Origin of the sequence: Liquorilactobacillus cacaonum DSM 21116, from assembly GCF_001436735.1 — a bacterium.
Lineage (GTDB): Bacteria > Bacillota > Bacilli > Lactobacillales > Lactobacillaceae > Liquorilactobacillus > Liquorilactobacillus cacaonum.
On sequence record NZ_AYZE01000005.1, the window covers coordinates 57,672 to 115,342 of the forward strand.

At 34.1% G+C, this 57,671-nt stretch carries 52 protein-coding genes and 2 tRNA genes (2 of these 54 cut by a window edge); 14 read left to right on the forward strand and 40 right to left on the reverse strand.

Annotated features, from left to right (window positions below; translation table 11 throughout):
* From FC80_RS00760 to pdhA, 6 genes are all read right to left on the reverse strand, one after another.
* On the reverse strand, positions 1–943 hold the 5' portion of the coding sequence (locus FC80_RS00760) for an SGNH/GDSL hydrolase family protein (RefSeq protein WP_057828244.1). Its footprint begins 194 nt before the window's first position; 943 of the gene's 1,137 nt are visible here — the first part of the coding sequence; its start codon is at positions 941–943; the stop codon falls past the left edge of the window.
* A gap of 178 nt (positions 944–1,121) precedes the next feature.
* Positions 1,122–2,135 carry a lipoate--protein ligase gene (locus tag FC80_RS00765; protein ID WP_057828245.1) on the reverse strand — a complete coding sequence of 338 codons (1,014 nt, stop codon included), beginning with the start codon at positions 2,133–2,135 and terminating at the stop codon, positions 1,122–1,124.
* 11 nt (positions 2,136–2,146) lie between these two features.
* Positions 2,147–3,553, reverse strand: a complete 1,407-nt coding sequence (gene lpdA, locus FC80_RS00770) for a dihydrolipoyl dehydrogenase (RefSeq protein ID WP_057828246.1) — start codon at positions 3,551–3,553, stop codon at positions 2,147–2,149.
* 4 nt (positions 3,554–3,557) lie between these two features.
* On the reverse strand, positions 3,558–4,892 hold the full coding sequence (locus tag FC80_RS00775) for a 2-oxo acid dehydrogenase subunit E2 (RefSeq protein WP_057828247.1): 1,335 nt from the start codon (positions 4,890–4,892) through the stop codon (positions 3,558–3,560).
* A gap of 11 nt (positions 4,893–4,903) precedes the next feature.
* Positions 4,904–5,881, reverse strand: a complete 978-nt coding sequence (locus tag FC80_RS00780; protein ID WP_057828248.1) for an alpha-ketoacid dehydrogenase subunit beta — start codon at positions 5,879–5,881, stop codon at positions 4,904–4,906.
* 2 nt (positions 5,882–5,883) lie between these two features.
* Positions 5,884–6,984 carry a pyruvate dehydrogenase (acetyl-transferring) E1 component subunit alpha gene (gene pdhA / locus FC80_RS00785; protein ID WP_057828249.1) on the reverse strand — a complete coding sequence of 367 codons (1,101 nt, stop codon included), beginning with the start codon at positions 6,982–6,984 and terminating at the stop codon, positions 5,884–5,886.
* Positions 6,985–7,344: 360 nt separating this feature from the next.
* Between pdhA and FC80_RS00790 the strand changes: the two genes are divergently transcribed.
* A complete protein-coding gene (locus FC80_RS00790; RefSeq protein WP_057828250.1) occupies positions 7,345–7,578 on the forward strand; it encodes a hypothetical protein in 234 nt (77 codons plus the stop codon).
* An 84-nt stretch (positions 7,579–7,662) separates the two neighbouring features.
* Here FC80_RS00790 and FC80_RS00795 read toward each other — a convergent pair whose 3' ends face one another.
* From FC80_RS00795 to mnmE, 4 genes are all read right to left on the reverse strand, one after another.
* Positions 7,663–9,261 carry an ATP-binding cassette domain-containing protein gene (locus FC80_RS00795; protein ID WP_057828251.1) on the reverse strand — a complete coding sequence of 533 codons (1,599 nt, stop codon included), beginning with the start codon at positions 9,259–9,261 and terminating at the stop codon, positions 7,663–7,665.
* Entirely contained in the window at positions 9,258–9,452 is a 195-nt protein-coding gene (locus FC80_RS00800; RefSeq protein WP_157055563.1) for a hypothetical protein, read from the reverse strand. The genes FC80_RS00795 and FC80_RS00800 overlap by 4 nt, the downstream gene beginning before the upstream one ends.
* A gap of 953 nt (positions 9,453–10,405) precedes the next feature.
* The gene (mnmG, locus tag FC80_RS00805; RefSeq protein WP_057828253.1) at positions 10,406–12,310 is read right to left on the reverse strand and encodes a tRNA uridine-5-carboxymethylaminomethyl(34) synthesis enzyme MnmG; all 1,905 of its coding nucleotides are present in this window, start codon (positions 12,308–12,310) and stop codon (positions 10,406–10,408) included.
* 39 nt (positions 12,311–12,349) lie between these two features.
* Positions 12,350–13,744 carry a tRNA uridine-5-carboxymethylaminomethyl(34) synthesis GTPase MnmE gene (gene mnmE / locus FC80_RS00810; protein WP_057828254.1) on the reverse strand — a complete coding sequence of 465 codons (1,395 nt, stop codon included), beginning with the start codon at positions 13,742–13,744 and terminating at the stop codon, positions 12,350–12,352.
* Between the two features lie 602 nt (positions 13,745–14,346).
* Between mnmE and FC80_RS00815 the strand changes: the two genes are divergently transcribed.
* Genes FC80_RS00815 through FC80_RS00825 form a run of 3 tightly spaced genes read left to right on the forward strand, consistent with a single transcriptional unit; the run spans position 14,347 to position 17,472 of the window.
* Positions 14,347–15,393, forward strand: a complete 1,047-nt coding sequence (locus tag FC80_RS00815; RefSeq protein WP_057828255.1) for a branched-chain amino acid aminotransferase — start codon at positions 14,347–14,349, stop codon at positions 15,391–15,393.
* 37 nt (positions 15,394–15,430) lie between these two features.
* Positions 15,431–16,519 (forward strand): PTS sugar transporter subunit IIC, encoded by a 1,089-nt coding sequence (locus FC80_RS00820; protein ID WP_420806300.1) that lies wholly within the window; start codon positions 15,431–15,433, stop codon positions 16,517–16,519.
* A 35-nt stretch (positions 16,520–16,554) separates the two neighbouring features.
* Positions 16,555–17,472 carry an L-lactate dehydrogenase gene (locus FC80_RS00825; protein ID WP_057828256.1) on the forward strand — a complete coding sequence of 306 codons (918 nt, stop codon included), beginning with the start codon at positions 16,555–16,557 and terminating at the stop codon, positions 17,470–17,472.
* A gap of 162 nt (positions 17,473–17,634) precedes the next feature.
* Here FC80_RS00825 and FC80_RS00830 read toward each other — a convergent pair whose 3' ends face one another.
* The 3 genes from FC80_RS00830 to FC80_RS00840 form a co-directional block, all read right to left on the reverse strand.
* A complete protein-coding gene (locus FC80_RS00830; RefSeq protein ID WP_057828257.1) occupies positions 17,635–18,093 on the reverse strand; it encodes a universal stress protein in 459 nt (152 codons plus the stop codon).
* Between the two features lie 101 nt (positions 18,094–18,194).
* Positions 18,195–19,139, reverse strand: a complete 945-nt coding sequence (locus tag FC80_RS00835) for a CPBP family intramembrane glutamic endopeptidase (RefSeq protein ID WP_057828258.1) — start codon at positions 19,137–19,139, stop codon at positions 18,195–18,197.
* A gap of 52 nt (positions 19,140–19,191) precedes the next feature.
* Positions 19,192–19,926: a deoxynucleoside kinase gene (locus tag FC80_RS00840; RefSeq protein ID WP_057828259.1), complete on the reverse strand. Its 735-nt coding sequence runs from the start codon at positions 19,924–19,926 to the stop codon at positions 19,192–19,194.
* Positions 19,927–20,113: 187 nt separating this feature from the next.
* Here FC80_RS00840 and FC80_RS00845 point away from each other — a divergent pair, with 187 nt between their 5' ends.
* Positions 20,114–20,590, forward strand: a complete 477-nt coding sequence (locus tag FC80_RS00845; protein WP_057828260.1) for a nucleoside 2-deoxyribosyltransferase — start codon at positions 20,114–20,116, stop codon at positions 20,588–20,590.
* A gap of 150 nt (positions 20,591–20,740) precedes the next feature.
* Here the strand turns inward: FC80_RS00845 and nagE are convergent, their stop codons facing one another.
* The 3 genes from nagE to FC80_RS00860 all read right to left on the reverse strand — a co-directional run bounded on the left by nagE (position 20,741) and on the right by FC80_RS00860 (position 24,723).
* Positions 20,741–22,732, reverse strand: coding sequence for an N-acetylglucosamine-specific PTS transporter subunit IIBC (gene nagE, locus FC80_RS00850; RefSeq protein WP_057828261.1), 1,992 nt, complete (start codon positions 22,730–22,732; stop codon positions 20,741–20,743).
* Between the two features lie 240 nt (positions 22,733–22,972).
* Entirely contained in the window at positions 22,973–24,112 is a 1,140-nt protein-coding gene (locus FC80_RS00855; RefSeq protein ID WP_057828262.1) for a DUF3114 domain-containing protein, read from the reverse strand.
* A gap of 26 nt (positions 24,113–24,138) precedes the next feature.
* Positions 24,139–24,723 (reverse strand): maltose acetyltransferase domain-containing protein, encoded by a 585-nt coding sequence (locus FC80_RS00860; protein WP_057828263.1) that lies wholly within the window; start codon positions 24,721–24,723, stop codon positions 24,139–24,141.
* A gap of 61 nt (positions 24,724–24,784) precedes the next feature.
* Between FC80_RS00860 and FC80_RS00865 the strand changes: the two genes are divergently transcribed.
* Positions 24,785–25,354 (forward strand): sugar O-acetyltransferase, encoded by a 570-nt coding sequence (locus FC80_RS00865; RefSeq protein ID WP_057828264.1) that lies wholly within the window; start codon positions 24,785–24,787, stop codon positions 25,352–25,354.
* Here the strand turns inward: FC80_RS00865 and pepI are convergent.
* From pepI to yycF, 9 genes are all read right to left on the reverse strand, one after another.
* A complete protein-coding gene (gene pepI, locus FC80_RS00870) occupies positions 25,346–26,230 on the reverse strand; it encodes a proline iminopeptidase (RefSeq protein WP_057828265.1) in 885 nt (294 codons plus the stop codon). The genes FC80_RS00865 and pepI overlap by 9 nt on opposite strands.
* A 202-nt stretch (positions 26,231–26,432) precedes the next feature.
* The gene (locus FC80_RS00875) at positions 26,433–26,900 is read right to left on the reverse strand and encodes a hypothetical protein (RefSeq protein ID WP_057828266.1); all 468 of its coding nucleotides are present in this window, start codon (positions 26,898–26,900) and stop codon (positions 26,433–26,435) included.
* Positions 26,901–26,983: 83 nt separating this feature from the next.
* Complete coding sequence (rlmH, locus tag FC80_RS00880) at positions 26,984–27,463, reverse strand: 23S rRNA (pseudouridine(1915)-N(3))-methyltransferase RlmH (RefSeq protein ID WP_057828267.1); 480 nt, start codon at positions 27,461–27,463, stop codon at positions 26,984–26,986.
* 443 nt (positions 27,464–27,906) lie between these two features.
* Complete coding sequence (locus tag FC80_RS00885; protein WP_057828268.1) at positions 27,907–29,220, reverse strand: S1C family serine protease; 1,314 nt, start codon at positions 29,218–29,220, stop codon at positions 27,907–27,909.
* 146 nt (positions 29,221–29,366) lie between these two features.
* Positions 29,367–30,191: an MBL fold metallo-hydrolase gene (locus FC80_RS00890; RefSeq protein WP_157055564.1), complete on the reverse strand. Its 825-nt coding sequence runs from the start codon at positions 30,189–30,191 to the stop codon at positions 29,367–29,369.
* 28 nt (positions 30,192–30,219) lie between these two features.
* Complete coding sequence (locus FC80_RS00895; RefSeq protein WP_057828269.1) at positions 30,220–31,032, reverse strand: two-component system regulatory protein YycI; 813 nt, start codon at positions 31,030–31,032, stop codon at positions 30,220–30,222.
* A gap of 20 nt (positions 31,033–31,052) precedes the next feature.
* A complete protein-coding gene (locus FC80_RS00900) occupies positions 31,053–32,402 on the reverse strand; it encodes a YycH family regulatory protein (protein ID WP_057828270.1) in 1,350 nt (449 codons plus the stop codon).
* Complete coding sequence (gene walK, locus FC80_RS00905; protein WP_057828271.1) at positions 32,392–34,251, reverse strand: cell wall metabolism sensor histidine kinase WalK; 1,860 nt, start codon at positions 34,249–34,251, stop codon at positions 32,392–32,394. The genes FC80_RS00900 and walK overlap by 11 nt, the downstream gene beginning before the upstream one ends.
* 21 nt (positions 34,252–34,272) lie before the next feature.
* Positions 34,273–34,983 (reverse strand): response regulator YycF, encoded by a 711-nt coding sequence (yycF, locus tag FC80_RS00910; protein WP_057828272.1) that lies wholly within the window; start codon positions 34,981–34,983, stop codon positions 34,273–34,275.
* Positions 34,984–35,192: 209 nt separating this feature from the next.
* Here yycF and FC80_RS00915 point away from each other — a divergent pair, with 209 nt between their 5' ends.
* The 3 genes from FC80_RS00915 (at position 35,193) to FC80_RS00925 (ending at position 36,769) form a co-directional block, all read left to right on the forward strand.
* Entirely contained in the window at positions 35,193–36,041 is an 849-nt protein-coding gene (locus FC80_RS00915) for a pyridoxamine kinase (RefSeq protein ID WP_057828273.1), read from the forward strand.
* A gap of 3 nt (positions 36,042–36,044) precedes the next feature.
* Positions 36,045–36,596, forward strand: a complete 552-nt coding sequence (locus FC80_RS00920; RefSeq protein WP_057828274.1) for an ECF transporter S component — start codon at positions 36,045–36,047, stop codon at positions 36,594–36,596.
* A 100-nt stretch (positions 36,597–36,696) separates the two neighbouring features.
* Positions 36,697–36,769: transfer RNA gene (locus FC80_RS00925), tRNA-Lys, on the forward strand.
* Positions 36,770–37,176: 407 nt separating this feature from the next.
* Here the strand turns inward: FC80_RS00925 and FC80_RS00930 are convergent.
* The 8 genes from FC80_RS00930 to FC80_RS00965 all read right to left on the reverse strand — a co-directional run bounded on the left by FC80_RS00930 (position 37,177) and on the right by FC80_RS00965 (position 43,332).
* Positions 37,177–37,398 (reverse strand): hypothetical protein, encoded by a 222-nt coding sequence (locus FC80_RS00930; protein WP_057828275.1) that lies wholly within the window; start codon positions 37,396–37,398, stop codon positions 37,177–37,179.
* A gap of 89 nt (positions 37,399–37,487) precedes the next feature.
* Positions 37,488–38,492 carry a serine hydrolase domain-containing protein gene (locus FC80_RS00935; protein WP_057828276.1) on the reverse strand — a complete coding sequence of 335 codons (1,005 nt, stop codon included), beginning with the start codon at positions 38,490–38,492 and terminating at the stop codon, positions 37,488–37,490.
* 10 nt (positions 38,493–38,502) lie between these two features.
* Positions 38,503–39,393 (reverse strand): N-acetylmuramic acid 6-phosphate etherase, encoded by an 891-nt coding sequence (gene murQ / locus FC80_RS00940; protein WP_057828277.1) that lies wholly within the window; start codon positions 39,391–39,393, stop codon positions 38,503–38,505.
* A gap of 198 nt (positions 39,394–39,591) precedes the next feature.
* Positions 39,592–39,999 (reverse strand): PTS sugar transporter subunit IIA, encoded by a 408-nt coding sequence (locus FC80_RS00945; protein WP_057828278.1) that lies wholly within the window; start codon positions 39,997–39,999, stop codon positions 39,592–39,594.
* Positions 40,000–40,038: 39 nt separating this feature from the next.
* Entirely contained in the window at positions 40,039–40,854 is an 816-nt protein-coding gene (locus tag FC80_RS00950) for a PTS system mannose/fructose/sorbose family transporter subunit IID (protein WP_057828279.1), read from the reverse strand.
* Positions 40,838–41,761 carry a PTS mannose/fructose/sorbose/N-acetylgalactosamine transporter subunit IIC gene (locus FC80_RS00955; RefSeq protein ID WP_057828280.1) on the reverse strand — a complete coding sequence of 308 codons (924 nt, stop codon included), beginning with the start codon at positions 41,759–41,761 and terminating at the stop codon, positions 40,838–40,840. Before FC80_RS00955 ends, FC80_RS00950 begins: the two co-directional genes overlap by 17 nt.
* A gap of 30 nt (positions 41,762–41,791) precedes the next feature.
* Positions 41,792–42,274 carry a PTS sugar transporter subunit IIB gene (locus tag FC80_RS00960; protein ID WP_057828281.1) on the reverse strand — a complete coding sequence of 161 codons (483 nt, stop codon included), beginning with the start codon at positions 42,272–42,274 and terminating at the stop codon, positions 41,792–41,794.
* Between the two features lie 194 nt (positions 42,275–42,468).
* The gene (locus tag FC80_RS00965) at positions 42,469–43,332 is read right to left on the reverse strand and encodes a MurR/RpiR family transcriptional regulator (RefSeq protein WP_057828282.1); all 864 of its coding nucleotides are present in this window, start codon (positions 43,330–43,332) and stop codon (positions 42,469–42,471) included.
* 388 nt (positions 43,333–43,720) lie between these two features.
* Between FC80_RS00965 and FC80_RS00970 the strand changes: the two genes are divergently transcribed.
* The 4 genes from FC80_RS00970 (at position 43,721) to FC80_RS00985 (ending at position 48,479) form a co-directional block, all read left to right on the forward strand.
* A complete protein-coding gene (locus tag FC80_RS00970; RefSeq protein WP_057828283.1) occupies positions 43,721–45,475 on the forward strand; it encodes an ABC transporter ATP-binding protein in 1,755 nt (584 codons plus the stop codon).
* Entirely contained in the window at positions 45,459–47,207 is a 1,749-nt protein-coding gene (locus tag FC80_RS00975) for an ABC transporter ATP-binding protein (protein ID WP_057828284.1), read from the forward strand. Before FC80_RS00970 ends, FC80_RS00975 begins: the two co-directional genes overlap by 17 nt.
* 83 nt (positions 47,208–47,290) lie before the next feature.
* Positions 47,291–48,130, forward strand: coding sequence for an aldo/keto reductase (locus tag FC80_RS00980; RefSeq protein WP_057828285.1), 840 nt, complete (start codon positions 47,291–47,293; stop codon positions 48,128–48,130).
* 277 nt (positions 48,131–48,407) lie between these two features.
* Positions 48,408–48,479, forward strand: a tRNA-Asn gene (locus FC80_RS00985).
* A gap of 103 nt (positions 48,480–48,582) precedes the next feature.
* Here FC80_RS00985 and FC80_RS00990 read toward each other — a convergent pair.
* Positions 48,583–49,842 (reverse strand): MBL fold metallo-hydrolase, encoded by a 1,260-nt coding sequence (locus FC80_RS00990; protein WP_057828286.1) that lies wholly within the window; start codon positions 49,840–49,842, stop codon positions 48,583–48,585.
* Between the two features lie 299 nt (positions 49,843–50,141).
* On the opposite strand from FC80_RS00990, the gene FC80_RS00995 reads away from it, so the two are divergent.
* Positions 50,142–50,642: an acyl-CoA thioesterase gene (locus FC80_RS00995; RefSeq protein WP_338038094.1), complete on the forward strand. Its 501-nt coding sequence runs from the start codon at positions 50,142–50,144 to the stop codon at positions 50,640–50,642.
* Between the two features lie 403 nt (positions 50,643–51,045).
* Here the strand turns inward: FC80_RS00995 and FC80_RS01000 are convergent, their stop codons facing one another.
* The 6 genes from FC80_RS01000 to rpsR form a co-directional block, all read right to left on the reverse strand.
* Positions 51,046–52,338, reverse strand: coding sequence for an adenylosuccinate synthase (locus FC80_RS01000; protein ID WP_057828288.1), 1,293 nt, complete (start codon positions 52,336–52,338; stop codon positions 51,046–51,048).
* A 226-nt stretch (positions 52,339–52,564) separates the two neighbouring features.
* Positions 52,565–53,950: a replicative DNA helicase gene (gene dnaB / locus FC80_RS01005; RefSeq protein ID WP_057828289.1), complete on the reverse strand. Its 1,386-nt coding sequence runs from the start codon at positions 53,948–53,950 to the stop codon at positions 52,565–52,567.
* Between the two features lie 37 nt (positions 53,951–53,987).
* The gene (gene rplI / locus FC80_RS01010; RefSeq protein ID WP_057828290.1) at positions 53,988–54,437 is read right to left on the reverse strand and encodes a 50S ribosomal protein L9; all 450 of its coding nucleotides are present in this window, start codon (positions 54,435–54,437) and stop codon (positions 53,988–53,990) included.
* A gap of 22 nt (positions 54,438–54,459) precedes the next feature.
* Positions 54,460–56,463 carry a DHH family phosphoesterase gene (locus FC80_RS01015; protein WP_057828291.1) on the reverse strand — a complete coding sequence of 668 codons (2,004 nt, stop codon included), beginning with the start codon at positions 56,461–56,463 and terminating at the stop codon, positions 54,460–54,462.
* Between the two features lie 242 nt (positions 56,464–56,705).
* Positions 56,706–57,464 carry a nicotinamide riboside transporter PnuC gene (gene pnuC, locus FC80_RS01020; protein ID WP_057828292.1) on the reverse strand — a complete coding sequence of 253 codons (759 nt, stop codon included), beginning with the start codon at positions 57,462–57,464 and terminating at the stop codon, positions 56,706–56,708.
* 189 nt (positions 57,465–57,653) lie between these two features.
* Positions 57,654–57,671, reverse strand: partial view of a 30S ribosomal protein S18 gene (gene rpsR, locus FC80_RS01025; RefSeq protein ID WP_057828293.1) — the 3' portion only. 219 nt of this gene lie beyond the right edge of the window; 18 of the gene's 237 nt are visible here — the last part of the coding sequence; the start codon falls outside the window, past its right edge; the stop codon is at positions 57,654–57,656.

Sequence of the window (57,671 nt, forward strand, 5' to 3'; positions counted from 1 at the left end):
GTCTAGTAGAGATATTTTGTTCCATCAATTTTGTATGAATTTCTTTACCATGCCCGATTTCAAAAGGAGTAATTGAACACTCAATAATTTTGGCACTTTCTCGTCCAAAATCAATCAAATACCTTATTTCATCAAATAAATCGTATTCATTTACAACCTGATTAGCAGCTTGTTTGCTAAACAGTGGTAAAACCAAATCATTTAGCCCACTAATAATAACTATTAAATCTACGCCATCATCGATTGCTGTTTTTACATTCTCCCGTACTTTCATTCCAAATGTTGTGAATAAGGGCTCATCTTGAGGAGCATTATTAAGTAATCTTTGACCAGAAACACCGTAATTTAAAACTGTTATTTCCCCAGGGTAATCACTTCGAAAAACTTCTGCTAATTCTGAACTAATATACCCCATTTCAGCCAATGAATCACCTACTATTGCAATTTTTTTTGCTCGTTTTCTCGTTAAAATTTCCGCACGTCTAAGACAAAACCAACCATGACGAGCACTGTTGTTTTTACTTAATTTTGCTTTTACATCGGCTTTTCTAACAATTATAGCATTAGTTTCACTTGTATCATATGTACTAGCAAAATCCATGTATTCCTGTGGTTTTTTACTAATTAACTGCAAAAAAATTTTCATTCCTGGAATAATTTTTAATTGCACTGGATCAGTCAAAACTTTACTTCCATGCTTAATTATGACTTTCCTTTGTCGCTGAAAACTAATTTGTTGTTTCACGTGAAACTCTTTATCAGTGCTAAGATTTATCTCATCAAATAAAATATCTTGTTTGCCATATAAGTTCGTTAGTTCAAATCTAAGTGCTTCTCCATTTTCGTTCAGCGTCATTTGAACAATTTCTGTCAATTCATTCATTTTAAATGGTAACGCAGAAAAATTACTGCATTCATGTAACCATACTGTACTCCATTCCATTCCTTGCTGATTCCTCTCATTTTTACATTAATTACTAGCTAAAACTTAGGAAAAATATTAATTCAGAATAAAAAGAGAAGCCAAGTCAATTTTTAACTTTTGACCTAGCCTCAGACTGTTACAAAGGAGAAAGTTTCCTTTCAACTTTTCTTAATTTACTTTTTTTCTGATTTACTAGCTACTTAACTATCAAATCAATTATATCCTGTTCAGGAATACCTTGAAAAAACTTTTCCAAATTCCCATACTTCATTTTTCTTATCAAAATATCCTTGTCAAATAAGCATCCTATAAGTTCATTTTCAAGCTCACTGACATTATTTGTCCCAAAAAAATCACCATAAAACTTGATACTTTCAATTCTACCCTTTTCGACCAAAATCCGCACATCAACCGTCCCACCCGTAAAATGTTTGCGTCTCTTTATTGTAAATTTGGGAGACTTACCAAAAACCCAGTCCCAATTACTATAATACTTCTCTTCAATTTCATCAATTGCTCTTTCATCTTTAGCACTCAGCAGATATTCGTTAGATTTAGCAGCATCAATGTTTTCAACATTTAAAATCTTACAAATCAATAAATCACGAAATTCTTCAGTTGTAATATTTTGATATTCTGGGGCTAGATACGGGCGTAAATTGGTTACCCTACTACGAACAGACTTAATTCCCTTTGACTCAATCTTGTCTGGTGGTACAGTTAATGCTTTTGCAACCTCAGATGTATCGACATCTAGCATCAAAGTTCCATGCGAAAAGGTCTTGCCTTTGCGGGTATACATTGCATTGCCGGAAAATTTTTTCCCATCGATTATAATATCATTTCTTCCAGTCACCATTGCACCAGTTGCACCTATCTCATGTAGTGCATTCACAATTGGTGCTACCATCTTTTTAAAATCTCCAAAATCTTGACTTTTTGCATCTACAATAAAACTAAAACAAAGATTCCCAAGATCTTGATACATTGCACCACCGCCTGAAAGGCGTCTTGTAATCATGATGTTATTATCACGGCAATATTTTTGATCAACCTCTTCAATTGTATTTTGATTGCGTCCCACAATCACACAGCGATCTTCAATATAAAAAAGCATCACTGGTAAATTCAATTTATCACTGTTCATCAAATACTGTTCAGTAGCCAGATTCCTTCGAATATCAAATGTCTTCATTGAAACGTATTGCATTGGCTTCACTCCTAAATATTAATCGGTAACCCAAGAGCAATATCAGTAGCATCCATTACTGCCTCACTAACACTTGGATGTGGATGAATAGTCAGTGAAACATCTTCGACAGTTGCACCTGTTTCAATTGCTAATGTTAGTTCAGTAATCAAATCACTTGCATTTGGACCCACAATTTGTGCACCAACGATTGCTTGACTTTCCTTTTCAAAAACAAGCCTTACAAACCCACTAGTACTATTCATTGAAATAGCTCTTCCGTTTGCAGCAAATGGAAATTGTGCCTTCTTAACATCAAGTCCTTGTTCCTTAGCCTCTGCCACGGTTAAACCTGTTGTTGCGATTTCACTATCTGTATAGCAAACGGCTGGCATAGCACGATAATCTACAATTCCTTTGGAACCAGAGATTGCTTCTGCTGCTATTTTTCCTTCATAACTGGCTTTATGTGCCAGTGCAGCACCAGGAATCACATCACCAATTGCATAAATATTGTCGATAGTCGTTCTGCACTGTGCATCAACCTCAATTAATCCACGATCTCCGATTTTTACGCCGATATGCTCCAATCCTAAATCTGCAGTGTTAGGTTTTCGGCCCACACAAACAATGCAATAATCTGCTTCTAGTTCTTTTTCTTCACCATTAACATCAAATTTAATTTTGACACCTTTATCAGTCTGTTCTGACATCTTTGCAATCGCATTCGTATAGATATCAACGTGTTGACCGCTAAAATGATGTTCAACAACTGAAACCAAGTCTTTTTCATAATTAGCTAGAATTCGGCCCGAACCTTCAAGAATAGAAACATGTGACCCAAGGTTAGCATATGCAGAAGCCAGTTCACATCCGATATAACCTCCACCAACTACTATCAATTTCTTAGGAACTTCTTGAAGTGCCAAAGCTCCTGTTGAATCTAGGACCCTTCCTTTGAATTTAAAGTTAGGAATCTCGATTGGATGACTACCAGTAGCAATGATTAAATTATTAAAACTGTACGTCTGAGCAGAATCATCTGTCATTACACGCAAACTATGGTCATCTTTTAAAAATGCACTACCCCAAATAACATCGATTTTATGTTTTTTGAATAATCCAGCAACTCCACCGGTTAATTTATCCACTACACTTTCTTGCTTCCATTTTTGGGTTTGTTTAAAATCAAGGGTTGCTGCTGTTACTCTCAACCCCATCTCAGAGGAATTCATCGCTTTTTGATAACGATGCGCTGCCTCTATCAATGCTTTTGAAGGAATACAGCCAACATTCAAACATACGCCACCTATATATTCTTTTTCAATAACCGTAACTTTTTGACCTTTTTCAGCAGCCCTGATTGCTGCGACATACCCACCAGGTCCAGCACCAATCACAACTGTATCGAGTTCAATTGCAAAATCTCCGACTACCATCTGCTCACCCCTCCATCAATAACAGTTCTGGTTCACTCAACAGTTCATCTAGGCGATTAAGTGCTCTTTGCGCTGTTGCACCATCAATAATTCGATGATCAAAAGAAAGAGATAGTTTTAAGACATATGCCACTTTAATTTCATCATCTACCACAACTGCCTCTTTTGTAATTTTACCCAAACCTAAAATTGCAACTTCTGGCCAATTGATGATTGGTGTAAAGAAACCTCCACCAATTGAACCAATATTTGTAATCGACATTCCTGTATGCTTCATATCATCACTGGCAAGTTTACCATCTTTTGCTTTTTCCGTATTTTCCGTAATTTGTTTTGCTAGACCAAACAAGCTCCTTTGATCAGCATTTTTGATGTTCGGCACAAATAAACCTCTATCGGTATCCGTTGCAACTCCAACATTGATATAGTTACGATATACAATTTCTTGTTTTTCCATATCTACATATGCGTTAAAGATTGGGAATTCCTTCATTACAACTGCTAATGCTTTAACTACATATGGCAAGAAAGTGAGTCTGACTTCTCGTTCGGCTGCCATCGTCTTATATTGTTTACGATGGTTCCATAATTTATCAACTATAACATCGCCAAAAACTGTAACGTGTGGAATTTCACCAACACTATTCACCATTGCTTTAGCTGTAGCCTTACGAATTCCTGACATTTTTTCTCTAGTTTCTGGCCATTTCTGACTTGTTGCTTGTGAACCATTACTTGCAGAGCTTGTTGTGGCTACACTTTCTGTCTCTTTTGTTTCTGCTGTCTCAGGTTTATTTCCACCTTGCAAGAATGCATCGACATCCTCTTTCGTGACATGGCCATGGGACCCTGTACCATTCACATTTATGATATCCACGCCTTTTTCCCTAGCATATACGCGGACTGCTGGCATCGCTAAGACTGGCAACGTTCTGTCTACCTCAGCCATTTTGGTAACATTAATTTCCTTTTTCTCAGTCTCAGATACACTAATTTCTGCCACTGGTGCCGCTGCCTCTACAGCTGGAGAAGCTGGTGTCTGTTCAACAGATGTTTGTGGTGCTGCTGTTTCTGCACCATTGGTAACATTTCCTGCTCCCTCGACCTCAAACTCAATTAAAACTTGTCCAACTTCAGCAGTTTCTCCTTCATCCACAAGAATATTCTTGACTGTTCCTGCCACTGGGGAAGGAATTTCTTCGACCGACTTATCGTTTTCAATCTCTAATAAATCGTCATCTTCTTTTAGGACATCACCAACTTTTACATACCATTGTGCCACAATTCCTTCAGAAATTCCTTCACCAATATCCGGCAATTTAAATTGATAGGTACTCATTTGCTCGCCTCCTAATATCCTAAAATTTCTTTTGCTTTTAAAACTATATCATTTTTATTAGGAAGCCAATCACTTTCAGCTTCACTAAATGGGTAAGGTGTATTCGGTGCTGCAACGCGTCCAATTGGTGCTTTTAAATATAAGATACCTTTCTCAGCAATAACTGCAGCTACTTGTGACCCCACTCCTGCTTGTTTTTGGGCTTCTTGAACAACTACTGCACGACCGGTTTTCTTAACTGACTCCAAAATAGCTTCTTCATCAATCGGCGACACAGTTCTTAAATCTACTACTTCTGCACTGATATTTTGTTTTGCCAATTCATCACTTGCTTTGATTGCTTCTTGGACCATTGCACCATAAGCAATAATTGTTAAGTCGCTTCCTTCTTTAGCTACGTTAGCTTTGTCCAATGGAATAGTATATTCTTCATCAGGTACATCAGCTTTGATTGAACGATATAATTTCATATGCTCTAAAAATACAACTGGGTCATCAGAACGTATTGCTGAAATTAAGAGGCCTTTAGCATCATATGGATTACTCGGAATAACCACTCGAAGACCTGGGATTTGTGCCATCAATCCTTCCAAACTATCTGCATGCAATTCAGGAGTGTGTACCCCACCACCAAATGGCGCTCGAATTGTAATCGGCATCTGGCGTGTTCCACCTAAACGAAAACGAATTCTTGAGATTTGACCAGCAATTTGATCCATTGTTTCAAAAACAAAACCAAAAAATTGAATTTCAGGAACTGGTCGAAAACCTTCCAAAGCTAGTCCAGTTGAAAGTCCGAGAATTCCAGACTCAGCAAGAGGTGTATCAAAAACACGTGTTTCTCCATGCTTTTCTTGAAGATCTTCCGTTGCACGAAAAACACCACCATTTTTCCCAACATCTTCACCAAAAACTAGCACCTTTTCATCCCGTGTCAATTCTTGATCAAGCGCATCAGTTATTGCTTTAATCATCGTTTTGTTTGCCATATTTATCTTGCCTCCTTTTCTTCAAATTTCTCAATTTCTTCTTGAATTCCAACCGGTGTGTCTTTGAAAGTATTCTCCAAATACTCACTAATTTTTTGCTTTGGCATGTTTTCTACTTTATCGATAGCTTCGTTAATTTGCGTACGAACCTCCTCAACATAAACATCTTCTTCTTCTTGATTCCATAATCCCTTACTTTCCAAATAAAGTCTCATTCTAACTAATGGATCTCTTTTAATCCAAGGATCATCAATCTCTTTTGTCCGATAACGTTTCGGATCATCACCCGATAATGTATGTGGCCCATATCGGTAAGTAAGTGTTTCAATCAGTACAGGTCCATTACCTGCAATTGCATAGTCACGTGCTTCTTTTGTCACTTCATAAACAGCTAGCGGATCCATTCCATCCACTTGAATGCCTGGAATTCCTGCAGCTACTGCTTTTTGTGCTAACGTTTTAGCTGCTGTTTGTTTATTTCGAGGTACCGAAATTGCATATCCATTATTTTGAATTATAAAAATTGCTGGCGCTTGAAAGGCACCCGCAAAATTGATTCCTTCATAAAAATCACCTTGTGATGTTCCACCGTCACCAGTATAGGTGTATGCAACATTTTTTTGTCCTTTTAATTTAAGACCCAAAGCAACTCCTGCAGTTTGGACGTATTGCGCTCCAATAATTATTTGTGGTGGTAAAGCCTGTAATTCTTCAGGATATTTATTTCCATCCACATGCCCACGCGACCAAAGAAATGCTTGATACAATGGTAATCCATGTTGAACAAGCTGTGGTACATCACGATACGCCGGTAGAATAAAATCATCCTTCTCCATCGCAAAGTTCGAAGCAATTTGACTAGCTTCCTCACCTGCAGTAGGTGCATAGAATCCTAGGCGTCCTTGACGATTCAATTTTGTCGAACGCTCATCAAGTGTTCTTGACCAAACCATTTGTTTAAAGAGTTCAACCAGTTCGTCATCACTCAGATCTGGCTCCCAATCAGGTTCCACCAATTCTCCCTCTGTCGATAAGAGCTGTACCGGTTTGAATTCATCATCAAACTTTTTTAATTGTTCAAAATCAATTATTTTCTTTGACATTTTTAGACCTCCTCGTCAATCTACTTTAGAACCTAACAACAAATATTGTCCACAACGTAACTCACAATATACCACAGCTCCCCCTTCACTGAAAAGCCTATCACATCTTATATAAAACGCTTTCATTTATATTTTAACGCCATTTTAATAAAAATTAAACATTGTGACTATGTTAACTTATGATTACATTACAAAATCATTTGTACAACTATTTAGCATTTTCATTTTTCATCAAAATATCATTATTTTTTGAATTGTTGTGATTCTAATCACATTTTGCTTAAAATAAAAATTATTTCTCTCTGTTGTTTATCATTAACTTGCATTATTATTAATTTAACTACTCTAGGAGGTCTTTTTATGCTTTGGTTTTGGAAAAATGCAATACCGCTAGTCAGCGTAACAAGCCTGTTTTTCATTCCAATATTACTATTAAATCTTTGGGGGCTATCAAGCGGTAACCATTTCATTTATGGCAGCTTAATAATCATTGACTTTATTTACTTAAACCTCGAATCAATTTTCATTGCAATTTTAGTAAGAAAAAAGCGCCTGGGGAAAAAACCATGCACCGATAGTAAAAAAGACGATTAATCCATTTTAATAAATCTTGAGATTTACTTAAGAAAAAATCCAAACCTTTCTTGAAGTAAATTAAAAAGTTGTCGGCACGACTTACTAAATCAACTTCATTGTTCCACCATCTAATTGGTAATGTAGCACTTGATTATCTTGTAATTCCTGTTGATCATATTGATGAGCAACCTCAATTACTGTACAAGGCAAGCTCCAAATAATTTTTCTAATCTGATGAGTCAAGTTTTCATCTAAACTAGAGGTTGCTTCATCAAGTAGGATAATCTTCTTATTGAAGAGTAATGCTCGGGCAATCTCAATCCGTTGACGTTGACCACCGGAAATCGAATTACCATTCTCACCATAAGTTTGATCTAACAAATCAGGACCTAGTTCGGCAACCAAGCCAACTCTTTGCAGAATCGCTAAACATTCTTCGTCAGTAAAGGTCTTACCTAAGGTTAGATTAAAGCGAATCGTGTCATCGAAAAGATAAGGTTCTTGGCGAATATAAGCCAGTGCATTAGAGCCATCAGAACTAACTAGTTTTTTAGCAATCTCAATGTCACCGACAGTTGGTGTTAGAAAACCTTGAATCAAATTCAATAAAGTCGTTTTTCCCTTGCCTGAAGAGCCACTAATTAAAAGCTTCGATCCAAACGGTATTTTTAATGTTACATCTTTAAGAATTTGTTTGTTAGGTCCATAAGAAAAGCTGACATTAACTAGATCTAATTCTGGTTCTGCATTAGGGTCAAGTGGCGCTTCATCTTTAAATTGAATCACTTGTTCACGCAAATCCTTACGAATATTCTCGGTAGTTTTCATTTGATTTAAATATTGAGAAGAACTACGTAATGGACCAACAACTCGATCACTAGCAAGAAAAATGCCAATAACAACTGCTGCCGAAATATAACCATTAGCAACGAAGAACAACCCTGCACCCAGTGGTAGTAAGAAGCTAATCATTGATAACATTATCGTTAAGAACATTGCTTCGACTTGACTGTTATTCATTTTCTCATAAGCGATTTCTTCTGTATTTAAGTAACTAATCGTATCATCATACATTTCTTTTTGGGCCCGGTAGGTTCGAATCGAATTAATTCCTCTAAATAAATCCGTTACCTTGCTTAAGAAACGGCCACTATCATTTTGCCAAATTTGTGCTGTGGCGGTTAGCTTAGCTCCGAATACTTTAGGTGTGATCATTGGTAACATTGAAAATAGAATAAACAGAAGTCCAATTGGTACATTCAGTATTAGGATATAAACTGCTGAAACAACACTAGTCAAAAGCGAGCCAATCAACTCAAAAATCAGTGTAAAATAATCTGTTTCAACTAACTTAAAGTCATTAAATATTTTAGAAACTTTACTACTAGCATCATCTTTCACATTGGATATCTGCACTTGTTCATATATGTAATCACGTTTTAAGTGAATATTCATAATTTTAAGAGCACGATTTTTGAGATATTCTTTTAAGACCATCGCTAAATAAACTAAAAACATTCCCAAAATGCTTAAACTAATGTAAATAAAAACCTCTTTATTAGTTGAATGCTGATTAAATTTCGTCACATTAGAAATAATCATTGATAAAGCTACACCATCAAACGAGGCTACCACCATTGCCACAATAATCATGCCAATTAAGGTTTTAGGTAACCATTTTAAGTTGTCTTTTAATTTCATTGTGTATCGTCCCCTTCATTCATGAACACATTTTGAATGTCCGCTTTAATTTTCGTGCGATTCGGATGAACAACCGGTTCAGAAACTTCATTGTTATAGAGCGTTAATTTCTCATCAATCGTGTACAAGAAGTAGTAACCATTCATTTGTAATCGTTGCACATTTTGTTGAAACAGCTCATAACGCCACATTTTGGATATCATTCCGGGATAAAAAAGAACAATCTTTCTGATATCTCTTATTCGATAAAATGTATGACCCAGTACAGTCTCTCCAAATTTTATAAAGTATATGTATTAAAGCTTTAAATTGAATTGTAAAATTTATTACACAATCTTGGCCTTCTCTGCTAAAAAATCGATTCTAAAAAACATTCTATAATTAAAGTTAATCATAAAGATTTCAATGAATGAAAACCTCTAAACAATAATTATAACAAAATATTAACGTAATAATAATGCTTTACACATATAAATGCAATATAAAATTAACAATATTATTTAAAAGCGCAGGAATAACCAAAAAACTAGTTAAATACTTGACTATCAAAGATTTTAAATCTTACTTTTGAGATGGTGTAAGTCAATATTTGACACATCTTATTCTAGACACTAATCCCTTCAGCGTTGAACCAGTTAATATAATTTTAAACTCTGAGAATTAAGCTCCTAAAACTTAAGAATTATTTTTGAAAAAAATTATATTGCCTCTGCTGATAGATACTTAGTTGATGTATACAAAAATGATAAAGAAAAGTCCGAACTAAATAGTAAAATTGTGTCAAAAACTATTTTAGGCATAATAAATACCCCCAAAGTTATGTTCCAACTTTAGGGGTACACCTCACTTAGCTCTGGTCAACTGACGGTTATTTTTGTGATAGTCAATGTATATTCAAGGGAATCTATTCGCGTATAACAAAATAGTTTAAACTCTAATAGCATTTTATTTTTATTATAGATACTTAAAAATAGTTATCTGTATTTATCACATTCAAGTACGCCAAGCAGTCCCTTATTTTAGGCGTATCAACTTGAGCAATACTAACCACGATAATTTGATTGGCATAAACAAATAGTTTCCCGATTATGACGGTTTGTAATTGCCGTCCAAAGTTTTTTGCAAAAGGCGTGTCCTTTATAATCTAAACCTTTGCTATCTTGCCCTGTTCAATATAAATCGCCAAAATCGAAATATCTGCTGGGTTAACCCCACTGATTCGACTAGCTTGTGCCAATGTTTCGGGACGAATTTTTTCAAACTTTTGGCGAGCTTCTGTGGCAATTCCCTCAATCGCACTATAATCAATTCGATCTGGAATTTTTTTGGCTTCCATCTTTTTGAGCTTCTCAACTTTTTGATTGGCCTTTTTGATGTAACCCTCGTATTTAATTTGAATCTCAACTTGTTCAATTACCCGATTATCAATTTTCTCTGTCGGCTCTGGGATAAACTCAGCTAATTCAGCATAGGTCACTTCTGGGCGTCGCAAGAAATCACTTGCCAATACGCCATCTTTCAATGGTGCTGCACCTTTTTCCGCAAGAAATGCATTGACTTGCTCATTTGGCTTAATTCGATAGCCCTCAAGTCGTGCTTTTTCAGCTTCAATTGCCGCCCTTTTAGCTTCAAATTGAGCATAACGTTCGTCAGAAATCAAGCCAATCTCATGACCTAATTCAGTCAAACGCATGTCCGCATTATCATGACGCAAAATCAAACGGTACTCTGCACGCGATGTTAATAAGCGATACGGCTCGTTTGTTCCCTTAGTTACTAGATCATCAACCATCACACCAATATAGGCATCACTACGCTTGAGCACAACTTCTTCTTTGTCAAGAGCGTGTAACCCTGCGTTAATTCCAGCTAACATTCCTTGACCAGCAGCCTCTTCATAACCTGAAGTCCCATTTGTTTGACCTGCAGTATATAATCCACTAATTAACTTGGTCTCCAATGTAGGTCTTAATTGATAAGGTGAAACAATATCATATTCAATCGCATAACCAGGTCTCATCATTTCAGCATGTTCAAGGCCCTTGATAGAATGCACCATTTGCTGTTGGATTTCTTCTGGCATTGACGTGGACAAACCTTGAACATAAAATTCATCGGTATTACGACCCTCTGGTTCAATAAATAATTGATGCCGTGGTTTATCAGCAAATCTCACAATCTTATCTTCAATTGATGGACAATACCTTGGCCCAACCCCTTCAATCACACCTGAAAACATTGGTGCACGATCAAGATTTGCTCGAATTAACTCATGTGTTTTCTCATTGGTATACGTCAACCAACAAGATAACTGATCCTTTACATCCAAGTAATCCTCATCTGAAGTCTCAAAACTAAAATGATTTGGTTCCTTATCACCTGGCTGTTCCTCGGTTACATCATATTCAATTGTATTTCCATCAACTCGTGGAGGAGTCCCTGTCTTGAAGCGTTTTAATTCAAATCCTAGTTTTTCCAAATTACCCGATAACTTCATTGAAGGCTGTGTGTTATTAGGACCAGAAGAGTACATTAACTCACCTATAATAATTTTTCCACGAGCAGCCGTTCCAGTTGTCAAAACGACACTTTTTGCTCCATATCGTGCACCTGTATTAGTAATTACACCTTTAACAACACCATCTTCAACAATCAAGTTATCAACTATTCCTTGGCGTAAAGTTAAATTGGGTTCTTTTTCAATAGTATGTTTCATTTCGATTGAATATGCTCGTTTATCTGCCTGTGCTCTCAATGCTCTCACAGCCGGACCCTTCCCCGTATTCAACATTCTCATCTGCACATATGTCTTATCAATATTACGACCCATTTCACCACCAAGTGCATCTAATTCCCGCACAACTATTCCTTTAGCAGGACCACCTATGGAAGGGTTACATGGCATAAACGCCACCATCTCAAGGTTTATTGTTACTAAGAGTGTTTCATTCCCCATCCGAGCTGCGGCTAAGGCAGCCTCACAACCTGCATGACCTGCTCCAACTACAATTACATCGTAGTCTTTACTTGCATATTGTTTCACATCCATTTTACTTTTATTCTCCTGACTTTCCAAAATTTTCAATTATTATTTTCCTAAACAGAATTGACTAAATAATTGTGTTAATAGCTCATCTTGATAACTATCTCCCGTAATTTCACCTAACAAATCCCAGCAATTAGTCATATCAATTTGAATTAAGTCCACTGGCATATTAGCTTCGATCCCATTTAAAACGGCATCTAGCGAATCTCTCGCTTGGTTTAAAAGACCAATATGCCTTGCATTTGTAATCATGATAGTCGTTTGACTATTCTCGATTCCTCCAAAAAACAACTCGGAAATTCTTTCTTCTAATTTATCAATCCCTGAGTTTTTCAAAACTGAGACACTTATAAAATTATCTTTTCCAATCAAATCAATCAGCTGTTCCATATTAAGATTTGTTGGCAAATCAGCCTTATTTAATAAAATTAACCTTTTCTTGTCTTTTGTAAGTTCAATTAATTGTTGATCTTCCTTAGTCAAATCTTCATTTTGATTCAAGACAAGCATTACTAAGTCCGCTTGTTCTATTGCTTTTTTAGAGCGTTCGACTCCAATTTTTTCAACCTTATCAATAGTTTCACGAATTCCTGCCGTATCAATTAACTTAAGTGGAACACCTCTAACATTGACATATTCTTCAATAACATCACGAGTTGTTCCAGCAACATCAGTCACAATTGCTTTTTCCTCATGTAGTAAATGATTAAGCAAACTAGACTTTCCAACATTTGGACGTCCTATAATTGCTGTTGCCAATCCTTCTCGTAAAATTTTACCTTGTTTTGCAGTTTGTAATAGTTGTACGATTCTTTCTTTAATCTCAATTGCTTTTTCTTTCAGTAATTTAGTGGTCATTTCCTCCACGTCATCATACTCAGGATAGTCAATATTAACTTCAACTTGTGCTAAAACATCTAAAATATCTTGTCTTAAGTTTCTAATTAAATGTGACAAATTCCCGTCCAATTGATTTAACGCAACCTTCATAGAACGGTCAGTTTTTGCTCTAATCAAATCCATTACTGCTTCTGCTTGAGAAAGATCAATTCTTCCATGTAAAAAAGCACGTTTAGTAAATTCACCAGGTTCAGCTAATCTTGCCCCATTACTTAACAACAATTGTAAAATTTCATTTGTTGCCACAATTCCACCATGACAATTAATTTCAACAACATCTTCACGAGTGAACGTTTTAGGAGCTCTCATTATTGAAACCATAACTTCATCAATTTCTTGATTCTTCTCGGGATTAAAAATATGTCCATAGTTTATCGTATGACTTTTAACCACCATCAAGTTTTTACCAGAAAATACATGATTTACAATTTGTACTGCCTCTTCACCGCTTAAACGAACAATTGAAATAGCTCCTTCACCAGGTGGGGTTGAAACAGCCGCAATTGTGTCGTATTCCGTAATAATATTTGCTACCAATTATCCTAATACCTCCTTTAGACAATAAAAAAAGCGCCACTCCACGCCTTGAAAACGTGGATAAAGCACTTTGACTACTTCATCAATTAAGATAAGAATGATTGCTTATAATATACTTTTAAAAAGAAAAAAAGTCAATATGCCAATCTTCTTCTTACCTCCAAGTAAACAGATTATTAAATCTTATCAACATACTTTCTATGTTTTATTAAACAATTCTGGCATTAAAAATAAGAAAATTATATTTTTATTAAAAAAGAGGTTGCTTTTTTAACATCAATCATTATAATAAGGAATATCAATTATGAGGTCATGTTATAACAATCAATTGTTGAAAGGAGTTGAACAACATGTTTCGTTCAAATGCTATTTGTAATAATACAGCCCAGTATCTAGTGAGCCTAGTCATTATTAACACGCGCGATGTGTTGTTTGATGTCTTGGCTAATTAGATTGTTTAGACATTAAATCCATCGCGCTAGATAAACTAGGCGATGGATTTTTTTAGCACCCACCGCCAAAGTGTACCTATGGCAGTGGGTGTTTTCTTGTTTCTTAACTTTCTTTGACTCTCATAATTCAAATTTTAAGGAGGAATTAAAATGTCACTTTCAACTGATCCAAAAGCAAAAAATCCCGAAACATTAGATTGGAGCAACCTCGGTTTCAACTATATGAACCTTCCTTATCGCTATCGTGCGTACTGGCGTGATGGTGAATGGCGTGACACTGGTCTAACTGAAGATGCCACAATTACAATTAGTGAAGGTTCAACTTGTCTACATTATGGACAAGAAGTTTTTGAAGGCCTAAAAGCCTATCGTTGTAAAGATGGTAGTATCAATTTGTTCCGTCCTGATCAAAATGCACAACGAATGCAAAAAAGTTGTGAACGTCTAATGATGCCAAAGGTTCCCACAGAGATGTTTATTTCTGCACTCAAAGAAGTTGTGAAAGCCAATGAAGAATATATCCCACCTTATGGTACAGGCGGTACACTTTACCTTCGCCCCTACCTTGTCGGTGTTGGTGGAAATATTGGTGTTCATCCTGCACAAGAATATATTTTCTCAATTTTTGCAATGCCTGTTGGAAATTATTTCAAAGGTGGGCTAACACCAACAAACTTCATTGCCTCAGAATATGATCGCGCAGCACATAAAGGAACTGGTGCAAGTAAAGTTGGTGGTAATTATGCTGCAAGTCTCTTCCCCGGCCAACTAGCACATGATGCAGGATTTTCAGATTGTATCTACCTAGATCCTATTAACCATCAAAAAATTGAAGAAGTTGGTTCTGCTAACTTCTTTGGTATTACCAAAGACGGCAAGTTCGTAACACCAAAATCACCATCTATTTTACCAAGTGTTACCAAGTTTTCATTGCTTTATCTAGCTGAACACAATTTTGGAATGGAAACAGAACAAGGTGATATCTTTATTGATCAACTAGATCACTTTGCTGAAGCTGGTGCATGTGGAACGGCTGCCGTTATCTCACCTATTGGTGGATTCCAATACGGAGATAACTTCCACGTATTTTATAGTGAAACAGAAGTTGGCCCTGTTACTCGTAAGTTATATGATGAATTAACTGGCATCCAATTTGGTGATGTCCCTGCACCAAAGGGATGGATTGAAAAAGTTTAATAACTATAGTCAAAAAAAGGAATAGGAGTTATCTACAATGATGGAGAATACAGGTTCACCCCAATCAAAAACAACAGTTAAGGAATATGCATATCGTATCTCTGCCGCCGTTGCAAATGCAATCTTAGTAACACTAGGTATTGGACTCTTACTACAAACAATCGCTTCATTCGTACATTGGAATGCCTTATATCAGGTTGGTGTTATTGCAAATAATTTGTTAGCTCCTTCAATCGGGGTTGCCATTGCTTCTCAGTTAGAAACAAGCTCGCTTGTTATCTTTAGTGCCATGATTTCTTCAACCATTGGTGCTAATGCTGTGCACTTTACAAATGCTGCTGTCAATGGGACAACTGCTACTGGCTCAACGCTGATACAAGCAGCAGGTAGTACATCTTTTGCTACTGGGCAACCAGTTAGTGCTGTTTTAGCTGGTTTAGTAGCTGCTTTAATTGGTAAATATTTGTCTGGCAAAACTCCATTGGATATGATGCTTGTCCCATTTGCCGCAACTTTCATAGGGGGAGTTAGCGGTTTAGGCCTTGCAGCCGTCACAACTCCACTGTTACTGAATGTCAGTGCCTTTATTGCCAAAACAATGCAAGTTAATCCATTAGTTGGTTCGATTTCAATTTCTGTGATTTGGGCTCTTTTCTTAATGACTCCTGCTTCTTCAGCAGCTTTAGCAATTGCTTTAACTCTCGATCCAATTTCTTCAGCGGCTGCATTAATTGGAACTACGTCACAATTCGTTGCATTTACAGTAATGTCATTTCGCCAAAATAATTTAGGGGCCAACATTGCTCAAGGTGTTATGACTCCTAAAGTACAGTTTCCAAATCTTTTAATTAATCCGTATTTGTTAGTACCTTCAATCTTATCCGCAGTAGTTTGTGCTCCAATTGCTACGATTATGTTTGGATTCCGTTCAACATATAAATTAGCTGGGTTAGGTTTAAATTCCTTCATTGCACCTTTAGCTTACGCTTCAGAAGGTTGGAGCCAATTTGCAATCTATATGTTCACAGGTGTTGTCTTACCTGCAGTTATTTCATTAGTAGCATATGGTATGATGAAAAAAGTTGGATTCATCAAAGACAATCAATTGCACTTAGAAATCGTTTAGTTTCAGTAAATTCAAAAAAAGGACGTTAGTAAACCATGGGTAGGAAATATGCAATCATCGGAGTTGGTCACGTTGGAGCAACAATCGCCTTTTCACTTGTAACTCAAGGACTCGCTGATGAACTTATTTTAATAGATAAAAATCAAAAAAAAGCAAGAGCTGAACAACTAGATCTTCAAGATGCAACAGCTCGCTTAAGTAGTCATCCTAAAATTAAGATCCAAGATTATAGTGAATTAGTTAATACAGATATTCTTTTTGTCACAGCCGGAAACATCCATGCTTTAGATAATGCCAGTGGCAACAGGTGGGCCGAGTTTGAGTATACACGCGAAATTGTCAAAGATATTGCACCAAAAATTAAAAATAGCGGATTTAATGGTGTATTAATTGATACTATGAATCCTTGTGATGCAATTACTCAATATCTTCAAAAAGAAATCGGCTTGCCAAATTCTCGAGTATTAGGAACTGGGACTTTTTTAGACACTGCCAGAATGCAACGTGTTGTCTCAGAAAAGTTTGAAGTTGATCCCAAAAATGTATCAGGTTTTGTATATGGTGAACATGGTGAATCACAATTTGTTGCATGGTCAACTGTCACAGTAAATGGTCTTGCAATTAACACACTTACATCAAAATTGAATCTTGACTTGGAAGAACTCGAAGCTTCCGCACGTTCAGGTGGATGGGATATCCACTCTGGAAAAGGATACACTAGTTTTGCAATTGCGACATGTGCAATTAAGTTAAGCCTAGCAATCTTGGACGATGCAAAGTTAATGTGTCCTTGCTCATTTTACAATGCTAAATATGAATCTTATGTTGGTCAACCAGGTATAATCGGCAAAAATGGCGTCGAAAGTCTTGTAACCATCCCGCTATTACCTGAAGAAGAACAAAAATTAGCAATTTCAGCAGCTACAATTAAAGAGAAGTTTGCTACCTTATAATATTTAAATTACCCTTCTCCGTGAAACAAAAAAAGGAGCTAGGTCAGACAATGTTCTGACTTAGCTCTTTTTTTCGGCTTCTATAGACTGGTGCTATAAAGACTGTATAACAAAAATAAATTGTTAACCGCTAATTAACATTCATATACAATAATTTATCAACTAAGAACGTACCATCAAAACGTCACATGTTGCATTTCTAACAACATAAGATGCCACAGAGCCAACAACTAGGCGTTCAAGGAAATTTTTACCTGTTGCACCAATTAAAATTAAATCATTTCCATATTCAGGTTGAAAATCGTGTGTAATAACAATCTTAGGGTTCCCAAAACGTAAATGAACATGTACATTTTCTTCATTAAGCCCTTGTTCATTAATTATTTTTTCTTTCAGATTAAACATATATTCCTCATTGGCCTGTTCAATTCGATAAACTTCTCTGCTGTCTAATGCTATTCCAGCACCACCATATTCTAGAGAATTTAAATCAAGAACCCTCAGCACATCTAAAATTGCATGTTCATTATTTTTTACAGTATCCATAGCCTTTTTCAATGCAATTTCTGAACCTTTGGAACCATCTATAGCCACCAAAACTCTTTTATACTTTTGTACCATTACATACACCCACCCTTAAAGGAAAAGTTCTTTACGTAATCATAGTCCTTGGCATAATAAACTGCAAGTAATTGCAAATTGATTGTGATTAAATTAACAATTTATAATTTATCCAGTCCTAAACATGCAATAATGAATATTATCACCGTCACTATTATCACTATTTTTCGTGTAAAAAACATCTTGTAATCACTTTTTTTGAGCGCATTATTTTGATACCAAATATAAATTTTTTTTCGATTAACCCACAAAATCACAAAACCTGTAAGCCCACCAAATATAACTAAAAGATCACTAATTAAATTTATCTGCCTACTCCCTAGTCCACGTAAAACGTAACTTAAAAAATCACCTAGTACAAAATTATTAAAAATATGTAGTCCAATTGACCACTTAATCCCATAAGTTAAAGCTACATATCCAAAAAGCAAACCTACAATAAAAGCAAAAGGCGTCTGAATAAAATTACTATGGTATAACCCAAACATGTATGCTGATACAAAAATCGCAAATCCCTGTCCATGCTTTTTCAAATTATTTAGTAAAAATCCCCTAAATACAAGTTCTTCTGCTATTGGTCCTAAAAAACTAGCATATAGTAACATCGAAAGCGTCTTACTCGATCCTGTTGCTTCTTTGACTTGACTAATTGCACTAAACCCTATCATGTTGACTAACTTTTCAAATATCAAACTATAAATACCTAAAATAATTTGAGTGGCCATTACAACAACAACCAAAGAAAAAAAGATTTTGTAAGTCATCTTTTTGAGTGGTTCTGTATTAACGCGGAAATCGCTTTTGTATTTTGTACCTACAAGAATTACAAGCATTCCTAATCCAATTCCCCAGAAATATGGAATTCCACTATTATTTAAAAAATAATTCTTAGCCACTTCATTTTTATTTCCGCAAAATACGATTACAACAGATGAAACAAGTGTAGAAATTTGAAAAACAATAAAGTAAATCACAGTTATAAGTACAGCAAGACTAGTATCTTTTTTTAGAGTGGTATCTAACATCTGACTTTCGCCTAATCCCATATACATTTTCCTCTCTAAAAGAGCATTAAATTAGTTAAATTCATATTTTCATTTAAAGAAATTTTTGATGCTTTTTCCTAAAATTATCCATTTGCTCAATACTAATTTTTTTTAATTTAAATAATTCATTTTCTATTTGTTCCAAAACCTCAACTCTATCTTTGTTATTGTTAACAAAATCATATTTATCCCCATCTATCACTAGTAACGGGGAAACTTTATATGCTTCAATCCATTCATCATAGTATCTTAAAAGCTTTTTATAATATTCAACCAATGACGGATCATTTTCAATCAATTCGTAATCTCGTCCTCTTTTTGTAATTCTTTTAATCATTGTTTCATATGAAACGCGGATTGTAATCATCAAATCCGGCGACTTCTTTCTTGCTGCAAATGGTAGTTCTTCCATCATATTAGCTAAAAGATCCTGATAAATCTGGTACTCAACTTGTGTTGCATTTCCCATTTCTGTATTCATTTTCATAAAAAGTTCGTCTTCATAAATTGAACGATCTAAAATGTTATTATCCTCTTTCATTGCTTCTTTTATCATTTTAAATCTTCTGTTAAGAAAGTAAGTTTGCAGCAAATAAGCATATGGATTAGTAGCCTCTTTGTCTCCATCTGCTCTTTTTTTTGCTGCAATTTCATTCCCTTTATAAAATAATGGTAAAACAGGATTATCTTCAACAGGTTCAAAAAAGGCTTTTGTTCCTAATTCCTTAGCCAATAACCCTGTCATACTTGATTTTCCAGATCCAATAATACCTGATAATGTAATCAAAATGATTTATACACCCTTTCTGAATTTAACTTTAATTTTAAGCTTTTACTACTAGCAAAAAGCGACCAACTAATATCATACTAGTTTCTTAGTCAAAAAGAAAGAATTGCCTTTATCCATCTCAAATACTAAAATTAATATATCGCAACTTAAGCAATCAACTAACGAAGAAAACGAGGTTCTATTAATGAATAAAGTTTACCTAGCTGCACCATTTTTCAGTGAACAACAAAAAGAACGTATCCAATTGGTGCAACAATCTTTACTTCTAAACAATACAATTGATTCACAAAATATTTTTCTCCCAGAAGAACACCAATTCGAGGATGAGAAGTTTGGCAGTCGTGCATGGCAACAGTACGTATTTGCATCTGATATGAGACAAATCCAACGTGCAGATATTGTGGTTGCCATTCTAGACTTCAAGCTTGAAAATGGACATGACAATGAAGGTGATTCTGGAACTATGTTTGAAATTGGAGCAGCATTCGAAAAAAAGATTCCAATTGCTCTCATTCAATTTGATCCCAGTAAGGAACTAAATCTCATGCTTGCACAAAGTTTAACTGCTTATTTTGATGCAAGTAAATCTGGTCTAACTGAACTTTCTGCATATAATTTTGATGTCTTAAAATCTAAACCAGCTACACGAAAAGTATTCTAGTCTATCGTCAAACACATATATAATATGCGTATAAAAAATAGTTTTGAAAATTAAACCGCCCCTCAAAAGTTAGCTTTTCAGTCTACCTTTAGAAGGGCGATTTAAATTATTATCAATTCTTTACTTCATTCCTAAAATCTAACAAACAATTTACTTGGTTTTAACAGCCATTACCTTATCACCTACTTGCAGTGGAGTTAAAGAGGTGACATCATTATCTATTTGCGAAACATGTTCCATATTTGTAATTATTACCATAGTTGTTGCCTTTTTACCAGAATTTTTGATTTCTAAAATATCAGCTTCTAGCAATAGCTCACCTTTTTTTACTACTTGTCCATTTTCAACAAACATCTTGAATGGCTTACCTTCAAGTTCAACTGTATTAATTCCTACATGGATTAATATCTCTAGTCCTAAGTCAGTTGTTACACCCACAGCATGTTTAGTTGGAAAAACAGCGGTTACTGTCCCATCAACTGGTGAAAAAATTTTACCATCTTCTGGTTCAATTGCATATCCATCACCAAGTGCTTTGCTTGAAAAAGCAGCATCTTCTACATTTTCAAGTTGGACATACTTACCGTTTGCTACACTATTAAAAATATCAGTTCCTGTCTTGAAGCTTGTCGTTTTATTTTTTTCTTCATTATTTTTAGAAGAATTACTACTTTGCACCTCATCTAAAGATATTTCTTCTTTAGCGTTAAACAATTCTTTCAATGGCTCACCAACAAATTGCACTTCCGTCCCTACTATTACTTGTAAATTATTTTTATCAAGTACATTCAAACCTGGGACACCTGTTGCCTTAATTGCTGTCTGATTTATCTTTGAAGTATCTTGGAGTTGCAATCTTAATCTTGTCGTACAATAATCAACAACTTTGATATTTTCATACCCTCCGATTGCTGCATAAATTCGTTTGGCCTTAGTTGTATAATTATCATCGCCTACAACCGAAAGATTATTTTCAGGAACATCACCTTCAGCTGGCAATTCCTCACGTCCTGGTGTCATTAAATTAAATTTCTTGATTGCAAAATCAAATCCAAAATAATAAATAAACGCCATAACTACACCTTGAACGAGTAACATGTATGGTTTATTTGCAAGTGGCATTCTTGCACTCAAAATAAAGTCAACAAACCCTGCACTAAAAGTAAAACCTGCTGTCCAATGCATAAAAGCCGCAAACCCTACTGAAAGGCCAGTAAAAATTGCATGAACTACATAAAGAGGCCACGCAACAAACATAAATGAAAATTCAAGTGGCTCAGTGACTCCTGTAAAAAATGATGCAAAAGCACCGGCCAACATTAATGATGCTGTCGCCTTTTTTCTTTCAGGCCTAGCATTTTTATAAATTGCTAATGCTCCCGCTGGCAATCCAAACATCATAATTGGGAAGAAACCTGCCATGTACATTCCTGTTACTCCTTTTGTACCATGACTCGCCCAAAAATTCCCTAAGTCATTAATACCAGCGACATTAAACCAAAAAACAGAGTTCAAAGCCTGATGTAACCCCGTAGGAATTAGCAAACGATTAAAGAACCCATACAATCCTGCACCTACAGCACCAAGGCCTACCATAAATTTGCCAAATGATACTAACCAACCATAAACAAGTGGCCATACAAAAAGTAATAATAACGTAACTAATAACATAACACCGGCCGCCATTATCGGGACCAATCTTTTTCCACTAAAAAATGATAGAGCCATTGGTAACTTAGTCTGGTAAAAGCGATTGTAAAGTGCTGCTGCAATCAACCCTGACATAATACCGATAAACACATTACCCGAGATTGAGCTAAATGCTGGATTGACAGCAGAAACCTTTATACCAAATAGTGTAGCAACCGATGTCGGCGCTAAAACTGAAACTGGTACAAAATATGCAACCACCCCAGCGATTGCTGCTGCTCCATCATTATTTTTTGACATCCCTGTCGCAAGACCTGTTGCAAAAAGTAAAGCGAGTATTCCTAAAACGGCATTACCCCCAGCTTGCAAAAAAGTTGCAGCTGCCCATTTTGCAGGTAGCCAATGTCCAATACCAACTAATAGTGCTGCTGCTGGTAAGACAGAAATAGGTAACTGGATAGATCTCCCCATACGTTGTAGATACGTTTTCATCTCTTATTCCTCCAAAACTTGAAAATAACAACCATAATATAAATAAAAGCAAATACATCAAACGTAAAATTTATGATGTTAATTTTCAAGTAATATTTTATAACATCCATTAATTGGATAATACCAATTATATAGATTTATTACAATTGTACAACGCTTGTCTCAAACAAATAAAGAATGAAAAGAATATTCTGCAAATAACTTAAGATTCCCTTAAGTTATTTAAAAAAATATAAGCCTTCAAAATTTATTTTCATTTATAATTTTCAAAAATATATAAAATCCTGGATTTTTTTGGGGATAAATTTTACGACAATACTTAATAAATTCTTGATAAAAATAAGGTTTATCATCTTCACTAACAGAGCGCCATGCAAGAAAATCCATTTTCCCTTTTTTAACAATATCGACATATAGCCCTGTATACTGTTTCTCGTCGTTTTTCTTATAGTACATCTCTTCTGCTTTCCAATAATTATTGTTATTTTTTTTTAACAAGTTTTTTCGACAGTTGGCATCATTAGGATGTTTAACATCTAACTTTTGATGATTCTCACCATTCAATCCTAAAAATAATTTTCGATCACCTTTTGGAGTTCCATAGTTAAAAGATTCAGTGTTTGCTATGTTAAACTCCCTAGTTCGATTACTTAAATTCACATTACTTTCCAAAAAACCATAACCCAGCCATTCACTAACAAAATTCCCTGTCTCAAGGTTAATAATAAATTCCGACATTCTTGAGCTATAAGGAACTTGAATTTTCATATTTTGCGGAAATTTAAATTCGTTGTTGCTAAGATGTCTATTATGAAAATTTGCATTAGATTTGTAATCCAACCTTAAAAATAAAATACTTTTTTCATAAGAGAGCAACTTATCATAGTCCGTTTCCCCTACCCAAAAATTACGAATATACCTAATATTATTGTAATCTATGTAACTTCGAAAAAGATGTATCTTTTGTGCAAGATCACCTAATTCATGGCTATTACTATATTCCTTTAGACTTTTCCCGGGAAATACACTTTGTACAAGAAATCTAAAATAATGTAAAAACTTGCTATGTGGAACCATTGTTGGATCTAGCCAAAAATTTCCATTTAAATATAAAAAGTTATCTTTCCCTACTGTGGCACCTAACTGAGATAAAACTAACTCAAGCTTCTGTTTTTTACTTAATTTAGACTTTTTCAGCATACTAGTATATACACTTGAGCCAATAAAATGAGTACTATAATACCATGTCTGTAAATCCTTTTTTGTTGCAAAAGATACCAGACTCCTACTCATTTTTTTACGGACATAGCGAATTGCAAATTTATCCCACCCGCTACTTTCTAACTCCTTCAAAATTTGATGTATAGATTGTAAATACATTTATCCTCCTTTATTGACAAGCTTACTCAAAATACCCATGAACAAGGATTACCTTTTGCAATTGCATTAATTGGAATGTCATGTGTCACTACACTTCCGCTCTTGATAAGTGCGCCTTCACAAATTACCACACCCGGTGTTATAACTACATTGTCCTCAATAATAACATTGTCCCCTATTATTATTGGTTGTTCATAACACCAATGATCAGCACGTAATTTCGGATTTTCAGCATGGTTAGATGTATAGATACCAACTTGTGCTCCAATACTGACACTATTTCCGATTTTCACCTCATTACAGTCAATAACCTTAAAATCTCTTCCTGCGCTAAAATTGTCTCCTATAGTCAAATTGAATCCAAATTCACAAATAAATCCAATACTAAATGCTGCATTAACTCCCAAATGATTAAAAAGTGCATCCAAAATTTCTATCCTGACTTTACCACTTCTATACTCATTATCATATCGTCTACACTCAGAATATGCATAATTTCTAGCCCTTGAAATCAGTGGATCATAATCATAATATAATTCACCAGAATTAGTTATCCCTTTAACATGTCTTATTTCATTTTCTGTTAATTTATCATGTTCATATAAATTCATACTGGTCAGCCTCTCTTTTTAAGCTATAATTAGGCAGTAAATACTTTTTTGAGGTGAGAACATGAACATTAATCAAGTTAAAAATTTAACAGATAAACAAAAACCATTTATAGCTACTGATCCTATGATTACAGAAGCTCAAAAAAACGCCTTTGAAAATTGTTGTATTTTTAATCAATTAGTTCTTACCAAAAATAATTATGATTTTAGTATATTTGAAAAATTATTTGATAAAATTGGGAATTCTCCTTATATTGAACCAAATTTCATTTGTTCTTTTGGCTTTAATATCTCTGTAGGTGACAATTTTTTTGCAAACCATGATGTTACTATGTTGGATTTTGCAAAAATTTCAATCGGCAACGATGTAAATATTGCACCAAAAGTTGGTTTCTATACTGCAAACTTTCTTGAAAGGCCTTCTGATAGACATGCCAAAAAAATGATTGCACACCCAATTACACTGGAAAATGGTGTTTGGATTGGCGGCTCTGCAACTATTCTTGGTGGAGTAACAATCGGAGAAAATTCGATTGTTGGTGCAGGAAGTGTTGTTACCCACAATATTCCTGCAAATGTCATCGCAGTGGGAAACCCAGCTAGAGTTCTCCGACCAATAAAATTACACTAGATTTGATAGCCAACTTGTAAGAAGCTCCTTATATCTTATATTTTCCTCTACAAAAGGCATATGTCGACTCCCTTCAAAAAGATGCCACTTTGAATTACTGATTGCATCTGCCATTACTTTCGACACGAGAGGTGTACTTAAATCATCAGTTCCACTAATTATCAAAGTTGGCGTTTTTATCTTGGTTAATTTTTCAGTATATTCATAATTACGTAAATTTCCTTGTGGCATATATTCATTAGGACCCCATGCAACCATGTACGCTTTAGTTCCTTTCACAATTTCTTTTTTAGAGTTGGGAAAAGCCGTCCCTGCATGTAAGTTCATGAAATGTGCATTCGCTTCAAGATATTGCTTTTCTTTAAAATCCTGTACTAATTCAGCATGTTTGATTGCTTGTTGTTCGTTAGCGGGCAAATAACCTATTAGTCGATGCAATTCTCTGGACCATAACTTAGCAGATGAAAGTGTACTTGATAAAATTAAACTCTTAATTTTATCTTCATTCCGATCACAAAGATACATTATCGCAAGCATTCCACCCCACGATTGTCCTAGAAGATGAAACTCTTTTAACTCAAAATAATTTATTAAATTTTCTAACTCATCTAACCAAGTATTAGCATTATAAAGATTGGGTTCATCATCTGGTATTGAAGAACGTCCACATCCTATTTGGTCATACATAATCAATTGTCTTTGACTCAAAGTAGCAACATCATCAAGCACCTTAAAATAATTATGTGTTGAACCTGGGCCCCCATGTAATAGAATTAACGGTGGTTTTTTTGTTTTTTCCCCTACTATTCTATAGTAGGTCCGATATTTTCCAAATGGAATAAATCCTTCTGTTGATGCATTATCTTTACTTTCCATACCATTCACTCACTTCTACATTTTTAATATTATCTTATACTTTTTCTTATTTTATTACACAAAAAAAATTTAGTACTATGCTAAAAGTTAGTTAACCTAACTATGCTCTGACAATGTTATAAAAGAAAAAAACTAGGTCACAATATAGCTTCTGACCTAGTCAAATTTATAATTTAAAAGTGATTCATAATTCCTTTTCTTATTAGATAGGTGCAACATATCTATCTCGCAACCACTTTATAACCTTAATAACAAGTGGTCGAACAATAAAGAAAAAGACCGGGATAGCAACAATAATCGTATGAAGCCAATTAAAAAAATAACTTCTCACTATATGATGTGGTAAATAATTCTTTGTTAGGAGCGTCATTATAGCAATCACAATTGTTACATTACATAATATAGTTAGCATTGGAAAACTAATGCTTTTCTTTTGCGCCCCTAACCACAGAGACTTCGAGTGCAAGTGAGCAACTACTGGACCAGAAATAAATCTCTTGACCAAGTACACAATACAAAATGCCAATGGATATATCATAATTTCCTTCTTAAAAGTGTACTTTGCAAAACCAAAACGCCAGAGCATATTGTAATTAGACATCAAAAAAACCATCGTTGCCATAATACAAATTCCTATAGCACTCGGATGATGTAGTAGCTTTCTAAACATTCAAAAATCTCTCCTCTTCTTCTTCATAAATTTATTTTATCACAGATTTTTACTTTTTAACTATTCTTTTACATTTTTACTTATCATTTGTGGTAGGGACTCCCAATATTAATCATAAAAGATCGATAAATCTGTTCTGTTAAAACCAACCTCATTAATTGGTGGGGCAGTGTAAATCTACCAAAAGAAATTTCACTATTTGCTCTTTCCATAACTTTCTTACTTACCCCTAAAGACCCACCTATAACAAAAGTAATATCACTCGTACCATAAACTGTTAGCTTATTTAACTCAGTCGCAAACTCTTCAGATGTCCGCTCTTTTCCTTTAATGGCCAAAACAAACACATATTCTTTATCCTTAATTTTTAATAATATTCGATCACCCTCTACAACCTTAACTTGCTCCATTTCCGCTATACTTAACTTTTCTGGTGCTTGTTCATCATTAACCTCGATAATTTCAAAATTACAAAATTTACTTAAGCGTTTTGCATATTCTGTAATTCCTTGTTTCAAATATTTCTCTTTTAATTTACCAACTACAATAACTTTGATGTTCATAAGTCCCTACCTTTTCACAATTTATCCACATAGTTATCCACTTATCCACAATTTATAAATCAACATATTGTTACGAACATACTTTCGTCACAACATTTATTTAATTGTAATTTGTCAACTATTAGTAATTTATCCACATAAAAAATTCATGTGGTACATATCTAACTATATGCCTGAAATGCTTTTAAATCAACATTTATCGGTAACAAAACAAAATTAATAAAAAGATATTAACAGCTTAGCGCACAGCTTGTGGATAACTTTTTTTGCTAGTTTTTCCTTGTTTTATAGCCTGTTTTATAGTTCTCAACACCTCACTTTTCTTTTTTTCACATTTTTATCCACATTACTAAATATATCCTTATTTACTCCATAAAAAAAAGTATTTATCCTCCTTATTTTACGGATAAATACCTTTTCAATTAAATTATAAATTATCTTTACTAATTTCCTGAATTTGAAGCAGTCGTAGTATTTGAGTCATTTGCTTCAAGTGTTAATTTTAAGTTTGCCGTTTTTAAAGTCCCATCCCGATAATACTGAATCTGGACCGTATCTCCTAATTTATGAGAGTAAAGAGCAGTTCTAAGACTTGATAGTCCTTTTACTTTCTTTCCCCCAAGCGAAGTGATTACATCATATTTTTGTAACCCTGCAGCCTTAGCTGGAGAATTCTTTGAAACCTTAATTACTACTACACCACTTGTAACACTACTTGGTAACTTAAGTGCCGATTTTTGTTCGCTAGTTGAAACATAACTTAGGTTAATTAGTGATATGCCTAGAGCTGGACGTTTGATTTTTCCATCTTTGACTAATAAATTAATAATTTTAACAACTTCATTACTTGGAATCGCAAAACCCATACCCTCTACAGAGGTTGAAGAACTCGTTGAACTTGTCCCTGTACTTGTCAATTTCATTGAATTTATCCCTACGACTTGGCCATCTAAATTAACCAATGGCCCACCCGAATTTCCAGGATTAATTGCTGCATCTGTTTGAATGACTGTGGTTTGTCCAGTGCTAACACCATCACTATCAGTTGTTTCAATAGTTCTTTTCTTAGCAGAAATAATTCCCTGAGTCAAAGTTGTCGCATATGTGGATCCAAGCGGTGAACCAATTGCCAATGCAGTTTGACCAACACTAATATTATTCGAATTACCAAAAGTGGCAACTTGTGTTACATCAGCAGCATTTATTTTTAAAACAGCTAAGTCCGTCACAGAATCATGACCAACGACTGTTGCTGATAATTTCTTTCCACTGTTGAGCAACACTTTAACTTTATCTGCACCAGAAATAACATGATTATTAGTCACAATAAACGCTGTATCCCCAGTCTTTTTGTAAATTACACCCGAGCCTTCACTCTCAGATGTAGTTTCACCTGACGAACTATCACCAAACAAATCATCTAAAGAGCTAGATGAACTACTTTTTGAGTAGGCTTCAACAGAAACAACAGCATTTTTAATTTTGTTAAACGCTGTTGTAGATTGCGTACTTACATTTACTTTAATATTACTAATTTTTGCTGTTCCCTTTTCATTTTCTCCCGTAACAGTAGTGCTTTCATAATTTTGATATGCCGCATATCCACCAAATGCTATTCCGCCACCTAAGAGTCCACCAACAAGTGCAATTAAAAATAATTTACCTATTTTGGGTTGCTTGGGACGCTGATTTTTCGGAGAAGATCCCTCATCAATTACTTCACCACTGATTACTTCTTTTTCTTCGTTATTATCCATGAGCCCTTACATTATTCTTTTATGAATAATGCAGTTCCCCCCTTCTCAGTGTAAAATAATAGTTCTTTATCCCATTTTACCGATAAATTTTGAAAAAACCATGAAATAAATACTATGTTTATCTAAAGTAATCTATTATTGATAAGTTAAATTGTCACTAGTTTTGTAGCTTTATTTGGATCTGTATCATAAATTTTAAAATCCCGATTAACACCTAAATCTTGCTGTTTCATAGTTGCTTCTACCGTTAAATGTGCCAACTCTTTTACATTGTTGTCTTTACTTAAATGTCCCAAATAAATTTGTTTTGTTTTGTTACCTAGTACATCTATCAAGGTGTTAGCTCCATCTTCATTCGACAAATGTCCCTGATCTCCTAAAATTCTTTGCTTTAACGACCAAGGATACGCACCCATTCTAAGCATTTCTATATCATGATTACATTCAATTAAATATCCATCAGCATTTCTTACAATTCCCTCGAGATGTTCAGAAACATATCCTGTATCTGTCAATATCACAAATGAATGACCATTATGATAAAATTGATAAAATTGTGGTTCTGCAGCATCATGAGAAACACCAAAACTTTCAACATCTAAATCAAAAAATGACTTCGTTTTTCCCATATCAAACAAATGCTTTTGCCCGATAGGAATCTCACCTATCTTACTATTCATTGCCTCCCATGTACCCTGGTTAGCATACACATCCAAATGATACTTTCTTGCAAGTACTCCCACACTTTTACAATGGTCTGTATGTTCATGTGTAACAAATAAACTGTCCACATCAGAAAGATCTTTACCAATTGATGCCATAAGATTTGCAATTTTTTTCCCACTTAACCCGGCGTCAACCAAAACTCTTTGTTTCGGAGTTTCAATATACGTAACATTCCCACTGCTTCCACTTGCTAAAATACTAATTTTCATATCATCAGTTTTTGTGGTTTCCATATTAACACTCATTTAAAATTCCCTCTATCTCAAATCTTTGCTAATCCATACTACTTGATTCATCCATTATAGCTCCTGAAAAAGCATTTATTCGTCTATATTGTATATTCCCTGTCGAATTGCTCTTGACTGCTATTACCCAAGTTGGTATATAGACAACATTATTGTTAACTGCAAGTAATTTTGTATAACCAAGATTTACCCACTCTACTGTGCTATCATTCATTAATTTATTATATTGATATAACCAAATAACTGCCCGTTCTTGACTTATTATCGGCTTTTGATCATGCAGTATCTCTATATTTTCTAATATCCCTTGAGTATATTCGATTGCGTAACCGCTTCTTATACTAAACCTTAATTGCCCACTTGTCAGATAAACAGGTATTCCGTGAATAGTTTGAGTATACACAACAGTCGTCCTCGTTGATAAGCTTCTATCGTATTTGTATTCCTTACCGTCTACTATTTTAGTTGAATCATCAACAATACTGTTTAATGTATCTTGGGGTCTATTGCTTTCCTTGATTTTTATTGGATTTTCAAATGTTGATACAATTTTATGATTTTCATAAGTCGCTGTTTGATTTTGTAATGCATCTAAATTTAACTGAAGATCATTTCTAACCGGACTTGCTATATAATATCCATTCCCTTTTTTGCTTGAAAGCCTTCCATATGAAATTTGATCATCTCTAATACTCTTTAACACCGATGAAAGTGAGTCTTCACTGGTAGAATTCGACGTTGAAATAACAGTATCATCCTTTTGTGAATAAGATATAAACAAAAAAATGTCCAAAGCCACAAAAGCTATAAAGAAAATTAACTCTATTCTTTTAAAGTTCATATCTTCTCATCCTTTCACCCTTAATTTCCTGTTAAAAGTGTATCTAATTCGCTCCAGTGTCCATCTAAATAAACATAGTATGTGGGAATCAAGTCAACCACTAAACTTGACGACTGATTTTTTTGCCATTTATAAGCAACTCGAATATCTTTTATTTTATTTGTCGAATATCCTTTGTTTTCAAGTTCTCTTAGAACTGTGTAAGTAGATGGCAGACTTTGCTTATACTGACTAGAAGGCACTGGCACTTGCAAACTGTTTAAAGAAAGATTATATTCTTTACCACCTGTACTCATTATCTTAATTTGGTACGATCCATAATTATCATCGCTGATAATTGGAAAACCCGCAATATAGCTTCTATAAGTAACTGTTCCATCTTCTGCATTTATTTCGTCAAATCGCAAATTATCCGGAGTCGTTCCAATAATGTTTAGCTCCTCGAGACTCTCCTTCAAATGTGTATAATAATCCAACTTTTGCGTTTTTACTTTGCCGCTGTTTGCTTCATCAAAATAATCTAATGCTGCATAATTTTCATATTGAATTGCACTAGTAGTATCATTTAAAGTCAACCTATTATCAGAGCCATCTAAATAAATTGTTTTATTTTTCTGCAATTTTGTTGATATTGATGTTTGGCCACTTGGATTCAATAGTTCACTCACGTAGGAGCTTATATTAGTCTTATTGTATAGATAGCTATACTTTGGAAATTGCACTGAACCAACATAAAAATTGATTATTTTATTATTAAGTGGATAGTAATCCACCTCAACTTTTACATTATCAACATCCTTACTCTTTAGGTAAGTTTGTATCTTGGTTACCTTCATCTTACTGAGTGTAACTGTACAAACTTCCTTTGTTTGATCATTCAGTAAATACAAATATTTACCATTTGATACTGGAATCATAATTCTATTAAATTTAAAATTTTCGATGCCTTTTATTTTTTGCAAAAACACTTTATTAAAAATCTTCACAGTTATCGGACTATTATAATTTAGCAATAGCATATTATTTTGTTTTAAAAAAGTTAAATAGTCAGTTTCATTTTTATATTTTTTCATTGAAACTGAAGAACTATCCCATTTCTTCATAACCTTCCAAACTTTACCAATTAAATAGTCCTTTGAACTAGGAATTTGATATTGTAAATTATCTTCATTATACGTAACTTGTAACGGTAAAAAAACATCACTCAAAGTTTTTTTACTAACACTTGTATTATTTTCCCCTGTATTAGTTGTTTCCTTAGAATCATGTTGCAGCATTGCTGGATTGAACCAAATAAGTGCCGAAAAGAAAATACTAATTAAAATTGTGATTATCAATCCTATATGCAATAAGATTCTTCTAACCTTCATCCCACAATTCCCCCTCATATTCTTCATAAGGCAATGAAATATAAAAGGTAGAGCCTTTACCTTCAATACTATCAACCCAAATTCTTCCACCATGCATTTCGATAACTTCTTTTGAAATTGCAAGCCCTAAACCTGTTCCACCTTGTGCACGTGAACGTGCCTTGTCAACCCTAAAAAAGCGATCAAATATATGCACAACATCTTTTTTGGGGATTCCCAACCCTTGGTCTGAGATGCTCAAAATAACATGATTATGTGTCTCCAAAAGACGACATGTAATTATGCCTCCATCTGGTGAATATTTTATTGCATTGTTCATAATATTATCAACGACTTGCATAAATTTATCAGTATCTATTTCAACCCAAAGTTCTCGTTTCGTAAAATCCCGCCTGATTGAATATCTTTTTTTGCCTTCCTCATGCGCATCATCAGACTTTATCATCATATCAAATCTGTCCAAAATGTAATTATATAACTCATTCAAATTGACCAGTTCTAACTCCAGTTTTGATGTACCAGAATCCATTCTTGAAAGACTTAACAAATCATTAATCATCCTAATCATTCGTTGTGTCTCATCTTGCGTAACTTTTAAAAATGATGGAGCAACATCTGGATCTTTCCATGCGCCATCGTTCAATGCTTCGATATAGCTTTTCATACTCGTTAACGGGGTGCGCAATTCATGTGACACATTAGACACAAACTCTCTGCGTTCACGATCAATTCGTTGTTGTTCAGTAATATCGTGCAATACACAGACCAATCCACTGATAAATCCTGATTCTCTTTGAATCAATGAGAAATAAGCATTTAGTATTTCATCATGGTCTTCATCTGACAAATCGATAATTATTTCGTCTTGATTTTCTAACAAATCTCTTAAAGTATATTTATCGCGAATATTTAGAATATCTAATACTGATTGCCCATCAGCAATATTGGGGTCAATGTTTAATGCTTGTGAAGCCGTTTCATTCATAATAATGACATTTCCCCGACGATCTGTCGCCAAAACACCATCAGACATATGCGATAACACACTATCCAAACGTCTACGCTCAGCTTCAGAAGATTCCTGAGCTTCCTCCACTCTAACCGATAAATTATTCACTGCCTGTGCTAACTGGCCTAATTCATCAGCTCCATAAACTTTAACTTGCCCTGAGTAATCACCTCGTGCAATTCTTGTCGTTTGTTTTTTCATTTCATCAATCGGTCGTGTTATCGCACTAGAAATAAAAATTGCCAAAATCAACCCTAAGCAAGTCGCTATCAGTGCAGCCGTAGCAAATATAAGTGTAACTTTATTAATAGAGCTATAAACTGGCTCTAGGCTTGCCCGTAGATAAACTGCCCCAACCAATGTATTAGTATTCCCTGTAGTACTAAAAAGTGGGGTTATGGAAACATAGTATCGCTTGTTATCAGTTCGATCGTATGCTGACTTTGCGTAGGATCGTTCATTATATAGAACCTGCTTAATATCATTATCTGTAGTTTTTTGACCGATTGAATCTTGACTATTAACATCGCTATCACCACGGATTGTCCCCTTTGTATCAACCACTTGAACCTTTGTAACACTTGAATTATCTACATCTTCCAGTATATCCCTAATATTTGAATTTGCTTTAGTTGTATTATTACGCGATAAATTACTGATTAAAGAACTATCAATATAACTTGATAATTCTACTTGTTGCTTAAAAGACTTCAAGTTATCCTTTTTTAGTTGTTGCACAAAATAAGCACCAACAATTTGAAATGTTATTAGTAATAACAAGGCAAAAACTAGTGCTATTTTAAAATGAATAGATTGAAAAAAGTGTAATTTTTTATTCATCATTGCTCCACTAAAGTTTACTTATTCTGCTTCTGGATTACGTAAATAATAACCTACCCCACGACGAGTAACTAACCATATTGGGCGGCTAGGATTATCTTCAATTTTCTCTCTCAATCTTCTTACAGTTACATCAACAGTTCTTACATCTCCAAAATAATCGTAGCCCCATACAGTTTGTAACAGGTGCTCTCTTGTCATAACTTGACCAATATGTTTTGCCAAATAGTAGAGTAATTCAAATTCTCTATGAGTTAATTCTATCTTTTCGTCTCTTTTTGAAACCATGTATGCTTCAGGATGGATTATTAAATCTCCAATTGTAATTTCACTGTTTTTTTCTTCTTCATTTTGGGCAGAAGCTGTTGCTGTCGTTTGTCTTCTTAAATTAGCTTTGACCCGCGCAACTAACTCACGATTTGAAAATGGTTTTGTTACGTAATCATCTGCACCTAATTCTAATCCCAAAACCTTATCTATTTCTGCATCTTTAGCCGTAACCATTATAATTGGCATATCATATTTCTTTCGAATCTCTCTTGCCACTTCAAGGCCATCCATTTTAGGCAACATAATATCCAGCAAAATCAAATCAGGAACTACTTCTTCAACTTGATCAACTGCTTCTTGCCCGTCAAACGCCGTATAAACATCAAAACCTTCTTTTGTTAGATTAAACTTCACTATATCTGAAATTGGCTTTTCATCATCCACTACTAGAATTTTTTTCACTTTGAAACTCCTTTCCTAAAACCACTTTTATATGTTTTAGAATTATTAGTTATTCCAATAACGATTACAAATTATAAAAAGATACAACCTAGTACATTATAACCTATCGTTGAGTTGATGCCAAACACACAATAAAATCCAAATTAAGTATCACTAGTTCATGCTATAATACTTTTAATTAATTCTATATCCTTGCAAGGAGTCTAATAATGAAAAAATCAATATTAATATCTCAAGATTTATCCTGTGTTGGTCAAGTTTCCATGGGTGTCGCTCTTCCTATTTTAGGAGCATTAGGGTTCAATCCCTCTGTTTTACCAACAGCACTTCTTTCAACCCACACTGGCGGATTTGGGAAAAACACTTATTTAGATTTAAGCGCAGAAATAGGGAAAATCATTTCGCATTGGCAAACTCTTCCAATCACTTTCTCCGCCATTTATTTAGGCTACTTAGGGGTCAAACCACTAAGCACAATTATTACAGAAATTGACAAAATTGCTACTAATTCTTTTTTACTACTTGATCCCGTAATGGGTGACCATGGGAAATTATATAGTGGATTTGATTCAACCTATGTGGACAATATGAAGATTTTGGCAAAAAAAGCTAATCTAATAACCCCAAATATAACAGAAGTTCAATTGTTATTAGACCTACCTTGCTTTCAAGGTCCATTTTCCTCAGATGCTGTTCTTACACTTATCAATTCCCTTCACAATAAATACCCTAACACAAAAATAATTTTGACGGGAATCCCAAAAACAAATAATACAATTGGAATCGCAGGCTTTGATAATATTTCCCAGGAAATATGGCAACTTGAAACTCCTCGCATAGGTTCTAACTTTTTTGGGACTGGAGATATTTTTGCAAGTGTATTATTAGGCTCTTTATTACATGGACAAGCTTTAAAAGACGCTGCCACAACTTCTATGGATTTTATTAGCAATACCATTAAAAAAAATATAAAAATCCCAGGTAGAGATTCGAGATTTGGTCTTGATTATTCACTGCAACTACCTGTATTATTAAAACAATTAAATTTAGGAGGTTAAAAAATGAAAAAAGACAAAAATTCTTTAAGAATGCTGATTCTAACTGGCTTATTTGCAGCCATAATATATCTAGGTATTTTTATCTTGAGAATTCCCATCCCTGCAATGGTAGGAAGGCCCTTCATTCATTTTGGTAACACACTGGCAGCTTTAGCTATTTTATTTTTAGGCCCAAGAAATGGAATTATCGCTGGTATTATTGGCTTAGGAGGCTTTGATGTTTTGAATGGTTACGCTCTAACATCTTGGCTAACTGTTATCGAGGTAATTGTCGTTGGATTAGCTATTGAAGCAGTTTTTAAGGCTTTTCACTACAATGATAGTAAACGCAATATTATTATCATTGCTATCACTGCAGGTGCGATGAAAATTGTCACTTCATATTGCACATCAATCGTTGAAGCATTGATGGTAGGAACTTCATTTAAAACTGCGATTGTCGCTTCATTTTTAAGTCTACCAGCAACTGTTATTAATTCGATTTCTACCGCTATATGTGTTCCAATATTGTACTTTCTTTTGCGTAAGGCTTTTGCAGCTGCCAGTAAAAACTAATTAGTTGTAATTGTTTGTTCGATTTTTTGTTTTTTTTGATTTTTCTATTGCATATACTTTCCACCCATGGTAATATATTTCTTGTTGATGAAGAATATATGGGTGGCTAGCTCAGCTGGCAGAGCAACGGACTCTTAATCCGTGGGTCCAGGGTTCGATCCCCTGGCCACCCATCAGAGGTTTACTACCAGTAATCATTAGGTATCAGAAATGCCGTGATTGCTGGTTTTTTTGTACTCTAAAACAAGTTTGTATTTCATATAATGTCATTAATAATCAAAAAAAGTTAGCCAAAAGGTAAGCCAAAAAATAACTTGCGCGGGGCAGTGGCTGTTACTCAATCGAGTAGCAGTTTTTTAGTGCAAAAAAATAACCAGCTCACAATCGAGTTGGTTATTAAGGCTCTCTACTTTTTCCTGTTGCTAGATTGCTAAAGTGGTAATTTAGCAACAGGCTTTTTTAATTCTTTTCGACAATAGTCAGCGCCAACAACTCTGTCGAGACCGCAGGCTTAGTCATGTTTCACATGAAACAACTACTATCCGAATATCAAAAACAAGTACTATTTCTTTCATTATAATTAACCGATGTCATAGCTTTTCAAAACTGCTTCAGTTATTTTTTCATCAGAATATGCCAAACTTACAATGAAATAAGTGTGCAAGTATCCTAGTAGTTCATTTCTATTTTCTAGTACAATTGTTACTATCGTCTTATAAAATTTAGCTCTCAAAATATAAAATAATTTCCAAGCAGCCTTTGCTGGACAATTATATTTTGAACTATTACTAATCGAAAGCAATTAACTTTAAACCTGTCACATATTTCCTACTTCCAAGAATGTCTTCCGTTAGCTTCTCAATGAGCTTGGCCACACTAATTTCAGTAAGTTCATTTCTCAAAAAATACTTCCATCAACTTTTTTCGATCTTTTATCCAATTGTCATTATTTCTATTAGGATAAACTCTGTTCGTCAAACAAACAAAAGAAGTTTTTTCTACAAGATCAATTGCTATTGATGTTCCAGTGAACCCTGTATGCCACAACTTGGATATATCGTGATTCCAGACTTGCCATCCCAGAGTTCTACCATTCTTGTTGTACTGAGTAAAACAATCAAAAACACTTTCTTCTAAAATTTGTCTTCCTTCAAATTTCCCATGATCAATATACATTTTTACAAAATTGTCTAAATCATTCAAAGTTGAAAAAACTCCCGCATGTCCGCTAATTCCATTTAACAAATATGCTTTGTAATCATGAACTTCCCCCTGAATAACTCCCCCCCTTCGTATTTCATTTTCCGTTGGTACATAATTACTTAAGGGATTTCCTGATAAGTTATATCCTGTATCTTTCATTTTTAATGGCCTAAAAATATTCTTATCGAAACTGTTTTTTAAATTACCATCGATTTTCTCTATCACCCATCCAAGAATAATGAATCCTAAATCCGAGTAAATCGTTTCAATTCCCGGCTTTTTTATTAAAGATACTTCTTTTATTTCTTTTACTAATTCTTCTTTTGTTAAAAATTTGGCATTGCTAACATCTGCAGGTAACCCACTATTATGTAATAATAGATTCTCAATCATTATTTCTGAATAATTCAAATTAGTTAAGATTTGACCTACTCTTGTTTTTAATCCTAGTTTTCCATCTGCAATTAACTGTAAAATTCTTGTTGTTGTACCAACGACCTTAGTTAAGGATGCTAAATCATATATCATTCCTTCCTTAATTGGAACATTATACTTTCCATCACCTTGAGTTCCTATAAACTTTTTTATAATCTCGTTCTCGGTAGAAATTGAATATGAACTACCGTAGATACTATTTCTTCTAAGAGAATCTGCAATATACCCTTCAATCCAACTAATTTTTTCTTTTTCCACGCAGTTCACCTTATTTCAACGCATCAATCACTCTATTACCATTTTTTTCCAATAAGGTGATTGCTTGTTTTCGATCAATTCCTTTTTTCTGCATAATTATTGCCACCGGTACATCTTCTTTTGCTTTTTCTAACCACTTTTTTGCTTCGTTAATACTACAACCTGTTGTTTCCACTATAATCCCCACTGCACGCGCAACTAATTTCTTGTTGGTTGGTAATACATTTACCATCAAGTTTTGATATACTTTGCCATTTTTAACCATTACTGCCGTTGATATGGCATTTAAAACCATCTTTTGCGCACTCCCTGCCTTCATTCTTGTAGATCCAGTTACTATTTCAGGACCAACAATTGGTGCAATTGTATATTTAGCATATTTTTCCATCTCGCTATTGGAAACACACACTAGCGCCACCCCTAATGCGGATTTCTTCTTAGCATAATCTAAAGCTCCTATTGCATAGGGGGTTCTCCCACTTGCTGCAATCGCAATCACTATATCTTTTTCATTAAGCTTTATTTTTTCAAGATCCTCTTTGGCCATCTTTCTTGAATCTTCCGCACCTTCAACAGCTTGATACATTGCTGCTGTACCACCTGCAATTAGACCGATTGCACGACCTTTTTCAAGCCCATAAGTTGGCACAAGTTCAACCGCATCCAACATTCCTAACCTTCCTGAGGTTCCTGCACCACAATACACTAATCGGCCACCTTCATTGAATCGGTCACTCACATCTTCAATTACTTGCGTTATAATCTGATTTTGTGATTCTACGGCTTTTGCAACATTTAAATTTTCTGCATTTATTTTTCCTACTATCTCTTCTATAGATAAATTATCAAGATTTAATGTTTCAGGATTACGCATCTCTGTTTCCAACTGATTTATCTTCATACAATTCCACCATCTCTAACAATTATTAATGTTGTATCCTTGCACCAGTGTATTTAAAATTCCTTAACTATTATGATAGCCCAAATCTTTTGTCACATTATACAATTAAGTAGAAATAGGGACCTGAGAAAAGTTAGTTTCCCCGGTCCCCTTTCTATAGTCATGCCATTATTTTGCCTAACTATTAGCACAAATCAATTATTCTTCGTCATCTTGCTCTTCTTTTAACTTTTCTTTTACATTTGAAATCCCCGTAACTCCCATCGAAATTAACTGCGTAATATTTTTTATTCCCAACATTTTTTGATTTCCATATTCAATAATCATTGGCAAATTTATTCCAGTAACCACTTCTAAAAATGGATACTTTGCCAATAATGCTACAGAAACATTTGCTGGTGTTCCTCCAAGCAAATCTAGTCCCAAAATAATATCCTCATCATGGCTTTCTTCAATCTCTTTAATTATTTGTTCTTCTAAGTCGCTTGGTCCCATTTCTTTTGTAAGACTAAAAGCCACTACTCCATCAATTTTTCCGATAATCATCTCTGCGCTTGACAAAATTGCGCTAGCTAATGGTCCATGACTAGCTAAAATTAACTTCAAGATTTCTCCCTCCTCTTTTTCCAATAGACTATCCGTTAATTAGCCTTTTCCTAAAATGCCAAGTGCTGAACAAACTATTGCAACAATTATTACTATAAAAATCGCTTTAGTAGAAGTCATTTTTTTTCTTCCAAGCAACCAGTAAATCAAACCCACAAGTAATCCTGGAACTAGTTTTGGTAAAATCATATCAATTTCATTTTGTAATGTCACAGTTACTTTGCCAATATGTGCAACAAAAGGTACTTGTATACTAATTAAAGTTGCCACTAAAGCTCCTACCACGTACACACCTAATAAGGTTGCTGCATCTGTTAACGCATTTAATCTACCTTGCATTTTAGTAACTAATGTAGTTCCTTCACGATAAGCTAGTGGTAACTGAATCCATCTAATATACATAATTATGAAATTTGCCACTAACCATATAAGCAATCCAAACGGATTTCCCTGAACCGCCATATTTGCAGCTATTGCCCCCAAGATTGCTGGTAATAACGATGCAAATATCGAATCACCAATAGCTGCTAAAGGTCCCATTAATCCCGTTTTAAGTCCTGAAACCGTCTCTAATGATTCAATTCCTTCTTTGGATTCAATAGCTAAATCTATTCCTTGAATTATCGTATTTACTGAGGGATTTGTATTAAAAAATTGATTATGCGTCTTCATAGCTTTTTTTAATTCTGGCGTATGATCTCCATACAGTTTACGTAATTGGGGTAACATAATAAATAAATATCCCGACCCTTGCATTTTTTCGTAGTTCCATCCTAATTGATTGAAAAATAAGTTACGTCGATTTATTTGATTGAAATCTTTCTTAGTTATTTTGTAATTAGTCTTCATCGCCATAAATCTCACCTTCCTCATTTTTTTCTATATTTTCTGGTGTTGAATTTTTATACGCACTAGCTAATTCTGTAAACTGTTGTTTTTCGACATTTTTTTTATATTCATTAATTGCAAAAGCTAATCCAATTAGTGCAATTGCAACCATCGAAACTGAATTAAACGACCCTGCAAATCCTTTCGAGACTGCTGCCATAGTTGTTCCCAAAGTCTGAACATTAGTATAGAGTGTGCTAAACAACGCTGTAAGTGTAAAACCAAGAATTAAATATGCAATATGCTTCTTCACTGGCAAATATCGTAACAATATTGCAAAACCAACGGCTGGTAATAATGCCCCTGCTGCGGCAAGACCATTGCTTAACCATTGCAAGTGTGTGTCCAACACTTTAACAGCAACTGAAACAAAATTCCCTCCGAATTGTAGCGCCAAAAATACAGGTATTCCTCGAGACAGCATCCATGGAAATACACCGTAAAGATAGTTTCTTTCAATTGCTGAATAATTTTCTTCGTCTATTAATCGGTCAATTCGGTGCTGAAAAAAGGTATTGGTAAATCTTCCCAAAATATCTGTTTCAATCATTAAAGAAGCTACTGGAACACCAATTGCAGCTACTGCCGTTGAGGCATTCATACCCGCACTAATTGAAAATGCTGTTGCCAATATCGTTCCTGAGTTCGCATCTATTTTAGAAGATCCCCCAAAAGTACCTACACCTAGGACTGTAAGTTGCAAACTCCCTCCTATTATTAATCCCTTTGTAACATCCCCCATTATGGCACCAGCAATAAGACCAGCCCATACTGGTTGAGACAATGAAGAAACAATAGTTAGATCATCCCAAATCTGGTACATCGAATATAAAGTTAATAACAACACTTGCCAAATCATGATATCTCCATGCATCGATAGTTACCTTCTTTCTAGTTAAAAATCTCAAAATTTTTTTAACAAATCCATAAAATTCAGAATCGGATCACTTGGCACCATCTGGGCAGTAATATTAACTCCAAGACTATGTAATTCTTGAAAAGCATCAACATCTGACTGAACAACATTAATAGAACTCGTTATAGATTTTGTTTCGTCAGACTGTGACATATTTCCAACATTAACTGTTTTTATCTCTACACCATTTTGAATTAAATTCACCAATACTCGCGGATGCCTTACGAGAATAAAAACTTTTTGTGAATCATACCTACCCTCGTTAATATTATTGCTTGCCCTTGTTTCATTTAAGATGCTCAAATTAATCCCTGCAGGCTTTGCTAATTTGATTCCTGCCTTAGCAACTTCTGAATTTGACACTTCATCATCTATCACCATGATTCTTGTCGCCCCAACCACATTAGTCCACATATTTGCAACTTGACCATGCAACAACCGGCCATCAATTCTTACTGCAGTAATTGCCATTCATCATACATCCTCTCTAAAGAATTCATTTATTTAAAAAAAAATCATCTTGAATAATTATTAATTAAATATCAATAATTATTAAAAATGATTATAGCACTTCTATCTTTTTTTGAAATAAGATTTCATAATATACATTATTAAATAGGATATTATGAAATTATATTTTATTTAATACCAACGAAAGCGTTCTCTTATTTTCGATAATTAAGTCCCTTACGATACTCAGCAACAATCTCATATGAGTTTCTGAGCATTCCCACATTAACTTCATAGTTTTGACTAACAAAATAATAGAAAATAATATCAATCGCACTAAACTGTGATAATAAAGAACTTGTCGCAGCTATTCGATGATTGCTTTCTTTGGAAGGTGCAGTATGCACAATATTTTTTATGTATCTCTCTAATATACTGTTTTCTCTACCAACTATAGCAATTATCGGAAATTCATTCTTCCATGCATACGTTGCTGCATCAACTATTTCTGGTGACTTACCTGAATTAGAGATCAACCAAATAATGGTATCACCTCGATTGTTTGCTAATTGCGGTAACATTGAATTCAAATCGTGTTCAGCAATTGCTAAATAACCTAGTCTACTCCATTTTTGTGCAATGTTTTCTGCAACAAGTGCAGACGCTCCTACACCAAAAACAATAATTTGTCTATATTTAAGAAGCTCAGCAACAAAAGGTTTCAATTCTCGTTCATCTAATTGTTCAAACGTTTCTTTAACAGCCCTTTGTGCATTGGCCAACAATTTTTGCTTTATTGAGTCAAGTGATTCATTTGCAAAAATATCTTCATAACTTGTTTTCAGACTTTCTTTTGATAAGTCCGCAGATAATTCAATCTTAAATGCCATAAAACTTTCTTTCTTCAAATCTTTTACAAATCTTATGACGGTCGCTGGACTCGAATTTGCTACCTTTGCTAACTGTGCAACTTTCATTTTTATAACTTCATTCGGATTCTCAAGAATATAATTTGCAACTTTCCTCTTTCCTTTTGAAAGCTTTGGTAAAAAATTCAGTATTTCATTTTCAATAGACAATACCTTTTCCTCCCCACTCTATACAGATTTACCTTAGTAATAAACGGTTAATATTTTTTAATCAACTTCATTATTTTTTAATAACATTAAAAAAAACTTGTTTTTCAAATATCTATGTGATATTTTAAATTACGTTGAATTATATTAAAAAAAGGAGGAATCGTACTATGATTTTATTAATTGATTTAAAACGTATAGAAACATTCAATTTATTTGTACTACCGATTCCTTCGCAACTTATGTTTAATTAGCATACAATAAAAATTTTAACTTGTATATGATTAATTAGCATACAATAAAAATTTTAACTTGTATATGATTAATTAGACTCTGTCCATTGCTTAGGACAGAGTCTTTTTGTGTATTTTTTAATTTTAAGGAGAAAAAAATGAACTACATTATAAAACATTTATTAATCTACTTTGGTCAGCATAAATCACGTTATATCATCGTTTTTGTTTTTATGGTTTTCGCAAGCTTATTAGCTGTCTCACCCACATATATTATTCGTCTAATAATTGATGCAATAGTCCAGAAAAATCTTTCTACAAATTCATTAATCGAGTTTATGCTTAGTTTTGCACTAATTATTATTCTATCGTACCTAACTGAAGCTATCTGGACATTCTTTCTTTTTACTGGTTCATATGACTTGCAAAAAGAATTACGGACTAACTTAATGACCCATTTTTTAAAGATGGGTGCTCCATTTTTTCACCGTTTCAAAACAGGTGACTTAATAACACGTTCAACTGATGATGTAAATGTCATGGGAATGACCGTTGGATATGGATTGATGGTCTTTTTAAACACCAGCCTTTATTTGACCTTTATTATTCTAATGATGATTGTCACTGTTTCTTGGAAATTAACATTATTTGCCCTACTACCAATGCCCATTCTTGCCTATTTTATTTTTAAATGGGGAACACAAGTTGATGCTAAATTTACTGAAGCCCAAAATTCTGTCTCCGAGATGAATAGTGAAGTATTAGAGATTGTAGACGGTCAACGTGTTGTTAGAGCATTTGGTTTAGAGGATGAAATGACCAAAAAATTTGAAGATAAAGTTCTTAAATCACGAATTCAAAATGATATTGTCTCTGAACTTGATTCACGTTTTATGCCCCTAATAACAATAGTCCTTGCTATTAGTTATATTTTTAGTTTTGGTCTAGGATCTTATCTTGTAGCACAACAACAGATTTCAATTGGCGCCATGATTTCATTTCAGGTCTATCTGACAATGATAGTTTGGCCAATGATTTCAGCTGGCGACTTGGTTAATACTATGCAACAAGGTGCTGCTTCATGGCGTAGAATCAATCAAGTGCTTCAAGCAAGTGATAATCTTGAATTACCTAGTAATTGCGAACTTCAGCATATAGAATCAATTAATTTTTCAGATTTTCACTTTAGTTACGAACATAATGGACGCCAAATCCTTGATGGTATCAATCTTTCGATTAAAAGTGGGCAAGTAATCGGTATTGTGGGTAAAACTGGTAGTGGAAAAACTACACTTCTCCGCCAACTTGGGCATCGCTATCCTTACTCTAACGAACTTCCTTTTATTAACGGCAATACCATAACGTCTTATCGTACATTTGATCTTCGAGCAAAAATTGCCGAAGTCCCCCAAGAACACACTCTTTTCTCGCGTACAATCCGAGAAAATTTATTATTTGGAGACTCTAATGCAACCGATAACCAACTTTGGCAGGCACTTAAAATGGCCTGTTTAGATGATGATATCAAAAGAATGAAAGACGGACTAGATACCCTAGTAGGAGAAAAAGGGATTTCTTTATCAGGTGGACAAAAACAAAGACTATCTTTGGCGCGAGCTTTCTTAAGAAAAAGTGAAGTTCTCATTCTAGACGACGCACTCTCAGCAGTTGATGCAAAAACAGAACAAACTATTATAGATAATTTAAAGTCAAAAATTACAACAAAAATCTCACTTATTGTCAGTCATCGACTTTCAGCTGTTAGTGCTGCGGATTTAATTATTGTGTTAGACGAAGGAAAAGTCACCCAATCCGGTTCACATCAAGCTTTAATTCATAAACCCGGATGGTATCAAGAACAATATCATCATCAACAAATTAAGGAGGCAAGAAAATTTGATAATCACCATTAATCGACTACTAAGCTATCTTAAATATTATAAAAATCAATTTATTATTGGTACTGTGTTACTTCTTTTAGCCTCCGGATTAGAATTATATTCTCCAATGGTTGCAAAAAATATGATTGACAAAGTAATAACACCCGCCTCTAAAACTGGAATTTTAAATTTTGACTTTTTACTCATCCTACTTTCCATCTACTTAGGTTTGAATATTTTCGGTGCTTTATTTAGATACATTAGCCTTTTACTTCTACGTAAAATGTCTAACAAAATCGTTCAGAAAATGCGGGCACAACTCTTTTTTCATATGCATCAGCTTCCAATATCTTATTTTGATAAAATGCCCTCTGGCAAAGTTGTTGCACGTATTACCAATGATACCGAAGTTCTTCGTAGCAACTTCTATGTTAATGTTATTAGTAATTTATTGAGTAACCTAATTCAAGTTGTTGGATCTTATATTGCACTATTTTTTTTAAATAAAACACTTAGTTTCTACCTGCTTATAATTATTCCAATCTTGTTTCTTTGGCAAAAATTTTATACAAAATATGCTTCTTCCTATAATGTCACCATGCGTGAATATATTTCACAAATTAGTGGTCAACTAAATGAATTTGTGCAAGGTATTGCTATTATTCAAGCATTCCAAAAAGAACAACAACTATTAAAAGAGTTTAAGTCAACTATCAAAAAATGGGTTACTGTCGGTAAAAAGTCACTTCTTCTCGACACAAGTATTGCTTGGGGATTTGCAACTTTATTACGCAATATAACCATTTTGCTAATGCTCTCCATTCTTTCTTGGCTATTTCTAGATGGTCATTTAGCAATCTCAGTTGGCCTCTTGTATGTATTAATTGATTACATCAATCGTCTTTTTGATCCAATTGATGGATTTGTACAAACTGTGGCTAATGTACAGCAATCACTTGCTGCAGGCAAACGTATTTTTGAATTTTATGATGAACCAACAGAATCTGTAGAAGAAGCAAACATCATGATAACAAAAGGAATAATCGAGTTTAACAACATCTCTTTTAGTTATGTACCTGGACAACAAATTTTGCATTCAATCAACTTTCATGTCTCACCTGGTGAAACAGTTGCACTTGTTGGTCAAACAGGCTCCGGAAAATCGAGTATCCTCAACTTACTTTTTCGCTTTTACGATCCACAAAAAGGAAATATCTCAATCGATAACCAAATTATTTCCCATTATAGCCGTCAAAGTATACGTAAATCAATGGCTATTGTGATGCAAGATCCATATCTCTTTACGGGTACTATTGAAAGTAATATTAGTATGGGACGCAAAAATATCACTCCACAGATGTCTATAACAGCTCTCAAACAAGTTGGAGGAGCATATTTAATAGCTCGTTATTCAGATGGCATAAATCACCCAGTTGTTGAAAAAGGAACAGAATTTTCTAGTGGCGAACGTCAATTAATTAGCTTCGCACGAGCACTAGTTTCAAATCCCAAGATACTAATTTTAGACGAAGCAACTAGCCACGTTGATACCGAAACAGAAATTATTATCCAAAAAGCAATGCAGAGACTTAAAAAAGGAAGAACTACCTTTATCATTGCCCACCGTTTATCAACAATTAAAGATTCGAACCAAATTCTAGTATTAAACAGAGGAGAAATCATAGAGCACGGTACACATGACATTCTTGTACAAAAAAATGGACTATATCACCAAATGTACAGTATGCAGTCTGAACAACTTTAAATACTCTAAGCATATCATTTAGCTATGACATTATTTTTGTACTAAAGTGAAGATGTTCTTAAAAAATCAGGAGGGAGCACTTTATGAAAATTCCAAATAGATTATTAAATGATGGACATCTAATTCCAAAAATTGGTCTCGGTACCTATCAAATTCGCGGTGGGCAAGGAATTGATCAAGTTTTATCAGCTATTCAAGATGGGTACCGCCTCTTAGATACCTCGACTAATTACGATAGCGAAGGTATTGTAGGTGAGGCAATTCGTCGTTCTGGTATTCCACGATCCGAATTCTTTGTTACCAGTAAATTGCCTGGCAAGTATCATCACTATGATGATGCACTGCTGATGATTCAAGAGTCCCTTTGTCGAATGGGTTTAGAATACTTTGATTTGTATCTAATTCATTGGCCGTTACCAAAAATAGGCTTATATGTTCAAGCTTGGCGAGCACTTATTACTGCAAAAAAACTTGGTCTCTGCCGTTCTATTGGTGTTTCTAATTTTGAACCAGAACATCTTGATAAAATAATTACAGAAACTGGTGTAACTCCCGTTATTAATCAAATTGAAATACACCCGTATTGGATACAAAAAAAATTATTAAGAGAAAATGAAAAAAGAAATATTTTAACTGAAGCTTGGAGCCCTTTAGGACGGGGTAACAGTATCCTTCAAGAAAAAATTATCACAGATTTGTCTGAAAAATATCAAAAAAATGTTGGCCAGATTGTTTTGCGTTGGCATGTACAACGCGGAGTAATCCCAATTCCTAAGTCTAGCAATTTGAATCATCAACGTGAAAACACTGATATCTTTGATTTCTCTCTTACTTCTAAGGAAATTGATGCCATCAATAGTCTTTCAAAGCCAACTGGTAGAATTGATAATCAAGATCCTAATAACTACGAAGAATTCGATTAGTATCATCAATAACGTAACTACTCAAAGCCATCCTTTTACTTATAAATTAAATTGATAAATTTAAAAAATTAATAAAAAAATCAGGAACTAGTTCAAAACATACCTTTTGATCTGGCCCTGATTTTTTATTTTTGCTTCAATCTCGCCAGAAAAGTATAGACCTTTTTTGTTTTTAAAAGATAATCGAAGTTAATCTAACGAAAATTTAACTTTTTGCCAAAAATATGTTTACTTGCTAAGTATAATATGATATAAATATATACATGTTAATAATAATTGCTCAGTAGTTCAGTGGTAGAATAATTGACTGTTAATCAAGAGGTCGTAGGTTCGAACCCTACCTGAGCAGCTAACCTAAAGTATTTCGCTAATTAGTGAAGTGCTTTTTTTGTGTGTTATAGATAATTAAAACTTATCTTATCGTACGCAAAATTATTATCCAAATTTTAAACTTATTCGAAATGATATTTTTTTTCACGTATTGGATTCAAAAAATGTAATCCGCTACCTTCAAGTTCTTTAATGGCTTCGTTAGGCTTACTTGAATGCCAAATAACTGTTTTTTTTGCAGCGACATTCATGGCAATTTCACAAATCTCTTCTCTTGTAGCATGCCCAGACACTCCAATATCAATAAATTCACTATTTCTATTTCTTAAAAAACTTTTTAACCTTTGATAATGTAAATCATATTCTCCAATCGGATCCCCGTTGCAATGCACATAGATAAATTTATAAAAATTTGAAAGATTTTCAAGGTTCTCAAAGCTATTTTGTAAACAAAAATGACTAATATTATTCATAATCGTTAAAATTGTCACTGGAATCAGCCCTATGGTATTATTTAATCCCAAATTACCATCATCCAATACAAAAATTGGGTCTGATTCAGTAAATTCTCTTAACACCTTCGCATATTGTTTTTCCCATACGATTGGCTTATTAAGTTCATTTGCTAATCGATTTAATTCTAATACGCGCTCGATATTCCTAGGATACGGGTTAATAACAATTAAATCGTTATTCTTGTTTAAAATATCTTCAAAATCACGTAAACATTTTAATTCCACATTTATCTTCTTATTTTCTTTTAAACCGCTTTTTTCAGGAAAACTGAAACTTGTTGCCTCTAGAATCAATAAATCTAATTGTTTTTTTTTAAATATCGTTATCCATTTATTAACATCTTCTTTATGTGGTCCATTTAATCTCACATCTCCAGACTGACCAAAAGAATGCTTACCATCTTCAATCAGAAATGCAGCAACTCCCAGAACATCATGATCACTTTGATACGCCGTTACTGTTAAATCTCCAATATTCACAGGTACTTCATAATCGAAAATTTGAAAATTGACATTAAGAGCCAAATCCAAACCCTGTTTAACAAGACTGCAATATAGTTTATATGAAGAACGCGATAAATAGACAGGAATATCACTCTTAAGATATGCTAAGGCTGCAGTATGATCTAAATGTAAATGCGTAATAAAAATCGCTTCATGCTTATAGCGCACATTTGTTTTTCTTTCTTCACCAAAAAGCTCTGGAAAATTTGGAAGAACATGTTTTTCTATCAATGATTGAGCTGTTCCAATTTGAAAATTGACAGTCATTCCAAAATCCGTAATTATTCTTGTAGAAGAAGTACTAAATTCTGCAATACTTGCTCCAATTGTATTTAATCCATTTAAAAATCTGATATTCGTCATTCGGTTAACTCTCACCTTCTATTTCCAATACTACTAGTGTTTCGCAGAGCTATGCTTGAAATTCTACTCCACACTTTAAAAAGTATACTCATTAATAATGGTTTTATCCCCCAATATTCTGTAAATCTTTCGTATCACATAAGTAAAACCAGAAATTTATTTCTGTAAATAAAAAAACCGGAATAAAAATACCGATTTTTTTTATTCAAGTAAATGTTTCATGTGAAACAACGACTTGAATTATTCTTTAAAATGAGTGAAGATAATACTTATAACTAGAAAAAAGAGAGGCTATTCTATTGAATATTACTGATTCTATATATTGTTCCCAAACTATCGCAATTACAGAGCAGCGTGTCCTAACAGGTGATTTAAATGAACACGGAACTGTTTTTGGTGGCCATTTACTTGAATTGCTTGACGGAACAGCATCAATTTCTGCTGCACGAGTTGCACGTTGTAACATCGTTACTGCAGCCATTAATCAATTTAATTTCATTACCCCGTTAAAATTGGATGACGCTCTAACAATCAAAACATTCGTAAGCGGTATTGGAAATAGCTCTATCGAGGTTTTTGCAAAATTTATTGGTGAACACCTAGTTTCTGGGGAACGTTTTCTGGTAGCTACTTCCTTTTTGACCTTTGTGATTACAGATACACAACATAAATCATTAAAATTAATACCACAAAGTTCCGAGGAAATTATGATCTGTAAAGCGTATCAAAAAAGACGTTTAGAATATCAAAAAAATATAGCTACTTCAAAAGAGATTAATAACTTACTTGCATTTGACTAGATGAAAAAGTTCTTTTATCCTGTATTGCACTTATCTTATGCTACACCTTTTTTTTGATAACTCTAATTAAAAAATCAATTGCCTCTTCATATGTACACTTTCTTTTTTCCATTACTTCTTTAATTGCTAATTCAGTATCAACTTTGTATGACATTTTAATATCCTCACAATCAACCCAATTTATTCACTCTTAACATTTTATACCGATTAGTATCAAAAAACGAGAATAACGCGTCAACATATTAAATAATTTTACTTTATTCTCAACTTTCATAAGTAGCCGTTAATCAATATTAATATCCTATCTTATTTATAAAAAACAAAAAAGACAAAAACATCTATGACAGTTCCTTAATCTTCATAAATAGCTTTGTCTTTTTTCATTTCATGTATATTAATTAAATTATATTCTTGCCCAAATATTGTCTAATACATTAGTTTGTTCTCGATCAGGTCCAACTGAAAATGTTGAAATTTTTACACCAACTAATTCTTCAATTCGATGAATATACTTTCTCACATTTTCTGGTAAGTCTTCAAGTCTCTTACATTGTGTAATATCTTCGTTCCAACCAGGAAGCGTTTCATATACTGGTTTACATTGCGCTAATTGCTTCAAACTTGCTGGATAATGGTAAATTCGCTCTCCATTCAACTCGTAAGCAGTACATATTTTTATTTCGTCTAAACCTGTCAATACATCTATACAGTTCAAACATAAGTTAGTTAGTCCTGAAACTCGTTTTGCATGACGCATTACAACGCTATCAAACCAACCTATTCTTCTAGGCCTTTTCGTTACCGTTCCATATTCATGCCCTGCTTCACGAATAAAATTACCAGTTTCATTTGCTAACTCTGTTGGAAATGGGCCATCTCCAACACGTGATGTATATGCTTTGCACACACCCACAACTTTATCAATTTTTGAGGGACCTACCCCACTTCCAATAGTCACACCACCAGCAACTGGGTTAGAAGAAGTAACAAAAGGATACGTACCTTGATCAATATCCAACATTACACCTTGTGCTCCTTCAAAAAGAACACGTTTTCCACTATCTAGAGCATCATTTAAAACAACAGATGTATCCGTAACATTGTCCTTAAATTGTTGCCCATAGTCATAATATTGCTCGAAAATATCTTCAAATTTTAATGGTTCTACTTCATAAAACTTAACAAACTCTCGATTTTTCTCTTCTAGATTATGACGTAGTTTTTCTTCAAAAATTTCTTTATCCAAAAGATCTGCAACTCGTATTCCAATACGCGCTGCTTTATCCATGTATGCCGGCCCTATACCTTTATTCGTAGTTCCTATCTTTTGATCCTTTTTCGCCGCTTCTTGTAAACCGTCCAATAGAATATGATAAGGTAATATAACATGTGCACGATCCGAAATTCTCAAATTAGACGTTGAAATTCCACGTTCTTTTAAGTATTCTAGCTCTTCAATAAGTGACTTAGGATTTAAAACAACCCCATTACCTATTACACTAATTTTTGATGAATAGAATATCCCTGAGGGAATTAAACGTAACTTGTATGTTTCTCCATTAAACACTATCGTGTGTCCAGCGTTATCTCCACCTTGATATCTAGCAATAACTTCTGCATTACGACTTAAGAAATCTGTAATCTTTCCTTTTCCTTCATCGCCCCATTGACTACCTACAACTACTACTGATGACATTTTTTTCACCTCATAAAATGATTTGAATATCTTCTTTTGTACCATCAACCTCGATAATTGTATCAGTAGAGCTATTACTTTTCAAGTAAATTCCGAATATTGTTTGCTTTTATCACTACTGTTTCCAATAATAACGAACTTTAGTTACCGTAAAAAAAATTTACTTATCTATGTGTAATCTTTGACCACTGGTACAAGTCCCACTTAACAATTTTCATTTAAACAATTAACCTTGCGTTGGAATATAAGACACTGAAGAAAATTTATTATATGACTTAACAAAAAGCAACTTCACTGTGCCTCTAGCACCTGCACGATTTTTTTCAATAATTACCTCAACTTCACCTACATCTTGTGAAGCTTGATCTTGCTTTTCATCTTCATCACTATCTGATTCTGAACGTTCGTAGTAATCATCACGATACAAAAAAGCTACAATATCTGCATCTTGCTCAATTGAGCCAGATTCCCTGATATCTGATAATACAGGTCTTTTATCTTGCCTTTGCTCAACTCCACGTGAAAGTTGTGATAAGGCAATAATTGGAACAGATAATTCCTTAGCTAGCTTTTTTAACTGCCTTGAAATTTCAGAAACCTCTTGTTGCCTACTTTCTTTATTTGAACCTTCAATTAATTGAAGATAGTCAACCACAACTAAGCCTAAATCACCTTTTTCTTTTGCCAATCTTCTACATTTCGCACGAATTTCCGCCATTTTTATCCCAGGAGTATCATCAATATATATAGCAGCTTGTGACAATGACCCCATTGCCACAACTAATTTTTGCCATTCTTCAGCCTCAAGCTGTCCCGTTCGCAAATGATTAGCATTGATACTTCCTTCGGCACACAACATTCGATTAACCAACGACTCTGCACTCATTTCTAAAGAAAAAATGGCAACTGTACTATCAGTTTTTGTTCCCACATTTTGGGCAATATTCAACGCAAATGCTGTTTTTCCAACAGCAGGCCGCGCAGCTAGGATTATTAAGTTATCCGGCTGCAACCCTGCTGTCATTTTATCGAGATCTGGATATCCTGTCGCAATCCCTGTTACATCTTCATCTTGTTGATAAAGCCTGTCAATTTCTTCCATGGTGTTATTTAGAACATCTTTAATTGATTTAAATCCACTGCGATTTCTACGCTCTGAAACTTCCATAATTTGACGTTCTGCGTCATCTAACAATGCTGGGACATCATCATCTTGTGAATATGTTTGTGTCACAATATTAGTTGCAGTTGCAATTAGTCTTCGCATCAAAGCTTTTTCTTCAACAATTTTGGCATAGTAAGCAACATTCGCTGCAGTTGGAACAGCCGCCGCAAGTTCAGCAATATAAGAAACTCCGCCAACATCATCAACTTGCTGATTAGCTGTCAAATAATTATTAATTGTAACAACATCAATTACTTCATCCTCATTGTTCAGCTCAACCATCGCATTGAAAATAATCTGATGTGATCTCTTGTAAAAATCATCAACTTGTACGTATTCCATTGCTTCTATAAGAGATTCTGAACGCAAAAAAATTGCACCTAAAACTGCCTGCTCAGCCTCTATATTTTGGGGTGGTAAATGATCTATTAAATTTTCATTACTCATTATTCATTCACCTTTCGCTCATCAAACTTAGCCTCTATTATTGCTCAACAATGTGTATTCTTATTTTCGCCATAACTTGATTATGCAACTTAACCGGAATGTTAGAATAACCAAGTGTCTTGATTGGTTCATTAAGTTCCATTTTTCTCTTGTCAATTTTTAATGAGTACTGTTTCTCTAATGCTTGTGCCACTTGTTTACTCGTAATAGACCCGAATAAGCGGCCATCCTCACCAGCTTTCGCTTTCATTTCAACAACCATTTCCCCAGACTCAAGTCTATTTTTTAATTCTTTTGCTTCTGTCAAAACTTCTGCTTCATGTTTTTCTTCCGCTTTTTGTTGTCCCTTAAGTTGACTTAAGGCTTGCGTTGTCGCAACTTTCGCCTTATTATTCTTAATTAAAAAATTTGCAAACCCATCTGGAACTTCTTTAATTTCGCCACGTTTACCTTTGCCTCTTACATCTTGCAAAAAAATAATTTTCATTCTTTAATCCTCCAAAATCATACTAACTATTTTCATCAATTACTTTCATTAATTCATTTTTAGCAGTCTCTATTGTAACATCTTTCAATTGCGTTGCAGCATTTGAAAGATGACCGCCGCCACCAAGTTCCTCCATAACCATTTGCACATTTGCTTTTCCGTTACTACGTGCAGATATCCCAATTTTTCCATCTAATCGTTGTGTAACAACATAGGAAGCTTCTACACCACTTACATTGAGCAAAGCATCTGCCGCTTGTGCAGCTATAACTGAATCATATACTTTATCTTTTTCTCCAACACAAATTGCTACACGATTACCAACAAATTCTACACGATCAATTAAATGATTCCTCTGCAAGAAGTTATCAACATTTTCTTTCATAAAATGTTGTGCCATTGCAGAATCAGCTCCCACAGAACGTAGATAACTTGCTGCATCAAAAGTTCTTGTCCCAGTGCGTAAAGTAAATGATTTCGTATCAATAATTATTCCTGTCAACATCGCCGTCGCTTCTATCTTATTAATAGGTTCACTATCACGCGATTGGTATTCAAACATTTCTGTAATTAATTCACACGTCGATGAAGCGTATGGTTCAATATAAACCAAGATTGGATTTTCAGGAAACTCTTCTCCTCTACGGTGATGATCAATTACCATCATACGATTTGCCAATTTTTTGTACAGTTCTTGACTCGTTGAAATTGATGGTTTCGAATGATCAACCATTATCAATAGGCTTTGTTTAGTTGCCTTTTCAAGCGATTCTTCAACTGATATTATACTTCCCTTAATTTCAGGATATTGTGAGAGTTCATCCATCAATCTTGTAACATCAGAGTGAAGGTTTTCATTGTCTAAAACTATCCAACATTTTTTCTGATTCATAGTAGCAATTCTTCTCAATCCCAGACAGGCTCCAATAGAGTCCATATCAGGATATTTATGACCCATAACAAAAATTTGATCGGTTTGACTCATCAATTCTTGCAAAGCCTGAGAAATCATTCTAGCCCTCACTCTTGTTCGTTTTTCCATAGGATTTGTTTTTCCACCATAAAAACGTGCTTGTCCTTCAGGCATTTTAACTACAACTTGGTCTCCACCACGTCCTAGTGCTAAATCCAAATTATTTTGTGCAACCTTTGATAAAAGAGCTAAATCATCTTCTCCATAAGCGAGTCCTATACTCAATGTTAATGGCAAATTTTGTTTCGATGTTCTTTCCCTAATTCTATCCAAAATTTTGAATTTATTATCTTCTAACTTTCCTAGCACACTCGTATAAGCCAAAATAAAAAAATGATCATCATCTATTCTCTTAAGATACATTTGATACTTCTTAGCCCAATTTGAAAGCTCATTAGTAATATAGTTGCTAATATTTGAAACACTCTTATCATTCATTGTTTGTGTTACTTCATCATAGTTATCAATAAAAATTTGACCTATCACTGTATCTGTATCTCTATCATGTTGCTCAATTCGAGCATATCGCGTAATATCCATTAAATATACAGCATGGATATCGTTTTCAATTAACAACTGAAAACGATATTCACGCCATGAAACCTCCACAGGTTTTCTTTCTACGCTATTTTCCTTTATAACTGAAAATAATTCTTGATCCACACTATCCAATTTTCTACCTAATATTTCTTCTTGACCAAAATATTTTTGTAGATATGGATTGACCCATTCAATTTCATCTTTTTCATTCAGAAACATAACACCAACCGGCATCTTTATTAGCGATTCTTGTTCCCCTCTTTTAATGCGATACGATAAATCCGAAATATATTCATTGGTATCTTCTGTAATTGCTTTTAAAACAAAAAAAGATATCCCAATAGTTACTATTACTAATGCAGCTATAATTGTTCCTAATATTGCACTTACTATAAAGGAAATTACTGTACATACGATAGATATTATCAATACCATCACAGCAATAATACGTAATTTTTCATTCTCCATAAACGATGGCAAGTGCAAAAAATTTTTTGAAAAAAACTGTTTCACTTTGTTCTCCTCACTTCTACAAGTATTTCCAGTAAAGTAATTTTACAAAATTTACTGATTGAAAACAAATAATCCTACGTAGACTTTGCCTTTTATTCTAACACAAACATCGCAGAGATACACATTCTTGAAAAAATGAAACAGCCATTTCCCAAAATATAATTAATTGTTGTTTTATCAATTCAAAAAAAGAGGAACTAAGTCAAAACTCGACCTAAGTCCTCTTCGAATAGTAAAATCATCTAAATAGTTGTTTTAAACCAACCTCGACTACTAAAAAATGCGTACATATCGTTTAAGAAGAATACTCCATAACTAAATATAAGTGCAAAATTCCCATCACCTTGTAGCATTGTTTGTATCCATAAAGCAATTGTAAATACGGAACTGATTGTCCATACAAAATATTGTTCACGTTTTCTATTTAACTCCAATAAGGACCCTGTAATCGCCATTGCTAAATTTAAACTATCCAAAAAAACACGAGGATCGCTAGTCATACTAAAAATATAATAGATTATTCCCCAAGCAACAGCAAAAAATGATATGTAATATATCCATTCTCGCGCATTTTCAAACTTTTCTGCCTGAATATTGTCATTCCATTTCGGATCAAGAATACAAAAAATATCCAAAAATAGTAAATACCCTATCTGCTCCCAAGCTGTAGCAAAATTTCCTGCCATAAAACCAACACTAGCAATACATATTGCACTTAAAGCTCCTGCCCATCCTTGAATACCTGAACGATTAGATATACCTATAACACAAGCGACAGAAAGATTTCCTCCAATAAACGACAAAATAGACTGCAAAGGAGCTACCTGGAAGGATTGTATTAATGAAAACACTTGTAAAATAAAATTAAAAAATAACAATCCATAACTGAACTTCCCCCAACCTTTGCACTGATTCAATAACCAACTAAAGTAATTACTCCTAAAAACATTTTTTGAATATTCTGGTAAATTTGATAAAACATCAACATATCGATTGAACATCTTTCCATCCCTTTCATATTTTAGGTCGCTTTCACGCCTTATCCGAAATCATTAATGATTTCTTTTTTACAAACTCAATAAAACACAACATATTGAATATAAATATTATTATACCACTATATATACAACTTGAATTATAATTTTGACGAAAAAAAAATGCGGACTAGCCACATTTTAAGTCTTAATCTTTTAATCTTCTGCTACAAA

What these genes read in the sequence shown, in the direction of transcription:
- FC80_RS00765 (WP_057828245.1), bottom strand. Translation starts at nt 2,135, where the DNA reads ATGCAATACGTTTCAATGAAGACATTTGATATTCGAAGGAATCTGGCT.
- lpdA (WP_057828246.1), bottom strand. Translation starts at nt 3,553, where the DNA reads ATGGTAGTCGGAGATTTTGCAATTGAACTCGATACAGTTGTGATTGGT.
- FC80_RS00775 (WP_057828247.1), bottom strand. Translation starts at nt 4,892, where the DNA reads ATGAGTACCTATCAATTTAAATTGCCGGATATTGGTGAAGGAATTTCT.
- FC80_RS00780 (WP_057828248.1), bottom strand. Translation starts at nt 5,881, where the DNA reads ATGGCAAACAAAACGATGATTAAAGCAATAACTGATGCGCTTGATCAA.
- pdhA (WP_057828249.1), bottom strand. Translation starts at nt 6,984, where the DNA reads ATGTCAAAGAAAATAATTGATTTTGAACAATTAAAAAAGTTTGATGAT.
- FC80_RS00790 (WP_057828250.1), top strand. Translation starts at nt 7,345, where the DNA reads ATGCTTTGGTTTTGGAAAAATGCAATACCGCTAGTCAGCGTAACAAGC.
- FC80_RS00795 (WP_057828251.1), bottom strand. Translation starts at nt 9,261, where the DNA reads ATGAAATTAAAAGACAACTTAAAATGGTTACCTAAAACCTTAATTGGC.
- FC80_RS00800 (WP_157055563.1), bottom strand. Translation starts at nt 9,452, where the DNA reads ATGTGGCGTTATGAGCTGTTTCAACAAAATGTGCAACGATTACAAATG.
- mnmG (WP_057828253.1), bottom strand. Translation starts at nt 12,310, where the DNA reads ATGGATGTGAAACAATATGCAAGTAAAGACTACGATGTAATTGTAGTT.
- FC80_RS00815 (WP_057828255.1), top strand. Translation starts at nt 14,347, where the DNA reads ATGTCACTTTCAACTGATCCAAAAGCAAAAAATCCCGAAACATTAGAT.
- FC80_RS00820 (WP_420806300.1), top strand. Translation starts at nt 15,431, where the DNA reads ATGATGGAGAATACAGGTTCACCCCAATCAAAAACAACAGTTAAGGAA.
- FC80_RS00825 (WP_057828256.1), top strand. Translation starts at nt 16,555, where the DNA reads ATGGGTAGGAAATATGCAATCATCGGAGTTGGTCACGTTGGAGCAACA.
- FC80_RS00830 (WP_057828257.1), bottom strand. Translation starts at nt 18,093, where the DNA reads ATGGTACAAAAGTATAAAAGAGTTTTGGTGGCTATAGATGGTTCCAAA.
- FC80_RS00835 (WP_057828258.1), bottom strand. Translation starts at nt 19,139, where the DNA reads ATGGGATTAGGCGAAAGTCAGATGTTAGATACCACTCTAAAAAAAGAT.
- FC80_RS00845 (WP_057828260.1), top strand. Translation starts at nt 20,114, where the DNA reads ATGAATAAAGTTTACCTAGCTGCACCATTTTTCAGTGAACAACAAAAA.
- nagE (WP_057828261.1), bottom strand. Translation starts at nt 22,732, where the DNA reads ATGAAAACGTATCTACAACGTATGGGGAGATCTATCCAGTTACCTATT.
- FC80_RS00855 (WP_057828262.1), bottom strand. Translation starts at nt 24,112, where the DNA reads ATGTATTTACAATCTATACATCAAATTTTGAAGGAGTTAGAAAGTAGC.
- FC80_RS00860 (WP_057828263.1), bottom strand. Translation starts at nt 24,723, where the DNA reads ATGAATTTATATGAACATGATAAATTAACAGAAAATGAAATAAGACAT.
- FC80_RS00865 (WP_057828264.1), top strand. Translation starts at nt 24,785, where the DNA reads ATGAACATTAATCAAGTTAAAAATTTAACAGATAAACAAAAACCATTT.
- pepI (WP_057828265.1), bottom strand. Translation starts at nt 26,230, where the DNA reads ATGGAAAGTAAAGATAATGCATCAACAGAAGGATTTATTCCATTTGGA.
- FC80_RS00875 (WP_057828266.1), bottom strand. Translation starts at nt 26,900, where the DNA reads ATGTTTAGAAAGCTACTACATCATCCGAGTGCTATAGGAATTTGTATT.
- rlmH (WP_057828267.1), bottom strand. Translation starts at nt 27,463, where the DNA reads ATGAACATCAAAGTTATTGTAGTTGGTAAATTAAAAGAGAAATATTTG.
- FC80_RS00885 (WP_057828268.1), bottom strand. Translation starts at nt 29,220, where the DNA reads ATGGATAATAACGAAGAAAAAGAAGTAATCAGTGGTGAAGTAATTGAT.
- FC80_RS00890 (WP_157055564.1), bottom strand. Translation starts at nt 30,191, where the DNA reads ATGAGTGTTAATATGGAAACCACAAAAACTGATGATATGAAAATTAGT.
- FC80_RS00895 (WP_057828269.1), bottom strand. Translation starts at nt 31,032, where the DNA reads ATGAACTTTAAAAGAATAGAGTTAATTTTCTTTATAGCTTTTGTGGCT.
- FC80_RS00900 (WP_057828270.1), bottom strand. Translation starts at nt 32,402, where the DNA reads ATGAAGGTTAGAAGAATCTTATTGCATATAGGATTGATAATCACAATT.
- walK (WP_057828271.1), bottom strand. Translation starts at nt 34,251, where the DNA reads ATGAATAAAAAATTACACTTTTTTCAATCTATTCATTTTAAAATAGCA.
- FC80_RS00915 (WP_057828273.1), top strand. Translation starts at nt 35,193, where the DNA reads ATGAAAAAATCAATATTAATATCTCAAGATTTATCCTGTGTTGGTCAA.
- FC80_RS00920 (WP_057828274.1), top strand. Translation starts at nt 36,045, where the DNA reads ATGAAAAAAGACAAAAATTCTTTAAGAATGCTGATTCTAACTGGCTTA.
- murQ (WP_057828277.1), bottom strand. Translation starts at nt 39,393, where the DNA reads ATGAAGATAAATCAGTTGGAAACAGAGATGCGTAATCCTGAAACATTA.
- FC80_RS00950 (WP_057828279.1), bottom strand. Translation starts at nt 40,854, where the DNA reads ATGGCGATGAAGACTAATTACAAAATAACTAAGAAAGATTTCAATCAA.
- FC80_RS00955 (WP_057828280.1), bottom strand. Translation starts at nt 41,761, where the DNA reads ATGCATGGAGATATCATGATTTGGCAAGTGTTGTTATTAACTTTATAT.
- FC80_RS00960 (WP_057828281.1), bottom strand. Translation starts at nt 42,274, where the DNA reads ATGGCAATTACTGCAGTAAGAATTGATGGCCGGTTGTTGCATGGTCAA.
- FC80_RS00970 (WP_057828283.1), top strand. Translation starts at nt 43,721, where the DNA reads ATGAACTACATTATAAAACATTTATTAATCTACTTTGGTCAGCATAAA.
- FC80_RS00980 (WP_057828285.1), top strand. Translation starts at nt 47,291, where the DNA reads ATGAAAATTCCAAATAGATTATTAAATGATGGACATCTAATTCCAAAA.
- FC80_RS00990 (WP_057828286.1), bottom strand. Translation starts at nt 49,842, where the DNA reads ATGACGAATATCAGATTTTTAAATGGATTAAATACAATTGGAGCAAGT.
- FC80_RS01000 (WP_057828288.1), bottom strand. Translation starts at nt 52,338, where the DNA reads ATGTCATCAGTAGTAGTTGTAGGTAGTCAATGGGGCGATGAAGGAAAA.
- dnaB (WP_057828289.1), bottom strand. Translation starts at nt 53,950, where the DNA reads ATGAGTAATGAAAATTTAATAGATCATTTACCACCCCAAAATATAGAG.
- rplI (WP_057828290.1), bottom strand. Translation starts at nt 54,437, where the DNA reads ATGAAAATTATTTTTTTGCAAGATGTAAGAGGCAAAGGTAAACGTGGC.
- pnuC (WP_057828292.1), bottom strand. Translation starts at nt 57,464, where the DNA reads ATGTTCAATCGATATGTTGATGTTTTATCAAATTTACCAGAATATTCA.